At 72.2% G+C, this 57,347-nt stretch carries 50 protein-coding genes and 1 riboswitch (2 of these 51 only partly in view); of the genes, 22 read left to right on the top strand and 28 right to left on the bottom strand.

Features of this window, described 5'->3' with window-relative positions:
* From ABZ780_RS28120 to ABZ780_RS28105, 4 genes are all read left to right on the top strand, one after another.
* Positions 1–135, top strand: the final stretch of a protein-coding gene (locus ABZ780_RS28120; RefSeq protein ID WP_357488018.1) for a peptidoglycan DD-metalloendopeptidase family protein. 1,035 nt of this gene lie to the left of the window's left edge; only the last 135 of its 1,170 coding nucleotides appear in the window; the start codon falls outside the window, past its left edge; it ends in the stop codon at positions 133–135.
* A 64-nt stretch (positions 136–199) separates the two neighbouring features.
* Positions 200–1,063, top strand: a complete 864-nt coding sequence (locus ABZ780_RS28115; protein WP_357488017.1) for an N-acetylmuramoyl-L-alanine amidase — start codon at positions 200–202, stop codon at positions 1,061–1,063.
* Between the two features lie 102 nt (positions 1,064–1,165).
* Complete coding sequence (locus ABZ780_RS28110; protein WP_357488027.1) at positions 1,166–1,822, top strand: M23 family metallopeptidase; 657 nt, start codon at positions 1,166–1,168, stop codon at positions 1,820–1,822.
* A 95-nt stretch (positions 1,823–1,917) separates the two neighbouring features.
* A complete protein-coding gene (locus ABZ780_RS28105; protein WP_357488016.1) occupies positions 1,918–2,148 on the top strand; it encodes a DUF2188 domain-containing protein in 231 nt (76 codons plus the stop codon).
* Between the two features lie 42 nt (positions 2,149–2,190).
* Here the strand turns inward: ABZ780_RS28105 and ABZ780_RS28100 are convergent, their stop codons facing one another.
* The gene (locus tag ABZ780_RS28100) at positions 2,191–3,213 is read right to left on the bottom strand and encodes a DUF4331 family protein (RefSeq protein WP_357488015.1); all 1,023 of its coding nucleotides are present in this window, start codon (positions 3,211–3,213) and stop codon (positions 2,191–2,193) included.
* Positions 3,214–3,309: 96 nt separating this feature from the next.
* Positions 3,310–4,428, bottom strand: a complete 1,119-nt coding sequence (locus ABZ780_RS28095; RefSeq protein ID WP_357488014.1) for an ROK family transcriptional regulator — start codon at positions 4,426–4,428, stop codon at positions 3,310–3,312.
* Positions 4,429–4,519: 91 nt separating this feature from the next.
* Here ABZ780_RS28095 and ABZ780_RS28090 point away from each other — a divergent pair, with 91 nt between their 5' ends.
* A complete protein-coding gene (locus ABZ780_RS28090; RefSeq protein ID WP_357488013.1) occupies positions 4,520–5,818 on the top strand; it encodes a DUF1479 domain-containing protein in 1,299 nt (432 codons plus the stop codon).
* Between the two features lie 61 nt (positions 5,819–5,879).
* On the opposite strand, the gene ABZ780_RS28085 is transcribed toward ABZ780_RS28090, so the two are convergent.
* Entirely contained in the window at positions 5,880–7,139 is a 1,260-nt protein-coding gene (locus ABZ780_RS28085; protein ID WP_357488012.1) for a family 16 glycosylhydrolase, read from the bottom strand.
* A gap of 298 nt (positions 7,140–7,437) precedes the next feature.
* Here ABZ780_RS28085 and ABZ780_RS28080 point away from each other — a divergent pair, with 298 nt between their 5' ends.
* Positions 7,438–7,836 (top strand): hypothetical protein, encoded by a 399-nt coding sequence (locus tag ABZ780_RS28080; protein ID WP_357488011.1) that lies wholly within the window; start codon positions 7,438–7,440, stop codon positions 7,834–7,836.
* Between the two features lie 37 nt (positions 7,837–7,873).
* Here ABZ780_RS28080 and ABZ780_RS28075 read toward each other — a convergent pair whose 3' ends face one another.
* A complete protein-coding gene (locus ABZ780_RS28075) occupies positions 7,874–9,331 on the bottom strand; it encodes an aminotransferase class V-fold PLP-dependent enzyme (protein ID WP_357488010.1) in 1,458 nt (485 codons plus the stop codon).
* Complete coding sequence (locus tag ABZ780_RS28070; RefSeq protein WP_357488009.1) at positions 9,321–11,024, bottom strand: ATP-binding cassette domain-containing protein; 1,704 nt, start codon at positions 11,022–11,024, stop codon at positions 9,321–9,323. The genes ABZ780_RS28075 and ABZ780_RS28070 overlap by 11 nt, the downstream gene beginning before the upstream one ends.
* A 595-nt stretch (positions 11,025–11,619) precedes the next feature.
* On the opposite strand from ABZ780_RS28070, the gene mmsA reads away from it, so the two are divergent.
* The 4 genes from mmsA (at position 11,620) to ABZ780_RS28050 (ending at position 17,003) form a co-directional block, all read left to right on the top strand.
* Entirely contained in the window at positions 11,620–13,167 is a 1,548-nt protein-coding gene (gene mmsA, locus ABZ780_RS28065; protein ID WP_357005729.1) for a multiple monosaccharide ABC transporter ATP-binding protein, read from the top strand.
* Entirely contained in the window at positions 13,164–14,462 is a 1,299-nt protein-coding gene (gene mmsB / locus ABZ780_RS28060; RefSeq protein ID WP_357005733.1) for a multiple monosaccharide ABC transporter permease, read from the top strand. Before mmsA ends, mmsB begins: the two co-directional genes overlap by 4 nt.
* 52 nt (positions 14,463–14,514) lie before the next feature.
* Positions 14,515–15,618: a sugar-binding protein gene (locus ABZ780_RS28055; RefSeq protein ID WP_357005736.1), complete on the top strand. Its 1,104-nt coding sequence runs from the start codon at positions 14,515–14,517 to the stop codon at positions 15,616–15,618.
* A gap of 164 nt (positions 15,619–15,782) precedes the next feature.
* The gene (locus tag ABZ780_RS28050; protein ID WP_357488026.1) at positions 15,783–17,003 is read left to right on the top strand and encodes an ROK family transcriptional regulator; all 1,221 of its coding nucleotides are present in this window, start codon (positions 15,783–15,785) and stop codon (positions 17,001–17,003) included.
* Positions 17,004–17,068: 65 nt separating this feature from the next.
* Here ABZ780_RS28050 and ABZ780_RS28045 read toward each other — a convergent pair whose 3' ends face one another.
* From ABZ780_RS28045 to ABZ780_RS27995, 11 genes are all read right to left on the bottom strand, one after another.
* On the bottom strand, positions 17,069–17,470 hold the full coding sequence (locus tag ABZ780_RS28045) for a hypothetical protein (RefSeq protein WP_357488008.1): 402 nt from the start codon (positions 17,468–17,470) through the stop codon (positions 17,069–17,071).
* A gap of 166 nt (positions 17,471–17,636) precedes the next feature.
* The gene (locus ABZ780_RS28040) at positions 17,637–19,247 is read right to left on the bottom strand and encodes a hypothetical protein (protein WP_357488007.1); all 1,611 of its coding nucleotides are present in this window, start codon (positions 19,245–19,247) and stop codon (positions 17,637–17,639) included.
* Positions 19,248–19,400: 153 nt separating this feature from the next.
* Positions 19,401–20,390 (bottom strand): transporter, encoded by a 990-nt coding sequence (locus ABZ780_RS28035; protein ID WP_357488006.1) that lies wholly within the window; start codon positions 20,388–20,390, stop codon positions 19,401–19,403.
* Entirely contained in the window at positions 20,387–21,277 is an 891-nt protein-coding gene (locus ABZ780_RS28030) for an ABC transporter ATP-binding protein (RefSeq protein WP_357488005.1), read from the bottom strand. The genes ABZ780_RS28035 and ABZ780_RS28030 overlap by 4 nt, the downstream gene beginning before the upstream one ends.
* A gap of 18 nt (positions 21,278–21,295) precedes the next feature.
* Entirely contained in the window at positions 21,296–21,703 is a 408-nt protein-coding gene (locus ABZ780_RS28025) for a GntR family transcriptional regulator (RefSeq protein ID WP_355595506.1), read from the bottom strand.
* Between the two features lie 313 nt (positions 21,704–22,016).
* Positions 22,017–22,289 (bottom strand): hypothetical protein, encoded by a 273-nt coding sequence (locus tag ABZ780_RS28020; RefSeq protein WP_357488004.1) that lies wholly within the window; start codon positions 22,287–22,289, stop codon positions 22,017–22,019.
* A 41-nt stretch (positions 22,290–22,330) separates the two neighbouring features.
* Positions 22,331–25,093, bottom strand: a complete 2,763-nt coding sequence (locus ABZ780_RS28015) for a DUF5682 family protein (protein ID WP_357488003.1) — start codon at positions 25,091–25,093, stop codon at positions 22,331–22,333.
* On the bottom strand, positions 25,090–26,202 hold the full coding sequence (locus ABZ780_RS28010; RefSeq protein WP_145784416.1) for an AAA family ATPase: 1,113 nt from the start codon (positions 26,200–26,202) through the stop codon (positions 25,090–25,092). Before ABZ780_RS28010 ends, ABZ780_RS28015 begins: the two co-directional genes overlap by 4 nt.
* Positions 26,203–26,216: 14 nt before the next feature.
* A complete protein-coding gene (locus ABZ780_RS28005; protein WP_357488002.1) occupies positions 26,217–27,632 on the bottom strand; it encodes a VWA domain-containing protein in 1,416 nt (471 codons plus the stop codon).
* A complete protein-coding gene (locus tag ABZ780_RS28000; RefSeq protein ID WP_357488001.1) occupies positions 27,629–29,020 on the bottom strand; it encodes a hypothetical protein in 1,392 nt (463 codons plus the stop codon). Before ABZ780_RS28000 ends, ABZ780_RS28005 begins: the two co-directional genes overlap by 4 nt.
* Complete coding sequence (locus tag ABZ780_RS27995) at positions 29,020–29,487, bottom strand: hypothetical protein (RefSeq protein WP_357006782.1); 468 nt, start codon at positions 29,485–29,487, stop codon at positions 29,020–29,022. Before ABZ780_RS27995 ends, ABZ780_RS28000 begins: the two co-directional genes overlap by 1 nt.
* 325 nt (positions 29,488–29,812) lie before the next feature.
* Between ABZ780_RS27995 and ABZ780_RS27990 the strand changes: the two genes are divergently transcribed.
* From ABZ780_RS27990 to ABZ780_RS27975, 4 genes are all read left to right on the top strand, one after another.
* Positions 29,813–30,922 (top strand): hypothetical protein, encoded by a 1,110-nt coding sequence (locus ABZ780_RS27990; RefSeq protein ID WP_357488000.1) that lies wholly within the window; start codon positions 29,813–29,815, stop codon positions 30,920–30,922.
* Between the two features lie 119 nt (positions 30,923–31,041).
* Entirely contained in the window at positions 31,042–32,091 is a 1,050-nt protein-coding gene (locus ABZ780_RS27985) for a nitronate monooxygenase (protein ID WP_357487999.1), read from the top strand.
* A 66-nt stretch (positions 32,092–32,157) separates the two neighbouring features.
* On the top strand, positions 32,158–33,246 hold the full coding sequence (locus tag ABZ780_RS27980; protein WP_357487998.1) for an SRPBCC domain-containing protein: 1,089 nt from the start codon (positions 32,158–32,160) through the stop codon (positions 33,244–33,246).
* A gap of 9 nt (positions 33,247–33,255) precedes the next feature.
* Positions 33,256–33,894: a hypothetical protein gene (locus ABZ780_RS27975; RefSeq protein ID WP_357487997.1), complete on the top strand. Its 639-nt coding sequence runs from the start codon at positions 33,256–33,258 to the stop codon at positions 33,892–33,894.
* A 63-nt stretch (positions 33,895–33,957) separates the two neighbouring features.
* On the opposite strand, the gene ABZ780_RS27970 is transcribed toward ABZ780_RS27975, so the two are convergent.
* The gene (locus tag ABZ780_RS27970) at positions 33,958–35,946 is read right to left on the bottom strand and encodes a glycosyl hydrolase family 28-related protein (RefSeq protein ID WP_357487996.1); all 1,989 of its coding nucleotides are present in this window, start codon (positions 35,944–35,946) and stop codon (positions 33,958–33,960) included.
* Between the two features lie 269 nt (positions 35,947–36,215).
* Between ABZ780_RS27970 and ABZ780_RS27965 the strand changes: the two genes are divergently transcribed.
* Positions 36,216–37,313: an NYN domain-containing protein gene (locus ABZ780_RS27965; protein ID WP_357005785.1), complete on the top strand. Its 1,098-nt coding sequence runs from the start codon at positions 36,216–36,218 to the stop codon at positions 37,311–37,313.
* 175 nt (positions 37,314–37,488) lie between these two features.
* Entirely contained in the window at positions 37,489–37,710 is a 222-nt protein-coding gene (locus ABZ780_RS27960; protein ID WP_030335934.1) for a hypothetical protein, read from the top strand.
* A 104-nt stretch (positions 37,711–37,814) separates the two neighbouring features.
* Here the strand turns inward: ABZ780_RS27960 and ABZ780_RS27955 are convergent, their stop codons facing one another.
* The 3 genes from ABZ780_RS27955 to ABZ780_RS27945 all read right to left on the bottom strand — a co-directional run bounded on the left by ABZ780_RS27955 (position 37,815) and on the right by ABZ780_RS27945 (position 40,940).
* The gene (locus ABZ780_RS27955; protein WP_357487995.1) at positions 37,815–38,876 is read right to left on the bottom strand and encodes a Gfo/Idh/MocA family oxidoreductase; all 1,062 of its coding nucleotides are present in this window, start codon (positions 38,874–38,876) and stop codon (positions 37,815–37,817) included.
* 97 nt (positions 38,877–38,973) lie between these two features.
* Positions 38,974–39,639: a response regulator transcription factor gene (locus ABZ780_RS27950; protein ID WP_357487994.1), complete on the bottom strand. Its 666-nt coding sequence runs from the start codon at positions 39,637–39,639 to the stop codon at positions 38,974–38,976.
* Positions 39,627–40,940, bottom strand: coding sequence for a histidine kinase (locus ABZ780_RS27945; protein ID WP_357487993.1), 1,314 nt, complete (start codon positions 40,938–40,940; stop codon positions 39,627–39,629). Before ABZ780_RS27945 ends, ABZ780_RS27950 begins: the two co-directional genes overlap by 13 nt.
* Before the next feature lie 127 nt (positions 40,941–41,067).
* Between ABZ780_RS27945 and ABZ780_RS27940 the strand changes: the two genes are divergently transcribed.
* The 3 genes from ABZ780_RS27940 to ABZ780_RS27930 all read left to right on the top strand — a co-directional run bounded on the left by ABZ780_RS27940 (position 41,068) and on the right by ABZ780_RS27930 (position 45,352).
* On the top strand, positions 41,068–41,844 hold the full coding sequence (locus ABZ780_RS27940; RefSeq protein WP_357487992.1) for a TetR/AcrR family transcriptional regulator: 777 nt from the start codon (positions 41,068–41,070) through the stop codon (positions 41,842–41,844).
* A 120-nt stretch (positions 41,845–41,964) separates the two neighbouring features.
* Complete coding sequence (locus ABZ780_RS27935) at positions 41,965–43,164, top strand: low temperature requirement protein A (RefSeq protein WP_357487991.1); 1,200 nt, start codon at positions 41,965–41,967, stop codon at positions 43,162–43,164.
* Complete coding sequence (locus ABZ780_RS27930) at positions 43,157–45,352, top strand: hypothetical protein (RefSeq protein WP_357487990.1); 2,196 nt, start codon at positions 43,157–43,159, stop codon at positions 45,350–45,352. The genes ABZ780_RS27935 and ABZ780_RS27930 overlap by 8 nt, the downstream gene beginning before the upstream one ends.
* Here the strand turns inward: ABZ780_RS27930 and ABZ780_RS27925 are convergent.
* The 3 genes from ABZ780_RS27925 to ABZ780_RS27915 all read right to left on the bottom strand — a co-directional run bounded on the left by ABZ780_RS27925 (position 45,347) and on the right by ABZ780_RS27915 (position 47,420).
* Positions 45,347–45,742, bottom strand: a complete 396-nt coding sequence (locus tag ABZ780_RS27925) for a hypothetical protein (RefSeq protein WP_357005807.1) — start codon at positions 45,740–45,742, stop codon at positions 45,347–45,349. The genes ABZ780_RS27930 and ABZ780_RS27925 overlap by 6 nt on opposite strands.
* Entirely contained in the window at positions 45,739–46,188 is a 450-nt protein-coding gene (locus tag ABZ780_RS27920) for a hypothetical protein (protein WP_357005810.1), read from the bottom strand. The genes ABZ780_RS27925 and ABZ780_RS27920 overlap by 4 nt, the downstream gene beginning before the upstream one ends.
* A 353-nt stretch (positions 46,189–46,541) precedes the next feature.
* Complete coding sequence (locus tag ABZ780_RS27915; protein WP_357005814.1) at positions 46,542–47,420, bottom strand: alpha/beta hydrolase; 879 nt, start codon at positions 47,418–47,420, stop codon at positions 46,542–46,544.
* A gap of 151 nt (positions 47,421–47,571) precedes the next feature.
* On the opposite strand from ABZ780_RS27915, the gene ABZ780_RS27910 reads away from it, so the two are divergent.
* The 3 genes from ABZ780_RS27910 (at position 47,572) to ABZ780_RS27900 (ending at position 54,108) form a co-directional block, all read left to right on the top strand.
* Positions 47,572–50,958: a BTAD domain-containing putative transcriptional regulator gene (locus ABZ780_RS27910; RefSeq protein WP_357487989.1), complete on the top strand. Its 3,387-nt coding sequence runs from the start codon at positions 47,572–47,574 to the stop codon at positions 50,956–50,958.
* 119 nt (positions 50,959–51,077) lie between these two features.
* A complete protein-coding gene (locus ABZ780_RS27905; RefSeq protein ID WP_357487988.1) occupies positions 51,078–52,655 on the top strand; it encodes a Na+/H+ antiporter in 1,578 nt (525 codons plus the stop codon).
* A gap of 154 nt (positions 52,656–52,809) precedes the next feature.
* Complete coding sequence (locus tag ABZ780_RS27900) at positions 52,810–54,108, top strand: hypothetical protein (RefSeq protein WP_357487987.1); 1,299 nt, start codon at positions 52,810–52,812, stop codon at positions 54,106–54,108.
* Between the two features lie 30 nt (positions 54,109–54,138).
* On the opposite strand, the gene ABZ780_RS27895 is transcribed toward ABZ780_RS27900, so the two are convergent.
* The 5 genes from ABZ780_RS27895 to ABZ780_RS27875 all read right to left on the bottom strand — a co-directional run.
* Positions 54,139–54,876, bottom strand: coding sequence for an amino acid ABC transporter ATP-binding protein (locus ABZ780_RS27895; protein WP_357006784.1), 738 nt, complete (start codon positions 54,874–54,876; stop codon positions 54,139–54,141).
* Positions 54,877–54,878: 2 nt separating this feature from the next.
* Complete coding sequence (locus ABZ780_RS27890; RefSeq protein WP_357005826.1) at positions 54,879–55,655, bottom strand: amino acid ABC transporter permease; 777 nt, start codon at positions 55,653–55,655, stop codon at positions 54,879–54,881.
* 42 nt (positions 55,656–55,697) lie between these two features.
* Entirely contained in the window at positions 55,698–56,567 is an 870-nt protein-coding gene (locus tag ABZ780_RS27885; RefSeq protein WP_357487986.1) for an ABC transporter substrate-binding protein, read from the bottom strand.
* A 103-nt stretch (positions 56,568–56,670) separates the two neighbouring features.
* Positions 56,671–56,811, bottom strand: a complete 141-nt coding sequence (locus ABZ780_RS27880) for a hypothetical protein (RefSeq protein WP_357005832.1) — start codon at positions 56,809–56,811, stop codon at positions 56,671–56,673.
* A gap of 34 nt (positions 56,812–56,845) precedes the next feature.
* A riboswitch (SAM riboswitch) is annotated at positions 56,846–56,957 on the bottom strand.
* 72 nt (positions 56,958–57,029) lie between these two features.
* Positions 57,030–57,347, bottom strand: the 3' end of a protein-coding gene (locus tag ABZ780_RS27875) for an amino acid transporter (protein WP_357005835.1). It continues 1,632 nt past the right edge of the window; 318 of the gene's 1,950 nt are visible here — the last part of the coding sequence; the start codon falls outside the window, past its right edge; the stop codon is at positions 57,030–57,032.

The raw sequence follows: 57,347 nt of genomic DNA, 5'->3' as shown, positions 1-57,347 counted from the left end.
TGCTCCGCCAACGGCACCTCCCACACCGGGCGGTACGGCACCACGGCGCTCTGGAACCGGTTGAGCGACGGCAGTTGGGTGTCCGACGCCTACCTGTCGACGGGTGTGAACGGTCCGGTCAACGGCTGGTGCTGACGAGTTCGACCGCCGAGGTTGGCGGCCCACCGGCCGCCAACCTCAGACACCGCGAGGAGTGCCCATGCCCGTTCGACCCTCCTACCGACGTCGCCTCCTGCTCGCCCTGACCACCGCCCTGACCGGAGTCGTCGCGGTCGCGGCACCGGCCGGCGCCGACCCCGCAGGGGTCGGCACCCTCAGCACCGACTACGGGCCGGCCGCGTGGGCGCCGGCCAGCACCAGCAACTACACCGTGGCCAGCCGACCGGCCAGCCACCCGGTGACCCGCGTCGTCATCCACACGGCGCAGGGCTCGTATGCCGGCACCGTCGGCTGGTTCCAGAACCCGGCAGCGCAGGCCAGCGCGCACTACACCTTCCGGTCCTCCGACGGGGCGGTCACCCAGTCGGTGCGGGAGAAGGACATCGCCTGGCACGCCGGCAACTGGACCTACAACACCCAGTCGATCGGCATCGAGCACGAGGGGTACGTCGACAACGCCGCCTGGCTCACCGATGCGATGTACCGCGCGTCCGCCGCGCTCACCCGCAGCCTCGCCACCAGGTACGGCATCCCGAAGAATCGGGCGCACATCATCGGGCACAACGAGGTGCCCGGCGCCACCCACACCGACCCGGGCCCGAACTGGAACTGGACCTACTACCTGCAACTGGTGAACGGGATCACCGGCATCGGCTCCGGCACGGTGAGCACCAGCGCGAGCACCCTCAACGTGCGCTCCGGCCCCGGCGCCAGTTATCCGGTCGTCGGCTCGGTCGCCGACGGCACCACCGTCGCCGTCTACTGCCAGGCCGTCGGCAGCACCGTCACCGGCCCGTACGGCACGACCTCCGTCTGGAACCGGATCGGCACCAACCGCTACGTCTCCGACGCGTACGTGCTGACCGGGTACGACGGATACATCCCGAACGTGCCGCGCTGCTGACGGCCCGGCCCGACGCCAGCTCACCGCCTTCCGGAGCGGTGAGCTGGCCCCGGGTCCCCGGGGATGCGGTCACCCGGACCACACGCGTTGCCGGCGTCTGGAATGCTCGGGCCGGTGACGACCGGCCGCCCCACCCGAGCCCGCTCCCACCGCCGCCCCCGCAGCCGGATCATCGGCCTCCTCGTCGCGCTCGTCGCGCTGGCTGTCGTCGTCGGCGTGGCCCTGGTCGTCGTGCCGCTGCTGCGCCCACCCGGCCCACGCCCGCTCTTCCAGATGCCTGTCGCCTGCGGCGAGACGTGGCAGCTCAGCACCTATCCCGGCCATGACGACTACGACGTCGACCTGTTCCCGACCGAGGGTGAGACGTGGGGGAGGCCGGTGCTCGCGTCGTACGCCGGCACCGTCACCGTGGCGGGCGTCAACGGGTCGGTGGGCGGACGCAACCCGGAGAACCCGGAGGGCCCGCGCGGTCGCGGCGGCGGTTACTGGGTGAAGATCGACCACGGCGGCAAGTGGGAGACGCAGTACCTGCACCTGCTCGAACCACCGTCGGTCCGGGTCGGTCAGCGGGTCGCCCAGGGCGAGCAGATCGGTCGGCTCGGCAGCACCGGCAACTCCGGTGCCCCGCACCTGCACTACGAGCAGCGTCGCGGCTGGGAGAAGGTCGAGACCCACTTCGACGGCGAGCCGTCGGGCATCACCACCGACGAACGCGAGCAGATCCTCAAGCGGGCGAGCAACAACTGCCCGCCCGCGTGACGCGACAGTCTGCTGAGGATGACCCCTCACGTTTGCCCGGCGCGGCTCGGGGCACTGTGTCCGGCAGACAGTTCAGACGTGGAGAGGAGCCGATCGTGGCCAAGGGTGACGTCGACACGTACCACGAGGACGGGCAGTGGAAGAACCGCCCGGAGGGCAACGAGCGAGCCAGCAGTACGCACGAGGACAAGGCCGAGGCGCAGGCACAGGGTCGCGAGATGGCGGCCGACCGTGGCGTCGAGCACGTGATCAAGAAGCAGGACGGCACGATCGGGGAGAAGAACACCTACCCGCGCAGTCGCGACCCGCGGGAGATCCCGGGCTGACCGGGCCCCGCCTCCCGCGACAGACCTCCTCGGCGGGGCCGATCAGGCCGGCACCACGTACGGGAACGTGTCGGCCCGCGCGCCTAAGGTCACGTCCGAGGTGAGGCCGGAGGTCGTGGCGGTGTTCAGCACCAGGGAGAACATCACCTCGGGCGCGTTGTCGGCCATGGCGCGGCCGTTGCGGGCGGCGAAGCCGTAGTTGGCCGTCGTCCCGACCTTGTACGACAGCAGGTCGGGGTAGAGCTGCCGGGCCACGCTCCAGCCGTACGACTGTGGATTCGGCGCGGTGCCGTTCGCCGCCACGACCCCCGCCACCGCCGACGCGATCTCCTCGCCGTCCTCCTGGAGATCGTGACCGGGATGCCGCGCGTTGGCCGGGTCGGAGAAGTCGGTGTCGGTGGGCCAGAAGATCGGCCACATCATCGGGTGGCCGGCGCGGTTGATCTGACGCCACCCGCCCGCGTCGGTGGCCAGCAGCGTGCGGCACCAGACGCCGATATCGGTGCCGTCGCGCAGCAGCGGCTCGTCCTGGGACACCTCAAGAACGATCGACTCGACGGTGGTGCCGGCGAAGCTGTTCGTGGCCTTGTCGGCCCGCCACGCCGAACGGTCCAGCTTCGCGCGGTTCTTGAACGCGGCGTTGACGGTCGCGAGCTGGCCGAGGTCGATGTAGAACGGGTCGGTGATCCGTCCGGTCCAGACCCGGACGTTGCCTCCGCCGCACACCTCGCCGGTGCGGCCCTGGGCGACGGGAGTGCCCATCGCGCTGTCGTCGCGGGCATCGGACCCGGTCAGCTCGTACACCTGGAGGGTCTGCCTGCTGTCGCCGTCCAGCTCACCGAAGGCGAACCGGTAGGCCAGCTCCTCGGTCTCCGCGCTGTTGAAGTGAATCTTGAACTCGTAGCGCGCCTCGGCGTGGAAGCCGCATTTGATGTCGGCCTTCGTCACCGAGCTGTTGACGTCCATGACGAAGACCGTGGCGCGGTCGCCGTTGAAGACGTACAGGTCGTCGATGTAGAGCTGGCCGCCCTGGGCGGCGAGGGGGGTGTCGAGGTGGTGCGACATGGACTCACTCCTGGCGACGCCGAATCGGGATAATCCGAACATAACCGCGATTCGTCGCTTACTCCCGGCATCGGCGGAAAGCCGTCCTCGTCGGTGTCAGGTCGTCCGCTGGGCGATGACGGCCGCGCGGAGACGGTCGAGGGCTTCCGCGCGGGCGCCGGTCAGCGACGGTTCGTCCGTGAGCCGCGCCGGGCGTACCTCGACGTGCCGGGGCATCCGGTCGAAGGCCGTGGTGATGGCGTCGAGGATCACCGGATGGGTGCCCCAGGAGCCGCCGATCAGCACCAGTCGGGGATCGGCGAGCGCGACGATGGCGGCCAGCACACCGCTCACGGCGTGCCCCAACGCGGCGGTGCCGGCCGCCGGGAGGCGGTGGACCCGCTCGACGTCGATGGCCGTCGTGCCGGCGTGGCGGAGGTCCAGGTCGGCGAACACGTCGATGAGCCGGGTTGCCTGGCCGTTCGGGCCGGTGGTCAGCAGGTGCGCGATCTCGCCGGCGACGCCGGTGTGGCCCCGGCGGACCGCGCCGTCGCTGACGACCGCGCACCCCAGCCCCTCGCCGAGGAAGACGTAGGCGAAGTCGCGCAGGCCGGCCGGGTCGAGGTCGCGTTCGGCCTGCGCCGCCCAGTTGACGTCGTTGTCGACGATGACCGGGCCGGCGACGTGTGGCGTCAGCTCGGCGACCGGGTCGAGGTCGCCGAGCAGGAACGGCGCGTCGGGTAGCCGGACGAGCCGGCCGGTGTCGCGTCGCACCGGGTCGGCGGCGCTGACGACCGCCAGCCGGGTGGTTCCCCCGCCGCCCTCCTGGACCTGTGTCGTGGCGGAGCGCAGTGCGGCGGCCACCCGCTCGGCGCGAGCCGGCCGGCTGATGTCGTGCCGGGTCCGTCCGACGACGTCGCCGTGGGCGTCGACCCGCTCGACCACCACCCCGTCGGGGGCGATGCTGATGGACAGGGCGGTGCCGGCGGTGTCGGCGAGGGCGTAGTACGAGCCGACGCGGCCCATGCCCCGCCCGCCGGGGGTCCGTTCCCCGGTGTCGACGACCAGCCCGGCCTCGGTCAGCCGGCGCACGCTCTCACCGACCGTGGGCTTGGAGAGGCCGCTGCGGGCCGCCAGGTCGGCGCGGGTCAGCCGCCGTTCCCGCATCAGCTCGCGCAGCACGTGCTCGTCGGTCAGCGAGCGGAGCAACTCCAGTGAGGGCTTGACGGTGGTCACGTCACGATTCTAGGCAGGAGTCTTGCCTAGAAGGGGTGGGCGCGCCTAGTGTCTTTTCCAAGAAGGAGCCCTTACTAGAAGGAGTCGCGCCATGAACGCCCAGCCCGACCTGGCCGTCGCCCCGCTCCCGTCCCTGCCGCACTGGGAGTCGACCCCGGACGACCTCCCGTCCGCCATCCGCGAGATCAAGGCGGCGCTACGGGCCCGGATCGAGGCCTCCGGCCGGACGGTCGAGGAGGTGTTCGCGGTCGTCGAGCGGCGCGTCCGGGCGCGGGTCGAGGAGATCGCCGCCGCCCGGGACCGCGGCGAGACGATCTGGCCGGTCATCGAGTACGCGGACATCGCCGCCGGCACCGTGCCGGCGGAGGAGGTGGCGAAGCTCCGTCAGCGAGGTTGCCTCGTCGTACGCGGACACTTCGACCGCCAGCAGGCCCTGGACTGGGACCGCGACATCGTCGACTACGTGGACTCGAACAGGTTCTTCGAGGAATACCGAGGCCCCGGCGACGACTTCTTCGGCAGCGTGGGGTCGAAGCCCGAGATCTACCCGATCTACTGGTCGGCCGCCCAGATGCAGGCTCGGCAGAGCGACCGGATGGCCCGGGTGCAGGCGTTCCTCAACAGTCAGTGGAAGCACGAGTCCGACGGTGTGCGCTGGTTCGACCCCGACCGTGACTCGCTCTACCCGGACCGGATCCGCCGCCGGCCGCCGGGCGCCGAGTCCAACGGGCTGGGCACCCACCTCGACCCCGGCACCCTGGACCTGTGGATGACCGAGGCGTACCAGAGGGCCTTCCGGCACCTCTTCGACGGAACGGTCGAGCGGTACGACCCCTGGGACGCCGCCCACCGCACCGCCGGCCCGCAGTACCCCGGCAGCACCATGTGCTCGGCCTTCCGCACGTTCCAGGGCTGGACCGCCCTGTCCGACATGGACCACGACCAGGGGGTGCTGCACACCGTCCCGATTCCGGAGGCGATGGCCTACCTGATGCTCCGGCCGCTGCTGGCCGACGTGCCCGCGGACGAGATGTGCGGCGTCACGGTCAACCAGGTCTTCCCGGTCAGCGAGCGGTGGCACCCGCTGCTGGTGGAGGCCCTCAGCGGCATTCCCGACGTTCGGGCGGGCGACTCCGTCTGGTGGCACTGCGACATGATCCACAGCGTCGCACCGGTGCGGGACCAGCAGGGGTGGGGCAACGTCATGTACATCCCCGCGGCGCCGTGGTGCCCGCGCAACGAGCGGTACTCGGCGGCCGTCCGCGAGGCCTTCCGGACCGGGTCCAGCCCGACCGACTTCCCGGCCGAGCACTACGAGCGCAGTTGGTCCAACCGATTCCAGGCCGACGACCTGAACTCCACCGGTCGGCGCGGCCTGGGTCTGGACTGACTGTCGGCAGCGGGCCGCCCGACAACGGTGTCGGGCGGCCCGCAGGCCGTCGGTGCCGTGCTCAGATGCGGGACCACTTCTGGTTGGACGCGCCGATGCAGTCCCACAGGTGCAGCTTGCCGCCGTTGTTGGGGTTGGCCTCCCGGACGTCCACGCAGCGGTTGGCGCTGATGTTGACCAGGTCGCCCGCGCCGTTGAGGGTGAAGCGCTGGGCGGGATTGCCGTTGCAGGTGACCAGGTTGACCTCGGTGCCGTTGGCGGTGCCGGCCCAGGCGGGGTCCATGCACTTGCCCATCGCGCGGATGGTCCCGTCCGAGGCGAAGGTCCAGGCCTGCGCGGCGGTGGTGTTGCAGTCCCAGATCTGCAGCTTGGCGCCGTCGACCGGGTTGGCGCTGGGGATGTCGATGCAGCGGCCGCTCTGTGCGCCGCGGATCCGGCTGGTGCCGGGAGTCGGGTTGCCGCCACCGTCGGAGGTGTAGCTGGACACCCGGACGTAGTCGACGAGCATCTGCTGCGGGAACTGCGTGGAGCCGTCCGGGTAGCCGGGCCAGTTACCGCCGACCGCCACGTTGAGGATCATGAAGAACGGGTGGTCGAACACCCAGCGGTTGCCGCCGAGGCGAGCGGGGTCGACCCGGTGGTACTGCACGCCGTCGAGATACCAGGTGATCACGTTCGGCTCCCAGTCCACCCGGTAGGTGTGGAAGCCGTCGGCGAGCGGGCTGCCGACCGTGCGGCTGCCGGTGATGCCGCCGCCACCGGAGTAACCGGGGCCGTGCACTGTGCCGTAGACGGTGTTGGGCTCCCGGCCGATGTTCTCCATGATGTCGATCTCGCCGGCGTCGGGCCACCCGCCGCCGGTGCCGAGCATCCAGAACGCCGGCCAGATGCCCTGGCCGCGCGGAATCTTGATGCGAGCCTCGAACCGGCCGTACGTCTGCGTGAAGGTGGCCGCGCTCAGCAGCCGCGCCGAGGTGTACTCGCAGCGCCCGTAGTGGCACTGGTAGTTGGCCGGGTTGTCCCGGCGGGCGGTGATGACCAGGTTGCCCTGACCATCGTGGACGGCGTTGCTGGTGCTGTTGGTGTAGTACTGCCGCTCGTTGTTGCCCCAGCCGCCGCCGCCGATGTCGAAGCGCCACTTGTTCTGGTCGACGGGCGTGCCGACCGAGGCGTTGAACTCGTCCTGCCAGGTGATCGGGCCGATGGCGGCCTCGGCTTTGTCGTTGTGCCCGGGTAGGACGAGGGCGGCGGCGGTGGCGATGAGCGCGACCGCCGCGAGGACGAGGGGTCGCAGGCGGGTGGTGGGACGGGCTGTGAACACGGGAGGCTCCTCAGCGGGAGGGGGGTGGCGGAGGCTTCGCGCCGGATCATGCGGAGAGCGCTCTCTTTTTTGAAGAGTGTCGATATGGCGGCTTTCTGTCAAGAGTGTTTCCAATTCGAGGATGTGGTGAACACCGGTGGTTACAAGGCGCGAAACGCGCCTTACTCCGATAGAGGGCGAATCGACTCTTCCTATTGCCGTGGGCCGTCCATGGGGGACAGGATGACGAAGGCTCGCTCGAAACCTCCCCGTAACGTGCGAGCTGCTGGTCTCTGTCACAAGGAAGTGGGAGTCAGTCATGAGCGACGCGTCGACGGCGCTGGGTGTGCGCCTCTACCCGGATCTGGTCGAGCGGGGTGGCCTGGCCCCCGCGCTCATCGAGACCGCCACCCGGCACCAACTCGACCTCGGCCGGGTGACCGCCCCCGAGCAGGGCCGTGCCCGGTTCACCTGCGCCGAGGTGCACTCCGACCAGGGCGTTGTCTGCGTCGGGCTCGGCTCCCAGGCCCGATACTTCATGGTCGACCTTCGGGTCGATGGTGAGGTCCAGGCCCGGGGCGACGCCATGGATCTGCTCCAGGTGGCCCAGATGGCCGCCGCCTGGCGCGCCGGGATGACGCTCGCCGAGCTCACCACCCGGTTCGCGTTCATGGAGGAGATGAAGCACCGCACCGCGCCGGTCGTCCAGGTCGGCTAGCCGGACCAGGCCCCTGCCGTCCGGGCCGCGGCACTTGTCAACAGCGCAGCCGGGGCGGCAGCGGCGATCCGGTCGTGGCGTCCCGGTCCAGGTAGGTCGACTCGGCGAACGCGAGGAAGCGTTGCGCGTCGCTCGCGTTCGACACCAGGCCGAAGGACACGCGCACCGCGCCCCCGGTCGGCAGCCGCAGCGCGTCGAGGTACTGGTCGATCGAGTCGACCCGGGCGAGCAGCCGTCGCCGCAGCGAACCCTGGTTGATCGCGAACGCCTCCTCGCCCGCGCCCGGATTGCAGAAGCAGCCGGTACGCAGCAGGAAACCGGCCGCCGCGGCCTCCCGCGCGACGAGCCGCTCGTCGACCAGGGTGCCGTCCGGGTGACGGAAGTTGAACGTCACGGTCCCGCCCCGGCCCTCGCCCGTCACCGGCCCGTACACCTGCGCCAGCGGCTGGCCGCTGCGGTGCCGCAGCGTGGTCAACCGGGCCAGCAGCCACTCGGTGAGCAGCCCGACCCGGGTGTGCACGAGGTCCACGCCGATCGAGTCGAGCCAGCGCAGCCCGAACTCCACGTCGGGGATGCTCAGGAAGTTGAGCGTGCCGTCCTCGAACGCCGACTCGTCGTCCATCGGGCGGTGCCAGTCGCCCTGCACGCTTACCGCGCGGATCGTGCCACCGGAGAACCACGGCCGGCGCAGCCGGGCCAGCGCGTCCCGGCGGGCCAGCAGCGCGCCGACACCCGTCGGGTAGCCGAAGAGCTTGTACCAGCTCAGGCAGACGAACTCGGGCCGTACGACGCTCAGGTCCAGCCGGTTCGTCGGCGCGAACGCGGCGGCGTCGAGCAGCACGTCGTAGCCGTGCCGGTGGGCCAGCTCCACCCAGCTCAGTGGATGCTGCACCCCGGAGAAGTTGCTCTGCGCCGGGTAGGCGAAGAGCCCGCGACGGGCGGGTCGGCCCCACCGTCCGGGCCGGCTCTCGCGGCCGGCGGTCAGCACACGGACCAGGTCCGACTCGGCGACCCGCAGCTCCGGGCCGGCCAGCGGCACGTAACGCACCGGCGCGCGGGCCGCCCGGGCGTACTCGCGGATGCCATTGACCGAGTTGTGGTTGTCCCAGGTCAGCGCGAACGGTGCCGTCCGGCCGAAGTCGTACGCCTCGCCGACCAGCCGGCACGCGCCGCTGGCGTTCGGGGTGAAGACCACCGCGTACTCGGACGGGTCCGCGCGGAAGAAGTCGAGCACCGCGCGACGGGCGGAGTCCACACTCGCGCCGGACGCCTCCGAGGTGGGGTTCTCCGAGTGTGGGTTGCCGTACAGGCCGGCGAGCAGCCGGTCGTGGTGGGCGCGCACCTGCGCCTGCGCGGCGACCCCGGCCCCGGTGTAGTCGAGGTAGACCTGACCCGCCTGGTCGAGGTGCCGGTAGTCGCTGGCGCGCAGGTCGTCGATGCGGGTGGTGTCGGCGTACCCCGGCATGGTCGTCGGTGTGGTGTGCTCAGGACGCACGGCGGGCCTCCCGCCACACCAGGACCACCCAGGTCGCCGCGAGAAAGAGCGCCACGAACCCGCCGAGCACCAGCCAGTTCACCCACACCGGCTGGGCGAAGCTGTCGCCGTACGTCGCGAGCAGGGGCGGGCCGAGCGGTGAACCGCCGTCGCGCCAGAGCCGCTCCACCCCGGCGGTGTGCCCCAGGCCCTCGAACGCCCACCGGTTCGACATCGCGTAGCTGAGCCACTGGCCGCCGACCGCCATGGCCGGCACCGGCAGGATCGCGCCGACGAACAGCACCTGCGGGAAGCAGAGCATCGGCAGCATCAGCGTCGCCTGGGCGGCGTCGGAGGCGGCCGCCGAGCAGAGCAGGCCGAGGGCGAGCGCCGCCGCCGAGGAGAGCAGCAACGTCGCGTACAGGGCGGCGAAGTCGCCGCCGCCGACCGGCGGCAGCCGGTCGATGCCGCGCAGCACCCCGAGCAGGGCCAGGTCCACCAGGGCCAGCAGCGGCAGCAGCACCGCGACCTTCGCCAACAGGTACGGGCCGAGTCGGACCCCGGCCAACCGCTCCCGGCGCAGGATCGGCAACTCGGTGCAGATCTGGAGCAGGCCGTAGGTCAGCCCGAAGAAGAAACCGCCGAACGCGATCCAGAACAGGATCATCACGGTGACGGTCGGGCTGGGCCGCGCCGGGTCGAACGCGCCGGGGCGGAACAGCAGCGCGAACATGCCGAGCACCATCAGTGGCGAGCCGAGCAGGATGGCCAGGGTCAGCCGGTTACGGGCGACGATCTCCGCGTTGCGCGTCGTGAGGACCGCCCACTGCCGCAGTCGGCCGACCCGCCCGCGCCGCGCCACGACACTGCCCTGGTCGGCCGTGCCGGACGGTGGGTGGGGCGTACCGGCGGGCGGGTCGGCAGCGCGGTGCGCGGTGAAGCGGTCGGGCCACACGGCCGGGTCCGTCTCCTCGTCGAGGCGCAGGTGCACCTCCGCGAGGGAGCGCAGGCCGAAGAAGTCCCGGGCGCCGGCCGGCGTGCCGGCGTACGCCAACCGGCCCTGGCGGGTCAGCACGACCACCCGGTCGCAGCGGTCCACGTCGGTGACCTGGTGGGTGGTGAGCACCACCGTGGTCCCCGCGTCGGCGAGGGCGCGCAGCACCCGCAGCAGTTCCACGGCGATCGCCGGATCCAACCCGGAGGTGGGCTCGTCCAGGAAGAAAACGCCGGGCCGGGTGAGCAGCTCGACGGCGATGCTGGCGCGTTTGCGCTCACCGCCGCTGAGCCGACCCACCGGCACGTCGGCCCGCTCGTCGAGTCGCAGCGCGGCGAGCACCTCGGCGACCCGGCGGGCCACGTCGGCCGGCGTGGCCTCCGGCGGGAGACGCAGCCGGGCGGCGTGGCGCAGGGTGCGTTCCAGCGGTAGCTCGCGGTGGATGATGTCGTCCTGCGGCACGAAGCCGACCGTGCCGTCGGCCGGGCCGCCGTCGTACGCCACGGAACCCGCCGCCGGTCGTCGCACCCCGGCCAACGTCTCGAGCAGGGTGGTCTTGCCGGCGCCGCTGACGCCGATGATCGCGACCACCTCGCCCGGCGCGACGGTCAGCGAGATGTCGTCCAGGACGCGGCGGCCACCTCGGACGGTCTGTCCCAGACGGGTGGCCACGATGCCGCCGCCGGTACGTGGGGGTGACGCGGTCTGCTCGGTCGTCATGTCGAAGGCTCGATCCGGTCGGTGACGTGGTCCGCCAAGACATCGTGACGCACCGATGCAATGCTGCACCCGAGCTGACCCGGCTCGTGCGGGTCGGGCGTACGGCCACGATCGACGCGTCGAGGGACACCGGGGTACATCGAACCCATCGACGCTGGCCGCGATGAGGCCGTGTGGCGTCGGCCACCAGCCGGGTTTGTCGCATCGACGGTCCCGGTCGTGGAGGCCTTGGCGCGTACCGCCGACCGGCGGGTAGGGTGCGCGAGATTGTCCACCGGCGCATGGCCGCCCCACACGCGGCGGTCCGCCGGTCCTGCCTGGTGAGAGCTTCGAGGGCAGCGGCCGGGGTCGATCGGGGCGAGATCGCCAGGTCGACGGGGGTGCGCGGAGCGGCCCTCAGGTGGGCGAGGGGCTGCGGGGACGGCTGGGACGTGTGAACACTGCGCCACGTCTATATTGCCGGATTGTTACATTTTCAACAGGCTCTCGCCTTGCAGATCGGCCGTCCGCCGCAATACGTTGCCGTCAACAACAAAACCAAGTGAAGGTCCAACCTTCCGGAGGCAACGATGACGTTGGCGAGGTGGTACGAGCGATGAGCGACGTGCCCATCCTCCTTGAGATGCGTGCCATCACCAAGGAGTTCCCCGGAGTCAAGGCCCTCTCCGACGTCAACCTCGTGGTTCGCGCCGGCGAGATCCATGCCATCTGCGGCGAGAACGGCGCGGGCAAGTCCACGCTGATGAAGGTGCTCAGCGGGGTCTACCCGCACGGCACCTATGACGGCAAGATCATCTACCAGGGGTCGGAGAGCAGGTTCTCCGACATCCGGTCGAGTGAGAACGCCGGCATCGTGATCATCCACCAGGAGCTCGCGCTCATTCCGGACATGTCGATCGCCGAGAACATCTTCCTCGGCAACGAACCGCGCAAGCGGGGCGCGATCGACTGGAAGGCCGCGAACCGGATGGCGCTGGACCTGATGGCCCGGGTCGGCCTGCAGGAGAACCCGGACACCCTGATCAAGGACATCGGGGTCGGTAAGCAGCAGCTGGTGGAGATCGCCAAGGCGTTCGCCAAGGACGTCAAGCTGCTCATCCTGGACGAGCCGACGGCCGCGCTGAACGAGGCCGACTCCCGGCACCTGCTGGACCTGCTGCGCGGCTTCCGCTCGCGCGGCATCACCTCGATCATGATCTCGCACAAGCTGAACGAGATCGAGGCGATCGCCGACCAGATCACGATCCTGCGCGACGGCCGGACGGTCGAGACGCTGGACGTCAAGGCCGACGGGGTCGACGAGGACCGGATCGTGCGGGGCATGGTCGGCCGCGAGCTGAGCAGCCGGTTCCCGGACCACACTCCGAAGATCGGTGAGGTCTTCTTCGAGGTCCGCGACTGGAACGTGCGGCACCCGATCTCCGCCGACCGGCAGGTCTGCAAGAACGAGAGCTTCGTGGTGCGCCGCGGCGAGATCGTCGGCTTCGCCGGCCTGATGGGCGCGGGCCGCACCGAGCTGGCGATGAGCGTGTTCGGCCGCTCGTACGGGGTGTACGAGTCGGGCACGATCATCAAGGACGGCAAGGAGATCGTCCTGAAGTCCGTGGCGGACGCGATCGACAACGGTCTCGCGTACGTCAGTGAGGACCGCAAGGCGATCGGCCTCAACCTGCTCGACGACATCAAGTCGTCGACGGTGGCCGCCAAGCTGTCCAAGATCTCCCACCACGGGGTCCTGAACCAGGTGGAGGAGTACCAGGCGGCCGAGGCGTACCGCAAGGAGTTGCGGACGAAGGCGCCGACGGTCGACGAGAGCGTCTCCAAGCTCTCCGGCGGCAACCAGCAGAAGGTGGTGCTGGCGAAGTGGATGTTCACGGATCCGGACCTGCTGATCCTCGACGAGCCGACGCGCGGTATCGACGTGGGTGCCAAGTACGAGATCTACGGCATCATCCAGCGGCTCGCCGACGAGGGGAAGGGCGTCGTCGTCATCTCCTCGGAGCTGCCTGAGCTGATCGGGCTCTGCGACCGCATCTACACCGTGTTCGAAGGCGCCATCACGGGCGAGATCGCCCGGGCCGACGCCACCCCGGAAAACCTCATGAAGCAGATGACCTCGACGAAGAAGATGGCCACACGATGAGCCGATTGAAGGACCTTCAGAAGAACCTGTTCGGAGGAACCACCTCCAACGCTCGCCAGTTCGGCATGATCTTCACCCTGGTGGCGATCGTCGTCCTGTTCCAGATCCTGACCGATGGCCTGACCCTGCGATCGGACAACCTGATCGCGCTGTTCCAGCAGAATTCGTACATTCTGATCCTGGCCATCGGCATGCTCATGGTGATCGTCGCCGGGCACATCGACCTCTCGGTCGGCTCCGTCGCCGCCTTCGCGGGCATCCTGGTGGCCAAGTCGATGGCCGACTGGTCGCTGCCCTGGCCCGTGGCCATCCTCTTCGGCCTCGGAATCGGTGCCCTCATCGGCGCCTGGCAGGGCTTCTGGGTGGCCTACATCGGGGTGCCGGCGTTCATCGTCACCCTGGCGGGCATGCTGCTCTTCCGCGGCGGCAACCAGTTCATCGGTAACGCGAACACCATCCCGGTGCCGGAGGGCTTCCGGGAGATCGGCTCCGGCTTCCTGCCCGAGTTCGGGCCGAACACCGGCTACAACAACGCCACCCTGCTGCTCGGCCTGGCCGCGGCGGTGGCCGTGGTGTGGCGCGAACTCCAGGCGCGCAAGACCCGCCGCGCCATGGACGCCGACCCGGCGCCGATGTGGGTCTCGATCCTGCGGATGGCCGTCATGGTCGGGGTGATCGCCTTCGCGGCGCTGCGCTTCGCCAGCGGTCGTGTCGGCACCAGCTTCCCGATCTCCGGCATCATCCTGGTCGCGCTGGTCCTGGCGTACTCCTTCTACACCCGCAACACGGCCGGCGGCCGGCACATCTACGCGGTGGGCGGCAACTCCCGGGCGGCCGAGCTGTCCGGCGTGAAGCTCAAGCGGGTCAACTTCTTCGTCATGATGAACATGTCCGTCCTGGCCGCGCTGGCCGGCATGATCTTCGTGGCCCGTTCGGCGGCCTCCGGTCCGCAGGACGGCAACGGCTGGGAACTGGACGCGATCGCCGCGGTCTTCATCGGCGGCGCGGCCGTCTCCGGCGGTATCGGCACCATCAGCGGGTCGATCGTTGGTGGTCTCGTCATGGCCGTGCTCAACAACGGCCTGCAACTCATGGGCGTCGGTACCGACCGCGTCCAGATCATCAAGGGGCTGGTCCTGCTGCTGGCCGTCGCGATCGACGTCTACAACAAGAGCCAGGGTCGTTTCTCGATCATCGGAAGTCTGATGCGGCCATTCCGTCGCGAGGACTCCGGACCACCCGCCTCACCGCCGGACGCGGAGCGCGAGCCCGCCAAGGCAGCGGTGTCCGGCTGACGGCCACCGACCTCTCCACCCGTCTCCACCTTTCAGAAAGGCAAGACCTGCCATGCGTAAATTCTTCGGCACGTCGGTGGTTGCCATCAGCGCCGCCGCCATGCTGGCCCTCGCCGGCTGCGGCTCCGGCCGTACCGAGGAGTCCGGCGGCTCCAACGGAGACGCCAAGGGCTTCGCGGCGAACTCGCTGATCGGCGTGGCCCTGCCGGCCAAGACCTCGGAGAACTGGGTCCTCGCCGGTGACCTCTTCAGCAACGGTCTGAAGGAGGCCGGTTTCCAGGCTGACGTGCAGTACGCCGGCGCGTCGACCACGGTCGCCGACCAGCAGGCCCAGATCACCGCCATGACCACCAAGGGCGCCAAGGTCATCGTCATCGGCGCGACCGACGCCGCGCAGCTGTCGACCCAGGTTGCGGCCGCCCACGCCGCCGGCGTGAAGGTCATCGCGTACGACCGGCTCATCACCAACACGCCGGACCTCGACTACTACGTCGCGTTCGACAACTTCAAGGTCGGCCAGCTCCAGGGCCAGGCCCTGCTTGAGGGCATGAAGGCCAAGAAGCCGAACGGCCCGTACAACATCGAGCTGTTCTCCGGCTCGCCGGACGACAACAACGCCGGTGTCTTCTTCAACGGCGCGATGGACGTGCTCAAGCCGGAGATCGACAAGGGCAACGTGGTCGTCGCCTCGAAGCAGACCGACGTGAAGCAGACCGCCATCCAGGGCTGGAAGGCCGAGGGTGCGCAGGCCCGCATGGACCAGCTGCTCACCTCGACCTACGGCAACAAGGAGCTGGACGGCGTCCTCTCCCCGAACGACACCCTGGCCCGCGCGATCCTGACCTCGGTCAAGGGTGCCGGCAAGCCGACCCCGGTCGTCACCGGTCAGGACTCCGAGGTTGAGTCGGTCAAGTCGATCGTCGCTGGCGAGCAGTACATGACGATCAACAAGGACACGCGGAACCTGGTCAAGGAGACCATCAACATGGTCAAGGCTCTCCAGACCGGCGAGAAGCCGCAGGTGAACGACACCAGCTCCTACAACAACGGCAGCAAGGTCGTCGAGACGTTCCTGCTTCCGCCGGTCGCCGTCACCAAGGCGAACGCGGCCGAGGCGTACGCCAACGACCCGAAGCTCGCTCCGCTCACCAAGTAATCACGCACAGCAGGTAACGCCGATGGGTCCCGGATCTCCTGTTCCGGGACCCATCGTCGTTTGATCGTCCCGTGCCACCCGGCACCAACCCGGAAGGAGGTCTGACCGTGGACACGCCCGTACGGTCCAGGCCTTCCGGGGCCGGCAACAACCCCGATTCCCCGCTGCCCTCGATCCCCGGCGTAAGCCAGGAGGAGATCCGGCGGCAGAACCTCGGCGCCGTGCTGCGCTACGTCCACCTGAACGGACCGACGTCGCGCGCCGCGCTGACCAGACGACTCGGCCTCAACCGCAGCACCATCGGCGCGCTCGCGGCCGACCTGACCGCCAGCGGCCTGGTCACCGAGGAGGCACCGACCACCGCCCGCCGCGCCGGCCGTCCCTCACTGGTGGTGAGCCCTCGCTCCGACCGGGTCTACGCCAACGCGCTGAGCATCGAGGCGGAGCGGTTGCGGGCCGCCCGGGTCGGCCTCGGCGGGCGCATCCTCGACCTGCGGGAGGCGCCCCGGCCCGGTGGCATGTCGGCGGTCGACGCCGTCCGCCCCCTGGCTGACCTGGTCCGCGACATGGAACGCGCCGTCGCCCCCGACGCGCTGCTGGTCGGCGGCGCGGTAGCGGTCACCGACACCACCCGCGATCCGGACGGCAGGATCCGGATCGCCAGCGCCAATGAGAGTCTGGGCACCGCCCTTGAGGCCGAGTTCCCCGCCGGCCCGGGTTTCGTGGCCGGCGATTTGGCCGACATCGCCGCCCTGGCCGAGCACGTCCGCGGCGTGGCCGCCGGCGTCGACGACCTCATCTACCTGCACGGCGACGTGGGCATCAGCGCCGGCATCATCGTCGCCGGCCGGCTGCTGATGGGCCACCACGGCCACAGCGGCAAGGTCGGCCACATGGTGGTCAACCCGAACGGTCTGCCCTGCGGCTGTGGCTCGCGCGGCTGTTGGGAGACCGAGATCGGCGAGGCCGCCCTGCTGCGCCACGCTGGCCGGGATCCCGGTGACCGCGCCGCGGTGGCCGAGGTGCTGCGTGCGGCGGCCGACGGCGACCCGAGGGCCCGGGAGGCCGTCGAGCGGGTCGCCGACTGGCTCGGCTTCGGCGTGGGCAACCTGGTCAACGTGGTCAACCCGGACGCCGTGGTGTTCGGTGGCTCGCTGCGCGACATCTTCACCGCCGGCGCGGACATCGTTCGGCGACGGCTGGACACCATGCCGCTGCCGGTCTCCCGCGAGCACCTGCGGCTCCAGCCGGCGGCCCTGGACGAGAACGCGGTCCTGATCGGCGCCGCCGAGTTGGCCTTCGACAAGCTGCTGGCCGACCCGCTCAACGTCGGCGTCGCCGGCCAGTTGGGGTCCACCGACTCGGCGAAGGTTCCCCCGGCTTGAGCCGGCGATGAACCAGCCGGCGCCGTCGCCCAGCAGCGCCACGTCGCCGCCCGGCCGCCGTCGCCCTACGCTCCGCGCTCGGCCCGGTGGTCGTCGTCGTGTCGGTGTTGTGGCTCCGACCGCCGACGCGCGGGCAACTCCTGCACCACGCTGGTGCCGGTGCCCGGCCGGGACTCCCAGGACCAGGTCTCGTGCAACCGCAGCCGGCCGTCGGCCAGCACCGTCACCTCGGAGACGCAGTGCCCCGAGGACGTCTGTCCCTCGGCGTTGAGTTGGACGTAGCGGAAATCCAGCCGGTCGCCCTCGCGGGTGCCGACCAGGTAGCCGCGACGGATCGACCCCCCGGCGTACTCGGCCCACACCTCGCCGGCCCGCTCGTGGTACGCGAAGACCGTCTCCGTGCCGACCTCACCGGCCACCACATCCGACTCGGCGGCGAAACGCCGACCGTCCAACGAGATCGTCATGCCGCCGAAATTACTCGATTAACACTACCCGTGGTTGGCCGTGGCCTGGCCGATCGCGCTGGTCGCCGTGTTCCTCCCACTCTCGGTCGCCCGCTACCGGCGGCCGGCCGGCTGAGCAGCCGACGGGTGCGCCCCCGGTGGGCCCGGCCACCGGGGGCGCGGTCGGTCAGCCCCCGGGACGCAACACCCGCGACGCGGCGGCGGCGTTGTCGGCGGCGGCCTGGCTGCGCTGGGTGCCGGTGACGCAGACGTCGTCGCCGATGAACGCCTCGCGCCACACGTAGCCGGCGACGCAGGTGTGCGGCCCGTACGGGCCGTTGACCCAGCGGCTCGCCGCCGAGGCGTTGTCGGCGAGCACCTGGGTACGCGTCGCCCCCGTCACGCAGACGTAGTCGGACTGGTCGGCGTCGCGCCAGAAGTACCCGCTGACGCAGGTGTTCGGGCCGGACACCAGCCGGGCCGGGTTGCGCCGCGACGCGGCGGCGGCGTTGTCGGCGGCGGCCTGGCTGCGCTGGGTGCCGGTGACGCAGACGTCGTCCCCGGCGTACGCCTCGCGCCACACGTAGCCGGAGACGCAGGTGTGCGGGCCGTACGGGCCGTTCACCCAGCGGCTCGCCGCCGAGGCGTTGTCCGCCCACACCTGGCTACGGGTGGCACCGGTGACGCAGACCCGGTCACCGGAGCGGGCCTCGCGCCACACGTACCCCTGCAGGCAGCGGTTGACCACGTCGGTGGTCACGGTCACCGAGGCGGTGTTGCCGGAGATCCCGTTCACCCCGATCTGCACGCCGTTGGCGTTGAGCGACTGGGCCGGCCCGCCACCCGCGCCGGTGCGCAGCAGGGTGGGGGTGCCGTCGCGGACCTCGTGCAGCAGCACGGTGTCGGCGGGAATGCCGGCGCTCCAACCGGTCTTCCGGCGGAACTCGACGGTGTAGTAGTGGAAGGGGTCAGCCGGGTCGAACGGGACGCGGATCAACTGTTGGCCGGCCGCGGTGGGCACCTCCAGCGGCGCCATGGTGAAGGTGCGCGAGCCGACCCCGTCGGCGGCCATGGTGAAGACCCGGTTCCTGGGCAGCCAGCCCAACTCGTCGCGGTTCGGTCCGTTGAGCCCGACGGCGCTGGTGCCGTAGTTCGCGGTGGTGAACGCGAAGATGTGCATGGCGCTCATCTGGTCCCACGGGTCGTCGTACTCGCCCGGCTGGGACCAGGGCGCGTTCTGGTAGGTGGTGTCGTTGGAGAACGAGTGCCCGAGGCCGTAGCCGTGCAGCATCTCGTGCGCGGCGAAGCCGACGTTCCAGGCGCCCGGGTCGAGCAGCACCCGACCGCCGGACGCACCCGAATCCACCCAGTCGTTGAGCATGACCGCGATCCGGTTGCCGGCCGGCACCGAGTAGCCGGCGGTCGCCGCGGTGTCCACGCAGCGCTGGATCCGGGTCCACCGGGTGACCGACTGGAACTGCGCCAGCGTGTACGGCATGGTGTACCAGCCCCGGACGACCGACCCGGCCAGCGACACCCGCCCGCCGGACTGGTCGGCCAGGTAGTCCGCCACCCCGCCGGTGCCGATCCCGGCGGCGGTGAGGAAGTTGGCGAAGTGCGACGGCGTTCGCGGTTCGGCCGGCTTGTCGCTGAACTTGCACAGCAGCACCGACCAGGCGGTGGCGTTGCGGATCGGGCTGGCGGCGGCCGGGGCGGCCGGTAGGGCCACCGCGCCGACCGTGGCGCAGGCGAGCGCCACGGCCGACGCGGCGACCCGACTGAGGATTCTGGACTTCACGCGTGCGCTCCGATCCCTGCGGCCCACCGGACGCGGGCTCTATGGTCCACATCGGAGCACTGATCGAGATCGGACAGTCGCGTTCAGTCGCGTTGGCGACCGGCCTGGAATCCGACTCCGCAGGCCGGGTCATGTCGGTGGCCCGCCGCCGGGCTACGCGATCCGGCGGATCCGGCGCACCGCGAGATAGAGCAGGAGTAGGGCGAGGGCGACGAAGATGCCCGTCTCGATGCCCTGGAACAGCCAGAACCGGTCCGCCGGCTGGTACAGCTGCCAGTTGTACGCCCCGGGCTGCAGGCCCAGCTCGGCACCGCAGGCCCGACCCTTCGCCTCCATCGCGCCGGGCGGGCACATGATCCGGGTGTCCTCGGCGATCATCTTCCCGTCGGGGTTGCGGATGCCCTGGCTGAGGATCCAGTCGCCGCGGGCCGTGGCGGCTTCCATGGCCCCCTCGATGGGATAGGTGAGGGTGCGGGCGGGCTGGTAGTGCGGTCGGGCCAGGACCGCCACGGCCGCTCGTACGCCGATGAACCCGGCGAGGGTGATGCCCATGGCGGGCAGCATCCGCTTCCACACGGTGCCGGCGAAGACGCCCAGCGCCACGGCGAAGAGGGTGTAACCGATCGGGACGATGCCCTGCAGGTCGAACACGATCACTCCCAGTCGGCCCTCGTGCGCCGCCTGGGTGAGCGGCTCGACCCACCACGACATGCCCAGCCCGTAGCCGATCGCGAGGATCAGCACGGCGGCGCCGACCAGCCCGAACTTCACCAGCGCCCACCGGGTGCGGCCGACGCCCTGGGTCCAGACGAACCGGTGCGTGCCCTGCTCCACCTCGCGAGCGACGAGCGGGGCGCCCCAGAACAGGCCGACCAGCACCGGCAGGGTGAGCAGCAGCACGGCCACCAGGTTGAGGCTGCCGTACCGGTTGGTGAAGCGCCGGAAGCCCGCGTCGCAGGTCTCCCGGGTCGCCTCCGCCACGTTGGTGCCGGCGAGTTGACGTACGCAGTCCGTCAGCCCGAGGTCGGCGAAACTGTGCCGCATCGACAGGCCGATCGGCACCATCAGCGCGGCGAGTGCCGCGAACCCGAGCAGGGTGTAGAAAGCCTGCTTGCGGTGTTGCCGCCAGGTCAACCAGATCATGCCGGCACTCCCCACTCGCTGTGGCTGGTCTGGGTGGCGCCGTCGGCCAGGTGGGCCAGGACGACGTCCTCCAGGCTGACCTCGCGCACCGTCCAGGCGGGATCGGTGATCGGGCCGTCGGCGCGGACCACCAACGTGGACTGGCGGTCGGTGTGGCTGGCCCGGACGATGGCGGCGACGCCCCCGATCGGGCCGCCATCGTGCCGTGGGCCGACCAGTTGGCGGTGCTCGGCCACCAGGTCGTCGACACCGCCGGCGAGCTGCACCTGGGCGGCGTTGAGCACGATCAGGTAGTCGCAGACGCGTTCCAGATCGGCCAGCAGGTGCGAGGAGAGCAGAACGGTGGTCCCGGCGTCTGCCACGCTGCCCATCAGCGACTGGAGGAACTCCCGCCGGGCCAACGGGTCGAGGCTGGCCACCGGCTCGTCGAGCAGCAGTAGCCGAGGCTGCTTGGCCAGCGCCAGGGCGAGGGCCACCTGGGCGCGCTGCCCGCCGGAGAGTTTCCCGACCGGCCGGTCGGGCGGTATCCCGAGCTGCGCCAGCCGGGTACGGGCCAGCGCGGCGTCCCACCGCCGGTTCAGCTTGCCGCCGGCCGTGACCAGCTCGGCGGCGGTGAAGTCGCGGTACAACGGGGTGTCCTGGGCGACGAACCCGATGTCCGCCAGCCCCTCCGTGTCGCCGTACGGCGACCGGCCGAACACCCGGATCGCGCCCGCGTCGGGCTTGAGCAGCCCGACCGCCAGGTGCAGCAGGGTGCTCTTGCCGGCGCCGTTGGGCCCGACCAGCGCGGCGATCCGGCCGGCTGGCAGGTGCAGCGAGCAGTCCCGCAACGCCCACGTGCCGCCGTACCGCTTGCCCAGCCGGTCGGCCTCCAAGACCATGTCCATCTCTGTCCTCTCGTTCCGCTATGCGGGTTCCTTCTGCGGGGCGTCGTCGGCGAGGGTGGCGCGCAGCGTGGTCTCCACCAGGGCGATGACGTCCTCGGCCGTGAGGCCGGCGGCCTGCGCCCGGTGCAGCCAGGCGACCAGGTCGTCGCGCAACTCGGCCTGGTTGGGCAGGGAGGCGCCGGCCAGGGTGCGCTGGACGAACGTGCCCACTCCGGGTCGGCCGCCGACCAGACCCTCGATCTCCAACTCCCGGTACGCCTTGAGCACCGTGTTCGGGTTGATCGCCAGGGACTGTGCGACGTCCCGCACCTTCGGCAGCTGATCTCCCGGCGACAGCAGGCCGACCCGCAGCGCCTGTTTCACCTGCTGCACGAGCTGCATGTAGGTGTTCACCTTCGACCGGCTGTCCAGCACGAACTCGATCACTCGAGATGATCCTCTCTGTTGTCCTACGACAGTAGGACTAATAGACAGCCTCGGACGATGATGCGCCGCTGTCAAGGGCATCGCGGCGACTCGCCGCCAATCCGACCCGATCCGGTGTGGCACGTGGCGCGGCGGCGGCGGGGTCGGCGCGGACAGCCTGGGCTGGCCGGGGTCGCCGGCTGAGCCGGCAGCCTCGGTGCGGACGTCGGAAAAGAGCGTGATGCCTGTGAGTCACATTGATGACTCACAGGCATCACGTCGTGTGGGGATGGTGTCGGGCCGAGCCCGCGTCGACGGCCAGGGTGGGCCGGGGTCAGGTCCGGCGGCCCTCGTCGCGGGTGGGGATCTCCTGGCGCTGTTCGAGGGCGTCCGCCGGGTTGGCGTCGGCCGGAAGCGTCGTGACCTCCTCAAGCGTGCCCGCCGGCAGCGCGCCCTGCTCGGCGAGATCCGCCTCGGACGCCTCCGGGTCGACATCGCCCGACACCCGGTCCGGTGGCCCGTAGTCGACGGCGTTCTGCCGCTGTTCAAGCGCATCCGCCTCCGGAGGAGGAAACGTCGCGCCCTGTTCATCCCGGTACGTGCTCATCAGAGCCTCCTGTGCCCGGCGGTTGTCGACATGCCGCCGGGCTACTGCCTACCCGCCGCCGTCGCAGGCACGCCTGGAGATCGCACCGCGGGACCCCCACGCGCACGGACGTTCAGGAGCGCGGCCACGGCCTCCGTGGTCTCCGGGTGGGTGGCCAGCAGCACGCCCACCGGCCGCTGCGGCGCGGCGACCGTGACCGCACCCGTGGGGGCCGAGGGCGCCAGCCACGGCGGCACCCAGGAATCCAGCTCGGGCAGCGCCCCCGGGAAGGTCCGCCCCGCCTCTCGGACCAGCAACGGGACCAGCTCCGGCCCCTGGGCCCGCAGTGTCGTGATCAAAGTGGGCAGCCAGGGCAACAGCACCGGGTCGGGCAGCCGGGCGAAGGCGGTGGACATCGTCTCGACGACGAACGGCGCCAACCCGGGCACCGGCTCCAGCGCGTGCACGAGCCCGGCAAGATACTGCGGGAAGGCGGGCACCACGAGCGGATTGGCCAGCAACTCCGCGCACCGGGCCCGCAGCTCGGCCAGCGGCAGCAGACCGAGTTGGTGTCGACCCGCCCAGAGCAGGGCGACCTTCGCCGGCGCCGTCGGGTGTGACTGCGCGACGGCCAACTCCAACTGGTGCCGGTCGCAGCCCAGTGACAGGGCCAGACCCTCCATGGAGAACAGGAAGCCGAGCATCGCGGCGACCTGCCGGACCTCCGTCTCCTCCGCCGTGACGGCGGTCGGCAGCAGGGTGCAGTAGTGCGCGTACCCGGTGGTCACGAACGCCTCGCACCAGGACGGCAGGATCGGCGCGGTGGCCCGGTAGTGCGCCAACAATCGGCGGATACGACGCAGCACGTCCGGGGCGTCGTCGACGGTGCGCTCGGCGGCGAGCAGGTCCACCGCCCGCGCCCCCAACTCGTCGACCAGTCGCGGGCTGTCGAGCAGTCGGATGGCGTCCTCGACGGCGGCGAGCGCACCGGAGGCGGTGGCGCCGGAGCCGCGTACCGCCCGGCGTAGTCGCTGCTCCAGGACCTGCTCGACGGTCACCCCTTCGTAGCCCAGCTCGATCAACGCGCGCTGGTTGCGGCCGAGCGCCAGGTCCCAGCTCTCCTGGATCGAGCGGTGCCCGAGCCGGCGCTCACCCATGATCGGGCGTACCGCGTCCGGTGGCAGCAGGTGCCGAAGGATCCACAGCAGGTCCGAGCAGGGGGCCAGCTCCGGGTGGCCGGCCAGATTCAGCAGCGCCCGCTGGATGGGCCGCTTCTCCAGCGCCAGGCCGAGCGGCTGGAGCCGGTCGAGGACGTCACGGGCCAGGGGCGGAAGAGCGTCGTAACCGACCTGACCGATCCGGTCGCCGCCCAACAGGATCTCGCAGAGCCGCCGCACGTCCCGCCGGCCGGGCACCACGTCCTTCTCGATACAGGTGACCGCCGCGTCGGCGAAGTCGTACGCGGTGGGTCGGGCCCGATTGCGCAGACCGGCCAGCAGGACCGAGGTCTCGAAGACGGCGATCGCGTCGGCGGTGCTGGCCAGGTACCCGTTGCGGCGGGCCAGCCGGACGATGTCGACGCACCAACCGCGCAGCTCTGCCTCGTCGAGGCCGTCCAGGTCGGGGGGTGCGGAGAGGAAACCGGTGAGGACGTCGCTGACCGGGCCGACCACGGGGGAGGGCGCCGTCGTGGTGCGGCCCCGCCGGCCCCGGGCCGCCGCGGCGCGTTGACCCTCCAGCCGGTACGGGGACAGCCGGTGACGGCTCACCGCCTTCGTCCACGTCGCCGCCGCGATGGACACCGAGCCGGGCGCCAGGCCGAACTGCGCCTCGATCGCGGAGTGGCTGGACGGGATCAGCCCGTACCGCCATCGGGTGTCGGTGCGCGGGGTGATGTCGAAATCGGCGGCGACAGAGCCCAACCCGAACTGCTCGACCCGGCTGGCGGCGTGGAACGCGCCGCAGACGTAGAGGCATTCGGAGGGATCGACGCCGGAGGTGGCCAGGTGCTGACGCATCCGCGTCCACATGTACCGCTCGCGGTCCTCGTCCCGGTCCAGTCGGTCCGTGCCGGCCGGACGCAGCCGCCGGAACAGGCTGCCGATCAGCACCATCACCTGTCGGTACGTGTCGTAGTCAGCGTCGGCCAGCGGACGTTCGACGTACTGGTCCCACCACTCCGACCAGTGCCGCACCTTGCCGTGGTGCAGCAGGTACGCCTCCAGCTCCGCGAAGCGGGGCCGCAGGTCACCGATCTCCACCCCGACGGCGTCGCCGTGCAGCCCGGACTCGTCACCCGTGTCGACGGCCGGCCCGGTGCTCGCGGCGGCCGGATCCTCGCGCGGCGACCACTGGAAGACGTGGTCGGTGGAGCGGTCCACCAGCACCAGCTCCACGCCCGGGGTCTCCAGCGCGTACGCGATGGCCTGGTATTCCGCCGACGCCTCGGTGACCGGCGCGACGACGCTGAGCGGGCCCCAGTCGGCGGGGAAGCCGGACAGCTCAGACGCGAACGCCTGCACCGCGACCGGCAGACGGCAGTTGCGCAGCTCTCCGAGCAGTGGCTGGAGATCCTCGCACAGCTCCAGGTAGATCACCCGGGGCTGCTTGGCCCGTAGTCGGCGCGCCATGGCCAGCGCGGAGGCCGGTGAGTGATGGCAGACCGGGAAGATCTCCAACCGCTCGCCGAGCGCCCGGTCGACGTCGTCGACGATGCCCGCGAGGATCGCACCGAGCGCGTCGGGGGAACCCGCGAACGCGGAGGCCGCGTCGGTGAGCTGCGCACGCAGCGCGCCGAACGGGCCGACGACGGTGGGTGCGGTCACGACAGGGACGCGATCGCCTGGCGACCGCCGTCGAGGAAGCCCGCCCACCCGTCGTCGTCCTTCCGCGCCCGCGGCTCCACCACGCCGTGCAGGTACTTGTTGAGGATCGCCAGGTCCTCCGGGCTGCGCCGGGCCAGCGAGCCGACCAGCGATCCGGCGATCGTCGCCGCCCGCAGCGTGCGGTCGCCGAAGAACTGGCTGTGCAGGATGGCGTCCTCCAGTACGCCGATCTGCTCGGCGGTGGACAGCGCCGACTCCAACTTCTCGTCGTCGCTGGTCGCGGCGGCGGCACCGGCCCGCAGGTCGGCGAAGCTCTGCAACAGGATGTCGAGCAGCGTGGGTGGCACGTCCAGCTCGATGCGGTGCCGGCGCAGCAGCTCCTCGGTGCGGAAGCGGACGATCTCGGCCTCGCTGCGCTTGTTGGTCACCACCGGGATCCGGACGAAGTTGAACCGCCGCTTGAGCGCCGAGGAGAGGTCGTTGACGCCCCGGTCGCGGCTGTTCGCGGTCGCGATGATCGAGAAGCCGGGCTGGGCGAAGACGATGTTGTCGTGGTCCAGCTCGGGGATGGCGACGTACTTCTCGGACAGGATCGAGATCAACGCGTCCTGCACATCGCTTGTGGAACGGGTCAGCTCCTCGAAGCGACCGACCACGCCCTGCTCCATCGCCGTCATGATCGGCGACGGGATCATCGACTCCCGGGACTGCCCCTTGGCGATCACCATGGACACGTTCCACGAGTATTTGATGTGGTCTTCGGTGGTGCCGGCGGTGCCCTGCACGACCAGCGTCGAGTTGCGGCAGATCGCGGCGGCCAGCAACTCGGCCAACCAGCTCTTGCCGGTGCCAGGGTCACCGATCAGCAGCAGGCCGCGGTCCGACGCGAGGGTGACGATGGCCCGCTCGACGAAACTGCGGTCGCCGAACCACTTCTGCGGGATCTCCCGGGACAGGCCGTCGGCCCGCTCCGAGCCCAGGATGAACAGACGGACCATGCGTGGGCTCAGTCGCCAGGAGAACGGCTTCGGGCCGGTGTCGACCGACTCGAGGAAATCCAGCTCGTCGGCGTACGTGACCTCGGCGGGGGCGCGCAGCATCTCGGACATGAGGGGTGGGTCTCCTAGGTGAGGAAGTTCTTCAGCTCGACGACGAGTTTGCGGATGTGCCCGGAGATGACCGGGGTGCCCAGATCCTTGAAGCGCTGACGGAACCAGGGGTTGACGCTCTGCTGGCCGGAGCTGCTGACCGAGCCGACCGGAATGACCCGTACGCCGGAGCGGTGCACCGCGGCGAGGCCGTCGAAGAGCGGCTGGGACCGGTTGAACTCGTAGAAATCCGAGATCCACACCAGCACGGTGTTCTTCGGCTCGACGATCTTCGGCCGGGCCAGCGCCAGCGCCACCGGCCCGTCGTTGCCGCCACCCAGCTGGGTACGGAGCAGCACCTCGAACGGATCGTGCACCCAGGGCGTGAGGTCCAGTGCCTGGGTGTCGTACGCGATCAGGTGTACGTCGACCTTCGGCAACCCGGCGAAGATCGACGCGAGGATCGTGCAGTTGACCATCGAGTCGACCATGGAACCGGACTGGTCGACCACGACGATGAGCCGGGCCGGCGTGGTGCGCCGGGCGGTCTGTCGGTAGTAGAGCCGGTCGACGTAGAGCCGCTCGTCCTCAGGACTCCAGTTGGTCAGGTTCTGCCAGATGGTCCGGTCGAGGTCCAGGTTGCGGAACACCCGCTTGGGCGGCACCGACCGGTCCAGTACGCCCGCGCTGGTCTGCTGCACCTGCGTGCGCAGCACCTCGGCCACCTCGTCGACGAAGCGCCGGATCAACGCCTTCGCGTTGGCCAGCGCCACCCCGGAGAGGTTGGCCTTGTCCCGCAGCAACTGCTCGATCAGTGACATGCTCGGCGTCAACGCCTTGGCCAGCGCCGGGTCGGCCAGCACCTCCCGCAGGTGCATCCGCCGGACCAGGTCACCCTCCAGGCCCGCGAGGGTCGCACCCAGCCCGCTGCCCTGGCGGCGCAGGTCGCCGGGCTCTCCCCCGAGGGCCTGCTCGAACCAGCCGGCGTCCGACTGCCAGCGGGCCAGCTGGGTGGCGCTGACCGGACCGGAGCCGGTGGCGAACACGTTGAGCAGCACCTTCGACACGAGCGCGGCCCGACGGACCTCGGCCTCGCCCGGCCGGTAGGTCGCGTCGCCCCCAGGACCGTCGTCACCGGGGCCGTCGCCCCCAGGACCATCGGCGCCAGGACCGTCGTCACCGGAACCGTCTGCACCGGGCTCCTCGTCGTCGGAGGTGAGCAGCCCGCGCAGCTCCGCCGCGAGGGCCGGGAAGCGCTGCACGATGGTGTCCACCGAGACCGCCGGGTCCAACAGGGCGGCGGGCAGCCCGAGGTCGTCGACCACGGCGACGCTCGCCGACTCCAGGCTGGGCTGTTCGTCGCGGTCGAAGAGGCGCGACAGCAGTCTCCAGTAGAGGACCTGACGGCGGTTGGCGTCGGCGGACCCGCCGGTGGGGATCGGCTCGGTCATCGGCGCAGCAACCGTCCCGCGCGCTCGCGCAGCACGGCCACGGCATCGCCTGCCCGGGCCTCCTCTTTGGCGATCTTCGGATCGGTGACGCCGCACGCCCAGTCGCCGTTGTGCGCCTGCACCACCCGTCGCTTCACCGTGGCGCGCACCGCCAACGGCTGGAGCTGCCACCGGCCGTCGTCCCAGCGCAGCAGACCCAGACAGGCTGACGCGGAGGCGACCAGCTCTGCCGTGAGGGGACCGGCGGCCGGCAACCGGTCGACGGCCAGTGTGACCCGTTCGCCGTCCACCTCGACGGCGAGTGCCCCGTCCTCGTCGCGGAGCGGGGTGCCCTCGACGAGGACGGGCTCGCCGATGGCGGTCGGGTGTCGATCCAGTGGGGCAGTCGCCGCCGCGACAGCCGCGGGCAGCAGCACGCGGGCCGTGGCGAACGGATCCGCCGGCTCGTCGAGTCGGACCCGATCGTCGGCCCAGCCCAGGTCGCCGCCGTGCAGCGGCAGGTCGGTGACGGTCACTGCCCGCTGCTCGGCCAGCGCCGTGAGCAGCACCGGGTGCGCCGACAGCAACCGCCAGACTGCCGGACCCACGATGGTGTCCACCTTCGCGGCGGCGACCGCCGTGCGGACCAGCCGCGGCTGCCCGCCCCCCGCCGGCTCCAGAACGGCGTGCAGTTGCACCTGTACGGCCGTGTCGTGAATGTGCAGGTCAACCCCGAGCGGCAGCAGTCGCCCGGAGACCTGTGGCGCCTCGTCGGTGGGCTGCCTGCCCTCGGTGAGCAGCACGCCCCGGGCCCAGAGATCGGCCCAGCGCCGGGCCGGCACCTGCGCCATGGTGGCGATCGGCACGCAGGCCCGCAGCTCGGCGGCGAGACCGTCGAGCAGCACCGCGAGCCGACGTAGCGCCGGCACGGCCAGGGTGGCCTCGACCACCGAGGCGGCGGACGACAGCAGCTCGTGGTCGACACCCCGCCAGCCGGCGACCGCCACCTCGTGCCACCACGCCCGCGCGCCCGCGACGGCGGGCAGCGCCTCGGCGGGCCGGACGGCCGGAGCCGTCCACGGTGACCGTGCCCGGGACAGCGCCGTGTCGAACTGCCCGAGCAGAGCGTCGTGCGCCGCGCCGAGCAGCGCCGAGCGTGCCCCGGCGAGCGCGCTGAGGTGCTCCGGGGTGACCGACCCGACGGTGACCGCGCCGACCGCGGCGGCGACCGGGTCGGCCAGCGGCGTGCCGACCAACGCGTCGGCGAACGCGGCCAGTGCTGCCGCGCCCCGCTCGCCGACCCGGCCGAGGCCGTTGGTGAGGGCGTCGTCGAAGCCGGCGATCACGTCGAGCGCGTCGGTCAACCCGTCCGGGACCTCACCTAGCTGGGCGAGGTGGGTGCCGCGCATCAGCGGGTCGCCCCGGTGCCCGGGAACCACTGCAGCTCGGGCAGCGCGACAGTGCTGCCCGGCAGCTCCAGGTACGACAGGTGACGCAGGAAGCGACTGAACACCATCGCCGCCGAGGCCGGCTCGGGCTGGCCGTCGAGTCGGGCCAGCAGGTCCGCGCCGTCGGCCACCCCGTCGCCGATGTCGACCCGCAGGTAGCGGGCGACCCGGTCGGCGCCGTACTGGAGGAGCGCCTCGTCGGTGAGCGCGTGCAGGTGCTTGCACGGAGCACCGCGCAGGCCGCCGCAGGGCCGGTTGTTGTTGGTGCTGCACTGGTAGGCGTGGGTGCCGGCGGAGACCGACGAGACGTAGACCCGCTCGATGTCGGACCCGCTGGAGACAACGCCCTGCAACCGCCCGTCCGCCAACTCGACGAACGGCACCTTGGCCAGTTTGCGGGGCCGCGCCGGCGGCACCACCGCCAGCACGCTGCGCCGCCGCCAGCCGGCTCCGTCGGCGTCCGTCACGTCACGCCCTCCCATCGACAAACCCAGGGTGCTGCGCACGCCCGCCGGGGGGTCGGCGGCGCTGCGATGACACGATCATGGACTACGGCTACGACAAGATCGCGGCCCGCCGTGCCCACCGGAGAGGTGTCCGTCCCGTGCGGGGCCACTCGCAGATCCACGATGAGGCCGAGCGACAGCACATCGACAAGGGTTCGGGCGCGTACCCCGATGACCATCGCCGGTGGCCGGGATCAGCCAGGATAGGCGGGTGGCCGGGTCACGGCCGCGACGAGGAGGGTGGGCGATGCGGGTACGCGGGCGGTTGAGCTGGGGGCGGCGTGCCCGTGTGGGGGCGGCGCTGGCAGCTCTGCTCACCGGCGTGGTCCCACCGACGGTGATGCTGACACCGGGGGCGGCGGGCGCGGCGGCGGCCGGTGCGACGGTGTGCGAGATACGCGACGACCGGCTCAGCGAGATCTCCGGGATGGTCGCCACCGACGACGGGTACGTGGTGGTCAACGACGGCGCCGACAACGAGGCCCGCCGCCGGATCTTCTTCCTCGACGACCGGTGCGCGGTGCGGCGGGCGGTCAGCTATCCCTCCCGGCCCCGCGACACCGAGGACCTGGCGGTCGGCCGGGACGGCACCGTCTGGGTCGCCGACATCGGTGACAACGACCGCACCCGGGAGACGATCGGGCTGTGGCGGCTCGCCCCGGGCGCCGACCAGCCGGTGCTGTACCGGATGACGTACCCGGACCGGCCGCACGACGCGGAGGCGATGCTGCTCGACGCGGCCGACCGGCCGCTGATCATCACCAAGGGGGGCAGCGGCACCGTCTTCCTGTACGCGCCGACCACCGCGCTGAAAGCGGACGCCGCGACGCCGCTGGCCCTGGTCGGCCAGGTGGCCCTGCCGTCGACCACCACCAGCAACCCGTACTCGTTCGTCGGGCGGAGCGTGATCACCGGCGGGGCGACCGCGCCGGACGGCCGGCGGGTGGCGCTGCGCAGCTACGCCGACGCGTTCGAGTACGACGTGCCGGACGGTGACCTGGTCGCCGCGCTGACCACCGGCACCCCACGGATCGTCGCGCTGCCGGACGAGCCACAGGGTGAGTCGATCACCTACAGCCGGGACGGCCGGTCGTTGCTCACCGTCTCCGAGTCCGCCAGCCAGCCGCCCGGCACCCGCCCGACGATTCTGCGGTACCCCGCCAGCGCCGCGCCGACGCCGCAAGCCGCGGAGTCCACCACCGCCGCCCCGTCAACCTCCACGCCGGGTAGCCCGACAGCGCAGGTGGCAGGCATCGGTGTCGGCCGGGTCTGGCCGCTGGCGGCGGGAGCGGGGACGCTGCTGGCACTCGTCGCCGTGGGCGGAGTGCTCTGGCGGCGACACACCCTCCGACGCTGACAGCCGGGCGCCGGCCCACCGGGGAGCGGCCAAAGCGCAGGTCGGCGAGCCGGCCGGGGCGTACGGGCGACGGACCCGCTCCGACCCGAGTGCCCGGATCGGTGCGGCAGGATGGGTGGATGTCCGTGCTCTCCGCGCTGCGCCACCCAATCATCGCCGCCCCGATGGCCGGCGGCCCGTCCACGCCGGCCCTCGTGTCGGCCGTCTCCGCGGCCGGTGGGCTGGGCTTCCTGGCCGCCGGAATGATCGACACCGGGCGGCTGGTCGCCGACATCGCCGAGGTCCGCGCGCGGACCGAGCGGCCGTTCGGGGTCAACGTCTTCCTGCCCGGCGATGGCGCGGTCGACGAGGCCGCCATCCGGGCGTACGCGCGGCGGCTCGCTCCGCAGGCCGACCAGTTCGGGGTAGGCCTGGGCGAGCCGGCGGGCGGCGACGACGCGTACCCGGAGAAGCTGGCCGCGCTGCTCGCGGACCCGGTCCCGGTGGTGTCCTTCGTGTTCGGGCTGCCCGATCGGGCCGCCGTGGCGGCCCTGCGCGAGCGGGGCACCGAGGTGTGGGCCACCGTCACCCGTCCCGACGCCGCCACGGCCGCCGCCGAGTTGGGCGTGGACGCTGTCGTGCTCCAGGGCACCGAGGCCGGCGGGCATCGCGGCGGCGTACCGGACGACGACGACTACGCGTTGCTGCCGCTGCTCCGGCTGGCCGCCGCCCGCTGCGACCGACCCCTGGTGGCCGCCGGTGGCATCGCCGACGGCCCGGCTCTGGCGGCGGTGTTGGCCGCTGGTGCCGCCGCCGCGCAGCTCGGCACGGTGTTCCTGCGCTGCCCGGAGGCGGGCAGCTCGCCCCTGCACCGCGCGGCGGTGGCCAGCGCCGCGCCGACCGCGTTGACGCGGGCGTACACCGGCAAGCGGGCCCGGGGTGTGGTCAACGCCTTCCTGCGGGCGCATGACGCGGCGGCACCGACTGGCTACCCGCAGGTGCTGCACCTGACCCGACCGCTGCTCGCCGCAGCCCGACGCGACCAGGACGCCTCGGTGGCCAACCTGTGGGCCGGGCAGGCCCACCCGCTGGCCCGGGACGTGCCGGCGGCGCAGCTGGTCGCCGAGGTCAGCGCCGGTGCGCGGGCCGCGCTGACGGCGGCGGCCGAGCGGTCGACCCGCTGGGGCTGACCAGACGACCGGCGGTCGGCCCGGGCGGGCGGGACGCACCGGGTGGGCAACCCGTAGAGTCTCGCCGTGATCGAGATCGACGCGCACGTCGACCTGTCCCACCCGCCCGACCGGGTCTGGCTCGCATTGACCGATCGGGAGCTGATCGGCCGCTGGTTCGCCGAGGCCGACATGGTCGAGGGAGTGCCGGACCGGCTGCTGCTGCACACCGCCGGGTTGTCCGGCTTCGATGCCAACGTCGAGGTCGAGGTGACCGAGCGGCGGGTGCCGGAGCTGTTGGAGCTGAGCTGCGACGAGGCCGGCCGGCTCACCGAGCTGACCTGCGTCGTCACGGCCACCCGGCAGGGTTGCCGGCTGACCGTTCGGGAGGTCCCCACGCACGGCTCCTGGTCGGCCGAGCAGCACGAGCCGCGCGAGCAGCAGCTCCGCCAGGCGTTGACCGTGCGCCTGCCGGCCATTCTCGACTGGCTCGCGTTCCAACAGGTCGACCTGCGTCGCGGCGAGGCCGGGATGACGACCGAGCTACCGATGATCGGCGCGTTCGGCCCCGCCCGGGCCCGCCGTCGTCTCCGGGCGTTGGTCGCCGCGCTGGTCGGGGTCGTCCTCGTGGTGGGTCTGGTGGCGTGGATGACGCTTCCGGACGGGCCGAAGCAGACCGCCGCGACGGTCTCGTCGTCGCCGACGACGCCGGAGTCGAGCGCCCCGGCCGCCGCGCCCAGCGCACCGCCGAAGGCGACACCCTCGGCGCGCCCGTCCCGGACGGCCGCGTCGCCCACCGCCAGCCCGAGCCGCACTCCGACGGCGAAGCCCTCGGGTAAGCCCACGGCCGCGCCGCCGCCCCCGCCGCCGCTGACGGCCCGCTACGGCATCGAGGGCCGGTTGTTCGGCTACACCGGTGAGGTGGTGGTCAACAATCCGGGCAGAGCACCGGCGGATCAGTGGTTCGTGGTGGTGACCCTCGCCGAGGGCAGCAGCGTGGACGACGTGGACGGCGCGGACTGGCGGCAGGACGGGCGGGCGATCACCTTCACCGGGCCGGCCGTGCCGGCGGGCGGTTCGCGGACGATCCGCTTCGACGTCCGGGACGGCCGGCCGAAAGCCAGGGAGCCGGTGGGCTGCACGGTGGACGGCAACCCGTGCGCGGGTCTGACCTAGGCTCTCGACATGGCACTGCTGCACCGGGCGACGCTGCGCCCCACGAAGCTCGACCTGCTGACGACCTGGCTGCCGGGCCGATCCTGGTACGAGGGGCCGGCCGGGGTGGACGTGGTGAGCCCTGGCGCCTACCGCTTCGATGACCCGGCCGGCGCCGTCGGCATCGAGACGATGCTGGTCGGTGCCCCCGACTGGCCGGTGCATCAGGTGCCGCTGACGTACCGTGACGCGCCCCTCGACGGTGCAGACGTTTGGCTGGTGGGCACCACCGAACACTCGGCGCTCGGCCCGCGCTGGGTGTACGACGGCTGCGGCGACCCGGTCTACGCGGCGGCGCTGGCCCACGCGATCCTGTCCGGCACCGGTCAGGCCGAGCAGTATTTCGAGGTCGACGGCCGACGTGAGGTGCGCGAGCCGACGGTGACGGTCCTCGCCAGCGGCGCGGGGGACACGAGCGTGCGCCCGGTCGGCGAGATCCGTCGGGTGGTCGACGGGGACAGCACGGTCATCCTCACCGACTCCGTCGAGCTGGTCGTCGTGCGTCGACCCGCGGAGGACGGGGCCGTCGGCGCGGCCGGCGCCACCCTGAGCGGCAGCTGGGACAGGCAGCCGATGACCGTGCCGCTGGCGTACGCCCGGACGCTCTGACGTCGGGGCGGTCGGAGAAGCCGTGCGGTGGGCGGCCCGACGAGATCGGGCCGCCCACCGCGTTCACCACCGCGACGGAGGCGGCGGCGGCGAGACCGGCGGCCGGTCGTCGCAGGTGATGGTGTTGGGCAGCAGCCACGGGGCGAGCCAACCGCCGTCGTTGCCGCCGAGGTCGGTCAGCGTGAACTCCGATCCGGCCGGGGTGAAGTGGAACGACCCGCAGTTGTTGACGCCGACCGCGCCGACGTTGCGGGCGTCCACGTTGGCGAACGACGCCGACCCCGCCGAGCGGGCGCTGACCACGGAGGTGCCGGTGCCGTCGACGCGGATGTCGCGGAACCGCACGTTGGTGATCGAGTAGAGGTCCTTCACGGGCCAGTCGCTCACCAGCATGATCGCGTTGTACGTGTTGTCGAGGTACGCGTCACCGGTCACCTCGATTCTCGCGTCGATGCTCCGGTCCAGGGCGAAGATCCAGATGGCGCCCAGCCCGATGTTCCAGTTCAGCTCGTACGTGCCGGCGCGGGCGGTGGTGTTGCCGGTGATCCGCAGGTGACCGGCGAACGGCTCCGCGCCGAAACGGGACCCGGCGTGGATGCCGCTGCCCTCACGGACCGGGTCGGCGACGAGGTTGTGCGACACAGTGGTATCGGTGCCGCCGTAGATGGCGATGCCGTTGGCGAGCGTCGGTGACTGCACGGTGTTGTGGTCGAACGTGTTCCGCGCGTTCGCCGTCTTCTCCGACCACATCGCCAGGCCGTCGTCGCCGGTGTTGCGGACGAAGTTGTGCGCGACGAGCGAGTCGGTAACGCCGGTGTGGAAGTTGAGCGCGTCGGCGATCTGGTCGACGATGATGTTGTTGGTGACGCGTACGTTGCGCATCGGCCCGTCGAACCACAGGCCCACCTTGGTGTGGTGCAGGTAGAGGCCGTCGATGGTGGAGTCGCTCATCGCGCCACCGATCGCGTTGACCTGGTCGGTGTCGATGCGCTCCCGGACGTCACCCTCGATGGCGAAGCCGGAGAGGTGGACGTTGCGGCTGCCGCCGTCGGAGGCGTCGCGGCCGTAGAAGCCGACGCCGGTGTGCACCGAGCCGTCCGGCGCGGGCGTCGGCAGGGTGACCTCGCGCCCCTTGATGATCGTGTGCCAGTTGCCGGCGCCCTCGATCGTCACGTCGTCCACGATGATGTGCCGGTTGACCTGGTAGGTGCCCGGTGGGATGTACACCTTCAGGTGGGTGCGCCGGGCGAAGGCGATGGCCCGGTCCAGGGCGTCGGCGGAGTCCCGTCGGCCGGTGGGGTCGGCACCGAAGGCCAGCACGTTCGCCGCGAGCAGCCGGATGCGCGGTGGCGCGACCAGTTCGGAGTCGAGCAGGTCGATGACCGTCCAGGCGGCGGCGCTGCCGGGCGGCGCGGTGAGCCGGATCGTGTCACCGGCCCGGTAGGTGCGCCCGAGCAGCAGCCGTTGCTCGTCGTAGAAGTGGGTGGGCCGGAACGGCGTGCTGATGCTCGGGTACGGCGTGGTGGCCGCCGGCACGCACTGGCACTCGGTGATCCACCAGTCCGGGTGCAGCAGCCCGGCCCGGGGGTCGTTGGAGAACGGGTACTGGTTGTAGAGCCACGAGTACTGCGAGGTAAGCGTCATGGTGCTCAGGTGCTTGCCGTTGACCGCCACCCGCAGCGGCGCGGTGATCCCACCGCCCTGCGGTGCGTCCGGGATGCTGTACCGCACGGTGATCCCGTTCGCCGCGCTGGGCAGGACGAACTCGACGTACTGGCCGGGGGTGAGCCGGACCGCGCGGCGGCCGGACGCCTCGGACGGCAGCGTGTAGGCGGACCGGTCGGGGCCGATGATCTGGCCGTTGGTGCGGGCGTTCTCGGCCTCCTGTTCGACGAAGTCGACGTCGGCGCCGCGCCCGGCGACAAGCGCCGGGTCGAGGGCGGCCCTGGTAACCACCGGCCTCGCGGTGGACGCGGGCGGGCCGGCGACGGCGACTGTGGACCCGCCGGTGACCAGCAGGGTGACGGTGGTCGCGAGGGTGACGGCGGTCATGGCCGGCCGGCCTGGGCGCCCCCGCGCTGGCATCGACATCCGAAACATCGGTGACACTCCTCTGTGGGTGGTGGTGGGAGGCCCGTCCGGCGCTCCCCACACGCCCGACATTGATCGTCATGATGCCAGCACCGAACGCCCTGCTGCAAGACAACAAGCGAAGAGCGAAAAGAACCGACTGTCTGACCGAAAGAAGTGGACGGTCGTCGGGTTGGGGTGTCGCGCGTCGCGTGCGCCCCGGCCGCTCCGGCCCGGCGTAGGCTGGCCGCGTGGAGCAAGAAGACCGAATCGCCCTCTTCCTTGACTATGAGAACCTCGCGTTGGGGGCCCGCGACCATCGTGGCGGCGCCGCCTTCGACTTCCGGCCGATCGCCGACGCGTTGGCCGAGCGGGGGCGGGTGGTGGTGCGGCGGGCGTACGCCGACTGGTCGTTCTTCGACGAGGACCGCCGGATGCTCACCCGGTCCCACGTGGAGCTGATCGAGATCCCGCAGCGCATGGGCGCCTCCCGCAAGAACGCGGCAGACATCAAGATGGCCGTGGACGCGATCGAGCTGGCCTTCGAGCGTGACTACATCTCGACCTTCGTCATCTGTAGCGGCGACAGCGACTTCACCCCGCTGGTGCACAAGCTCCGCGAGCTGAACAAGAAGGTCATCGGCGTCGGCGTCGAGGGGTCGACCTCGGCGCTGCTCCCCCCGGCGTGCGACGAGTTCCTCTACTACGACCGGCTGGAGGGTGTGGACATCCCGCCGACCTCCAGCCGGCGGGGCCGCCCGGCCCGGCAAACCGGCCCGGGCCAGCGACCACCCGAGCCGGAGCAGGAGGAGGAGCGCGAGCAGGAGGCCGAGGGTCGGCCGGCGGGGGAGGAGCCCGGCCGGGACGTGGACGCCCTCGCCGTGCTGGTGGCCCAGACGGTGGCCGGGTTGCAGGGCAGCGCCAGCGGCGAGGTGACCGCCTCCCGGCTCAAGCGGACCCTGCTGCGCAAGGACCCGACCTTCAGTGAGTCCGACTACGGCTTTCGCACCTTCGGTGAGCTGCTGCGCCACCTCGCCGAGCACAACGTGGTCGATCTGGCCGAGGGCCCGGCGAAGGGTGATCCCGAGGTCTCGCTGCCCGAGCACGGCGACCGGGAGGTGGCCTTCGGTCTGCTCCGTGGTGTGGTGGGCGACCTCGGCAGCGCTGGCAACCCGGTGGCGCTGTCCGGCCTGAAGAACCAGCTCCGGCGGGCCCGCCCGGACTTCAGTGAGAAGAAACTCGGGTACCGCAGCTTCCTGCAGTTCTGTAAGGCCGCCGCCACCAGTGGCGCGGTCGACCTGAGGTGGAGCCCGGAGGCGGACGACTACCTGCTCACCGCGCGGGTCTGACCCGTGAAAGGGGGGCATTGCCACCTGAGCTGGCGCTCAGGAGGGGGCGGGCCGCCCGTTGAAGGTTGCTAACCGTTAACACTGGGCCGGATTTGCGCCCGAGTTGCACTCCTTGCCCCGTTCTGGCCATTCCTGCGCCGTACCCCCGGCGCAGAATTTGCTATACGGTCGGCGAATGAAGGTCGAGGAGCATTGGTGGAACGGAGACACGACTCCGCGCGGGCGCCGGGACGTGTACATCCGTACTGATGGGCAGGGTTGGGAGGTCCGCGCCCAGATCGGTGGGGCGTCGGGTCGTGAGCGGGTGCAGCAGTGCCCCAGCCGGGCCTCGGCGGCCATCCTCGCCGACGCCTGGCGCGGCACCCACCCATCCTGGCGTGAGCTGAAGCAGCGCTGATCCGGCACCGGGCCGGGCCGGCAACGCTCCTGGGCTCCAGCCCGGCGCGCTAGCCGGCCGGCCCGGTGTCCATGTCACCCGGGCACCGGTGCCGCTGACAACGGTCAGGCGGTCGGGACGGGGAGCGTCACACCCCCGGTGGCCGACCGGTGTGCCAGCTCGATCAGCTCGACCGTGGCGACCGAATCCCGTGGGTCCACCGGCATCGGCGTGCCGTCGCGCAACGCCACCGCCACCTGCTCGTAGAAGCTCTGGTACGACCCGGGCTCGGTCGGCACCGGGCGCAGGTCACCGTCGACGCCGAGCATCCCGTACCGCTCCGACGGGACCTCACCCCAGCCCGGCTGGTCCGGTCGACCGCCGGCGTGCAGCGCCGCCTCCTGCACGTCCAGCCCGTACGTCGTGTAGCCGGCCCGGTCGCCCAGCACCCGCAGCCGGGGCCCGAGTTGCGCGGTCACCGCACCCATCCACAGGTGCGAGTGCACGCCGTTGGCGTGGGTCAACGCCACGAAGGCGTCGTCGTCGACAGCCGCACCCGCGCGGCGACGGTCCACCTCCGCGTAGACGCGGTCGACCCGGCCGAACAACTGCACCGCCTGGTCGATGAGGTGGGCACCGAGGTCGAAGAGGGCGCCGCCGGCCTCCTCGGGACCGGCGAGCTCCCGCCAGCCCGGCTTGATCGTCGGACGGAAACGCTCGAACCGGGACTCGAAGCGCAGCACCCGCCCCAGCTCGCCCTGCTCCACCAGGCGCCGGGCGGTCAGGAAGTCACCGTCCCAACGCCGGTTCTGGAACACCGTCAGCGGCACCCCACGGTCGGCCGCCTCGTCGATCAGCGCGCGGCCGTCGGCGGCGGTCGCGGCCAGGGGCTTGTCGACGACGACCGGCAGGCCGGCGGCCAGCGCCGCGCGGGCCATCGGCACGTGCTGCCGGTTCGGCGTCGCCACCACGACCAGGTCCAGGGCCTCGGGGGTACGCCACAACTCGTCCGCGTCGTCGACCAGGCGAGCATCGGGGTGGTGCTGCCGGGCCTGTTCGCGCCGCTGCTGATCACGGGTCACGATGGCGTCGAGCCGCAACCCGGGCGTCGCGGCGATCAGCGGTGCGTGGAACACCCGCCCCGCCAACCCGTACCCCAGTAGACCGACCCGCAACGCCTCCGACATGCCGTGCTCCCTCCCGGCCCGCGCCCTTGGGTGGCGGCGGCACCGCTGGTCGAATCTACGCCCCGACCAGCCCGGACCGATCCGCGCCCGGTGCTGGTCAGCCGGCTGAATCGGCGCGCAGATAGGTGAGTACGGCGAGCACCCGGCGGTTGGTGTCGTCGCTGGGCGGCAGGTCGAGCTTCAGCAGGATGTTGCCGACGTGCTTGCCGACCGCCGCCTCGGTGATGTGCAGACGGGACGCGATCGACGCGTTGGAGCGGCCCTCGGCCAGCAGCGCCAGCACCTCGCGTTCCCGGGCGGAGAGCGCCCGGAGCGGATCACGCGGGCGGTGCAGCAGTTGCCGCACCACGTCCGGGTCGATGGCGGTACCGCCGGCGGTGACCCGGCGCAGCGTGTCGACGAACTCGGCGACCTCGGCGACCCGGTCCTTGAGCAGGTAGCCCACCCGTTGGCCGTCGCCGCTGTCCAGCAACGCCGCCGCGTACCCCGTCTGCACGTACTGGCTGAGGACCACCACCGGCAGTCGGGGCCGCTCGTGGCGCAGCGTGACGGCCGCGCGTAGGCCGTCGTCGCGCCGGTCGGGCGGCATCCGGATGTCGGTCAACACCAGGTCCGGTTGGTGCGCGCGGGCCGCGTCGAGCAGTTCGGGCGCGGAGCCGACAGCGGCGCAGACCGTGAAGTCGAAGCGGGTCAGGAGCGCCACCAGGCCCTCCCGCAGCAGCACCTCGTCTTCGGCGAGCACCACCCGGGTCACCGGCGCCACGGCAGCTCCACCCGGACCAGGGTAGGCCCACCGGGCGGGCTGGCCAGCAACAGGCGGCCGTCGGCGGCGGCGACCCGATCGGCGAGACCGGTCAGGCCCGTGCCCCGGGAGGGGTCGGCGCCGCCGCGCCCGTCGTCGGACACCTCGACGACGAGGTCGCCGCCGACCCGGCTGAGACGGACCTCCGCGCGGGTCGCCCCGGCGTGCCGGGCCAGGTTGCCCAGCGCCTCGGACACCACGAAGAAGGCAGTGGTCTCGACGATCTCCGGCAGTTCCCCGTCCAGGTCGGCGGACACGGTGACCGCGACGGGGGCCGCATCGGCCAGCTCCCGTACCGCGCCGGCGAGGCCGAGGTCGGCGAGGCTCTGCGGCCGGATGCCGTGCACCAGTTGTCGCAGCATCACCATCAGACCCCGGGCCTGGTCGTGCGCGACAGCGAGCGGCCGGGCGGCGGGGGAGTCCTCGGGTACGTCCAGCCGGGCCAGGCCCAACTGGAGCGTGAGGCTGGTCAGCCGGGGCTGCGCGCCGTCGTGCAGGTCACGCTCGATCCGGCGCCGTTCGGCCTCGTACGCGCCGACCAGCCGGGTGCGGGACCGGGCGACCTCGCGCAGCGCCGCCGCGTCGACCGGCCGGGCCAGCGTCCACCGCGCCACCGCGGCCTGGCCGGCGGCGAGCAGTCCGGCCGCGTACCAGAGCACCGGAAGGAGCAGCACGCCCACGACCGCGTACGGGACGGCCTCACCGGCGGTGTCCACCGTGCCCCAGACGACGATGACCTGCGCGGCGTCGCCGGCCTCCGACGTGTTGCTGAACGCCAGCCACGGGCTCGCGATCAACCCGAGGTCGAGCAGCACCAGCAGCAGGAACACCCAGTACGCCACCGGGGCGAGCCCGCCCAGCCAGAACAGGTACGCCACCTCCCGCCAGCCGGCCGCGCCACGGTAGCGGGCGGCCAGACCCGGCCAGGCGGGCGCCGGCAGCGGTCGGCCGTCCACGAGCCCGAGCCGCCAGCGTTCGATGACGGCGACCGGGAAGCTCACGATCGGTGCCAGCGCCAGCAGGGTGAGGCTGCCGACCGCCAGGAACAGCATGAGGAGGACGTCCGGTGGTCGACCGTGCAGCCGCAGCGCGTTGACGGCGGCCAGCAGCGGCGCGCCGATGACGAGGAGCCCGACGGCGAGCACGCCGGCGATCGGTACGGTGCTGACCAGGTAGGCCAGCGCGCGCCAGGGCCAGGCGGAGACCAGCCAGTCGCGGCGGCGCAGCGCCTCGGCCAGGTGACGGGGGTGTTCCGGGGTCATGCCGCAGACGCTATTCGCCGGCGGCCGGGCGTCCCAGCCGTCCAGATCCACTTCCGGGGGTAGGGCCAGCCCTACCCCCGCCGCCGCGGCGTACGGCGTACGGCCGCGTTGCTAGGATGGCCGCACCATGGCGAGTCAGCGTAAGGCGAGCGCGGACCCGGCCCGCAGCCTGGCCATCCTGTGGCGCACCCGGGAGCCGACCAGCCGCAGCGCCGGGCCGGGGCTCACCGTCGACCGGATCGTTCGCGCCGGGATCGAGATCGCCGACGCCGAGGGCCTCGACGCGTTGACCATGCGCCGGGTCGGTGAGGCGCTGGGCGTCGGCACGATGTCGGTCTACACGTACGTGCCGGGCAAGGCCGAACTCGTCGACGTCATGATCGACACGGCGTACGGCGAGATGCCGCGCGCCGCCGTCCCGGGCGACTGGCGGGCCCGGCTGGAGCGGATCGCCCGCGACAATCTCGCGCTCTACCAGCGCCACCCGTGGATGCTGCGAGCCGAGACGACCCGGCCGGTGCTCGGGCCGCACATGGTGGCCAAGTACGACCACGAACTCGGCGCGGTCGCCGACATCGGGCTCACCGACGTGGAGATGGACGCGGTGCTCACCCTCGTCCTCGGGCACGTCAAGACCGCCGCGCGTGCCGCGTCCGAGGTGCTCGACCTGGAGCGGGAGACCGGCCTGACCGATGGCCAGTGGTGGCAGTCGCACGCGCCGTGGCTGGAGACGTTCCTGACGGCCGACCGGTTCCCGACCGCCTCCCGGGTCGGCACGGCGGCTGGTCAGCAGCACGGCGCCGTGTACGCCCCGGAGTACGCCTTCGAGTTCGGCCTGCAACGCGTCCTCGACGGCATCGCGGTGGTGGTCGCCGAGCGGGCGTCCGCCGGGCAGGTCGGCTAGCGGCCACCGGCACAGCCCCGGGTCAGCACGGGCTCGTCCGCCGGAATCCACCTCGGCCCCCTCCGCCCAGGTGATACGACTGTGGCGGCGACGTCGGCTGCGGCCCGGGGAGGACGGCGAATGGCGAGCGGGCTTCCGGGGCGGCTGCTGCAACGGCGGGAGGATCCCCGCCGCGCGTCGTTTCTGGAGCTCTTCTTCGATCTGACCGTCATCTTCGCGCTGACCCGGCTGTCCCGGGCGATCCTCGACGACCTCAGCATCCACGGCGGCTTTCGGGTGTTGGTGCTGCTGGCGGCGATCTGGTGGGTGTGGTTCGTGACCGCCTGGTCGGCCGACTGGTTCGACCCGCGTGCCCCGCTGATCGTCGTCCTGCTGCTCTGGGTGATGTTCGGCGGCCTGCTCATGGCCGCCGCCGTGCCCACCGCGTTCGACCAGCACGCCCTCGTGTTCGCTGTCGCCTACGTCGCCATCCACCTGGGCCGGGCGGCGCTGCTGCTGCCGGCCCTGTGGGGACACCCCGCGCAGCTGCGGACCGCGCGGGTGGCGATCTGGTTCGCGGTCTCCGGCGTGCTGTGGATCGTCGGCGCCGTGGTCGCCCGGGCACGGGAGGTGCTCTGGGCGCTCGCCCTGCTGCTGGAGTACGGCCTGGCGCGGCTGGGCTGGCCGACGCCGAAGCTCGGCCGCAGCTCGTGGACTGACCTCCAGGTGAACGGCGACCATCTCTCCGAGCGCTACCAGCAGATCTTCATCATCGCGCTGGGTGAACTCATCCTGATGGCCGGCGTGACCTACAGCGATGCCGGCTTCGATCAACAGCGCACCATGGCGTTCGTCCTGGCGTTCGTGACGGCGGCGGCCCTCGCCCGGCTCTACCTGGTGCCCGCCGGTGGGCGGGTGGGCACCGCCATCCAGGCAGCCGGCCCGCCCGGCAGCAAGCTGGCGCTCCTCGCCGGTTACCTGCACCTCGTCATGATCGCGGGCGTGCTGGCCACCTCCGTCGCCCTGGAGATGACGATCGACAACCCGGCGTTGCGCGATCAGGGGCACCTGGTCGTGGGCGTCGTCGGCCCGGCGCTGTTCCTGACCGGCCGGATCCTGCTCTCGACGCTTGTCGACTCCAACCTGCCCTGGGCCCGGCTGATCGGTGTGCCGGCCATCATCGTGGGCGGGATCGTGAGCATGCGACTCTCGCAGCTCGCCGCCAGCGGAGTCATCACCGTGCTGCTGCTCCTGATCGTCCTGCTTGACGCGATGCCCGGCATGTGGAGGCAGCAGACCGCCGACGGAAGCGACGCGGTCGACCAGCGGCGCCGTGCGTAGCCGCCCGGGGTCGGCGCGGCGGCGCGACGTCGTGGAGTTGCGGGTGCACGGCGTGTCGGGGGCACGACCGGAGCGGATTCTGGACCGGGCGCGCGTCCGGCAGGTCGCCGGCGATGACCACGGCGGCTTCCACCGCCCCGACACACCGGACGGCACCGACCCGGACGGCGTGACGCTGGAGGCGTACCGGTGGGGTGATCTGCCCTCGGGCACCGTGGCCCGCACGCTGTCCCTGGTCTTCCTGCTGCCGTTCATGCTCAGCAACGTGGCGGTCTGGATGCGGCCGGTCGGCCGGCGTCGTGGGCCGGCGGTCACCGTGCTGTGCCGGCTCCTCGCGCTCAACCTCACCATGCTGTACGTGCTGTCGACCGCCGGTGTCGCACTCGACCTGCTGGCCTGGCGGTGTCTCGGTGCGGCCCGCTGCCGTGGCCCGTTCGACACTCTGGCCGGGCTCGACGACCGGCAGGTCGGGCAGCGGCTGGCGGTGCTGGCTCTGCTGCCGATCGCCGCCGTGGCCTTCCTGCGCCTGCTCGGCACCCGCCGACCCCGCCCGGTCGACGCCCCGCAGGCGACCGTCGAACCGATGGTGGGACGGCTGCGCGTGATCCACATCGCCGTCGCGCTCGTGGTGCTGGACGTGCTGCTGCTCGTGGCCCGGTCGGCGGGCGGGGCGACGACCTGGACGTCCACACTGCTGGTGCTCGCCGTCGCGGTGCTGCTGGTCGACGTCGGTCTGATCGCCGTACCCGGCGGCCGGCTCGGCGGGGTGACTGTCGAGCGCGGTGCCACCCGGGTCGCCCACGCGACGCGGGTGGTGGCGTACGCCCTGAGCGTCGCCACCCTCGTCACCGTCGCCCTGGACCCGCGCGGCTGGCCGTCGTCGGCCGGACTGCCCGGCTATGACCAGATCGTCTCCGGGGCGTTGCTGGGCCAGATGACGTTGCTGGTGGCGTTGAGTGGGGTGGTGCTGTGGCGGCCCTCCGGCAGGAGCGGGCGGTCGGCTCTCTCGCGTGGGCTCGGCGCGGCGGTCGTGGCGGCCTTCGCGGTCGGCCTTGCCGGGGCGTTCTCGGCCAACCTCGTCTACCAGGCCGGGGACCTGCTCGGCGGTTACCGGGGCGACGGTGGGCCGCCACCGGCGTACCGGTGGACGATTCTGGCGTTCTTTCTGCACGTCGTCTCGGCGGCGGTGCTGTGCGGCGCGTTGCTGCTGCTGTCGTGGCGACGCCGCTGGCGCGCGGCGGAGGCGATCACCGCGCGGGACTTCCCGGGCACGCCCGCGGCGGCCGGCGGGCACCTGCGGCGGGTGACGGCGGCCATCGCGCGGGCCCGGATCACCGAGTGGTTGGGGCTGCTCGCCGTCACGTACGCGCTGCTGGCGGTGGTCGGCCTCTGTACGAGCGTGCCGGGGCTGTTCGGGCTCGAACCGGACCGGCTGGCGGAGCAGGTGCTCGGGCTGTCCGACGGGTCCGTCGGCGTCGGCCTCGCCCTGGGCAGCTATCTCGTCGCCGGCGTGGTGATCGCCCTGGTGCTGGGCGGCCTGTTCGCCTACCGGACGACGTGGTTCCGCCGGCACGTCGGGATCCTGTGGGACCTGGGCACGTTCTGGCCCCGGACGGCCCACCCGTTCGCGCCGCCGAGCTACGCCGACCGGGCGGTGCCGGAGCTGGTCGACCGGATCACCCGACTGGCCGAGCGGCACACCGGGGTGCTGCTCTGCGGGCACAGCCACGGCTCGGTGTTGCTGGCTCTGGCGGTGCTGCGGCTTCCGGCGCGGGTGCGTCGACGGGTCGCGCTGCTCACCTACGGCTCCCCGTTGGACCGCCTGTACGCGCGGCTGTTCCCGGCGTATCTCGGTGTGGGAGTGCTGCGCGAGGTGGGGGAGCGGGTCGGGTGGCGGTGGGTCAACCTGTGGCGCGACACCGACCCGGTCGGCGGCTGGATCTTCGTCGCGCACCGGCCCGGCGATCCACCGGCGGACGCCGCCGACCCGGCCGGGCGGGTCGACCGTCGGTTGCGGGACCCACGGGACGTGTCGCCGGCGCCGGGAGAGCGTCATCCGCCGCCGGTGCGGGGGCACCACCCGGGCGAGTCCGACCCCGAGTTCCGGGCGGCGGTGTGCGACCTCGCCGGACGGCTCCGCGACCTGGACCGTCGCCGCGCGGATCGGGAGCCAGGACACAGCTCATGAGCCTTCGGGTTGCCGGTCGGACTCCGCGACGACGGCCCGGACCTTGCGCAGGGTCGCGTCGGGTGCGCGGATCGCCACCCGCCACCGGTCCAGTGTGCGGGTGAGCACCCGGACCACGAACTGCAACTGGTTGACCTGCTCGCGCAGCAGCCCCAGCTCTGATCGGGCGCTTATCGCCTGACTCTCCAACTCGGTGATCCGGGTCTGCAACGGTTGCACGAGGGTCAGGGCGGCCTCGGTGAGGGTGTCGGCCGCGTCGGCCTTGAACTTGCCGCGCTGCACCAGGACGGTGGCGATGGCGGCCAGGCCGGTGGTTCCGCCGAGGATGCCGAGCAGGCTGAGCAGCACCTGCACCCACTGCGGCGCCTCGGGGGTGGGTGCCGAGATCACGTGACACCTCCGACGACCCGTTGATGGCTCGCGCACTGGTGGCCGTAGGCCAGGCAGCGCAGGTCGACGGCGATCTGGGCGGCCCGCCAGAAAGACCCCGCCGGCACCGCGCTGATCAACGACGCCGCGACGACGCCCTGCTGGCCCGTCACCGCCACGAGCGCCACCGCGTACATGCCGGTGATGGTGCCGAGCACCAGGACGGCCGCGAACTCGATGCCGAGGCCGGTGGAGAGCCGACCGGGCCACAGGATGCCCAGCAGCCCGGTCACGCCGACGACGACCAGGGAGACCTCCCAGCCGAGCTGGAGGGGGCCCGGCATGGACAGTTCGACCGACTGCGGTCGGGCGCCGAGCGCCATCAGAAGGACACCGCAGATGGACGTCGTGACCAGGGCGGCCACCTCGAACGGCTGGTGCTTGGCCCGGTATCGCAGATTTCCCACGGCAACTCCCTGGTCGAGGACCGTGGTCACCCGCCGCCCGCCCGGGGCCGTGCGTGCTGCTGGTCACGCGACTGCGGCGCGCCCCTGTGGAGGCGGTACGTGTGGACGGTCGATGGTCGAGGAGGTGAGCGACTCGCCGCCGTTGGCTGGCCGGTATCTGCCTGTGTATCACCGGCGGGCGGTTTGCGTCCACTTGCGTAACGTCATGTTTCCGCAGGTCAGGGCCAGGTTGGAGCGGGCGCGGAGCGGGTTTGGGCGGCGCACGCGGGTGGAGGGGCCGGTTCGCCGACCCCTCCACGCCACTGACTACTTCTCGTGTCGGATATCTAACTAATCGTTATGGGGCTGCTCGATCACCGCAGCAGCAGGGCGCGTAGCGCCCGGACCACCACGGCCGGTGCCTCCTCGGCCATGAAGTGCCCACAGGTGACCGTCTGGTGCTCCAGGTCCGCCGCCCACGCCCGCCACACCGCGGCCGCGTCGTAGCCGAGGGCCGCACCCCAGTCCTGCTGGAGCACTGTCACCGGCATCCGCAGCCGGTTACCCGCCTCCCGATCGGCGGTGTCGTGGGCGACGTCGACCCCGGCGGATGCCCGGTAGTCGGCCACGATTGAGGTGACCGCCTCCCGGGACGCGCGCAGGTACGCGGCCCGCACGTCGGCCGGCAGCGCGTCGGGATCGCGGGTCCAGACGTCCAGGAAGTGGCCGAAGAAGGCGTCCGGGCTGGCGCCGATCATCTCCTCGGGCAGGCCGGGCGGCTGCGCCATCAGATACAGGTGGAACCCGACGGCCGCGGAGACCCCGTGCATCACGTCCCACATGTCCAGCGTGGGCAGGATGTCGAGCAGGGCGAGCTGGCTGATCGCCGCCGGATGGTCGAGACCGGCACGGAACGCGACAAGCGCGCCTCGGTCGTGCCCCACCAGCGCGAAGCGCTCGTGGCCGAGCGCGCCGGCCAGCGCCACGATGTCGGCGGCCATGGTGCGTTTGGCGTACACACTGCCGTCGGTGTCGGCGGGCTTGTCGCTGTCGCCGTACCCCCGCAGGTCGGGGCAGATGACCGTGTGGTCGGCGGCCAGGTCGGCCGCGACGTGGCGCCACATGAGGTGGGTCTGCGGAAAGCCGTGCAGCAGCACGATCGGAGGCCCGGAGCCGCCCACGGCGGCGGTGAGCGTCACGCCGTCGGCGACGGTGACGCGCCGGTAGTCGAAACCGTTGATCCTCAGGTCCACGGGGGAACCTTCCTGGTGAGCGGGGCCGGCGGGGGCGGTGCCCGTCGCCGTCGTACGCTGTCGAGCCTGCGCGGCGGCGATCAGCGGCCGGTCAGCGTCGGATCAGTGCCGGCGGCCGGGCCGTCCGGGACGACCCGCCTAGATTGGTGCCATGACCAGGCAGCCGACCGCACCCCTGGCGGTGACCTTCGGCGTGCTCGGGCCGGTGACCGCCGTGGCGGAGCACGGTCCCATCCCGCTCAAGGGGCCTCGGCAGCGCACGGTGCTGGCCCGGCTGCTGATCGCCCGGGACCGGGTCGTGCCGGTGGAGCGCCTCGTCGACGATCTGTGGGAGGTCCCGCCGGACGGCGCGGTCGGTGCGATCCGGACCTTCGTCGCCGACCTGAGACGGGCGCTGGAGCCCGACCGGCCGCCCCGGCAGCCGCCCCGACTCCTGGTGACCGAGCCCCCCGGGTACGTGCTGCGGGCCGCTGCGGAGGCGGTCGACGCCGGACGGTTCGAGGCTGCGGTCGGCGAGGCGGGACGGCTGCTGACGGCGGGGCTGCCCGCGCCGGCCCTGGACGCGTTGGACGCGGCGCTCGGCCTCTGGCGTGGCCCCGCGTACGCCGACTGCGCGGGCGAGGTCTGGGCGGTCGCGGAGATCAACCGGCTGGACGAGCTGCGGACGCTGGCCGTCGAGCGGAGGGCCGAGGCGCTGCTGGCGCTGGGCCGGCCGGACGAGGCCGCCGCCGACCTGCCCGCCCACCTCGCCAGCCATCCACTGCGGGAGGACGCCTGGCGACTGCTCGCGATGGCCCGGTACCGCGCCGGTCGGCAGGGTGAGGCGCTGGCCGCGCTGCGCCAGGCCCGCGACGTCCTGGTGGCCGAGCTGGGCCTGGATCCGGGGCCCGAGCTGCGGCGGCTGGAGGCCGACATCCTGGCCCAGGCGCCACACCTCACTGTCGCCCCCGCCACGGCGAACCCGGCTGGGCCGCTTCGGGCCGGCGCGTCCGGACCGGTGCCGCAACGGCCCTTCGTGGGGCGGGACGCGGAGCTGGATCGGCTGCGGCACGCCGCCGAGACCGCCGCCCGCGACGGTCGACCCGCGCTCGCCCTGCTCAGCGGTGACCCGGGCGCCGGCAAGACCGCGCTGGCCGAGGCGTTGACCCGGCGGCTCGCCGCCGAGGGCTGGACCACCGCGTGGGGCCGCAGCCCGGAGTACGAGGGCGCACCGGCTGCCTGGCCGTGGACGCAGATCACCGACGCGCTTGCCGGGCCGACCGGGCCGCTTCCAGGCGGTACCGCCCGGACCGCCGGTGCCGATGGCGCGAGCGATCCCGCCGTGGCCCGGTTCCGCCGGCACCGCGCGGTGGCGGCGCTGGTCTCGGCCGCCGCCGACCGGGGACCGGTGCTGCTGGTCCTGGACGACCTGCACCGCGCCGACGGCGACACGCTGGACCTGCTGACCGCCCTGCTCACCGGCCCACAACCGGCGACCGGGCCGGTGCTGATCCTCGGCACCTACCGGGCCACCGAGATCAGCCCGGAACTGACCGCCGCGCTGGCCCGCGCCGCCGGCCTCGAACCGGCGCGGGAGTACCTGGGCGGCCTGGCCGGCGAGGCGACCGGCGCGCTGGCCCGTGTCGTCGCCGGGGTCGAACTGGACCCACCCACCGTCCGGCTGATTTACCACCGCAGCGGCGGCAACCCGTTCTTCGTCCGGGAACTGGCCCAGCTGTACGCGGCCGAGGGCGCCGCCGCGCTCGCGGCGGTGCCGCCCGGGGTGCGCGACGTCATCCGGCACCGCCTCGCACAGCTGCCCGAGCCGACCCGCACCGTGCTGCGGCAGGCGGCCGTGCTCGGCCGGGACCTCGACCCGGAGGTGCTCGACGCGTTGACCGGCGACCCGGCGGCCCTGCTGGACGCCCTGGAACGCGCGCTGCGAGCCGGGTTCCTGACCGAGCAGGAGCCCGACGGACGGCTACGGTTCACCCACATCCTGGTCCGCGACACGCTCTACGCCGACCTGTCCGCGCCGCGCCGCGCGGCCTGGCACGCCGCCGTGGCCGAGGCGTTGCAACAGCGCCAGCCCGTCGACCCGGCCGCGCTCGCCCACCACCTGCTGCACGCCGGCGGGCGTGCAGCCGCCCACCGGGCCGCCGGCTACGCCCGTACCGCCGCCGAACTGGCCGAGCGGGACGGCAATCCGCACGAGGCGGCCCGGCTGTGGGCGCAGGTCATCGAGGCGTACAACCGGGCCGGTGGGACCGAGCGGCGCGAGCGGCTGGGCGCGGTGCTCGGCCTGGGGCGCGCCCTGGCGGTGACCGGCCGGCTCGCCGAGGCGCGGCGGTATCGGGCCGAGGCGATCGGCGATGCCGAGGCCGTCGGTGACGCGCGCTTGATCGCGGAGGTGCTGGCCGGTTTCGACGTGCCCGCCATCTGGACCCGCAACGACGACGATCTGCTCTCCGAGCGGATCGTCCGCGCCGCCGAACAGGCTCTGGCCGGGCTCGGCCCGACCGGCTCCGCGCAGCGCAGCCGGTTGTTGAGCACGCTCGCGCTGGAGTTGCGCGGCAGTACCGGTGACCGTGGTCGCCGGGCCGCCACTGAGGCCGAGACGATCGCCCGGGCCGCCGGAGACCCCGGGCTGCTGGCCTTCGCGCTCAACGCGCGCTTCATGCACGCCTTCGACCGCTTCGGGCAGGCCGCCCAGCGGGCCCGGATCGGCGCCGAGTTGGTCGACCTGGCCGCCCGGCACCAGTTGGTCACCTTCGAGGTGCTGGGTCACCTCATCCTGGTCCAGGCGTGCTGCGCGCAGGCGGACCGTGCCGGCGCCGACGTGCACGCCCGCGCCGCCGACCGCCTCGCCCAGCGGTACGAGCTGCCGCTGGTCGGCGTCTTCACCGGCTGGTACGCCGCGCTGCGCCTGGCCCTCGACGGCGACCGGGCGGCGGCGGCCGACGCGTACCGGGCGGCGGCCGATCGGCTGCCCACCGACGGCATGCCGGGTCTGACCCGTGGGCTGCTCCCGCTCGCGCTGCTCGGATTGCGTCTGGCCGAACCGTCGGTCGATTCGCCGGCCAGCACCGACCCACCGGCCGCCGGCTCGCCCGGTGCCGAGCGGCCGGTCCTCGGACTGACCGGTGCGCCGATCCCCGGGCCGGACGACGAGGACTGGGCGAGCCTGGACTGGGGTCCGCACGAGCCCTGGGCGCGACCGCTGCTGCTCGCGGCCGACGGCGACCGGGAAGCCGCCCGAGCGGCCCTGCGGGCACTCCCGGACGGACCGCACGACCTGCTGCGGGAGGCGCGGCTCTGCCTCACCGCCCGCGCGGCGCTCGCGGTGGGCGACCGGGCGACCATGGAGCACGTCGCCAGGGCGCTCCGGCCGGCCGCCGCCGAGCTGGCCGCCGGCAGCGGGGTGCTCACCGTCGGCCCGGTGGCCGGTCACCTCGCCGATCTGGCCGCCGCCCTGGGCCGCGACGAGGAGGCGGCCCACCACCGCCGTACCGCCCGCGCGGTCACCGCGCGTGCCCGCGCCACCGTCGACCCGGCCTGAGCGTCGCCGTCACCCGCGTCCGAGGCGACTTACCGGATCTCGCGGAACCGGCCGGCGACGTGCGGTCAGATGGAACCACCGGCGCGTGCCGCCGACCGGCACGGATCGAGGGGGTACGCGTGGAGGTGCTTGTCCTGATCGTGGTGCTGGGCGTCACCGTCCTGGTCGGCACCACCCTCGGTGGCCGGTACCGGGTCGCGCCGCCGGTCCTGCTGATCGCGCTCGGGGTCCTGCTCGGGCTGACACCGCCGCTGTCCGAGCTGACCCTGGAACCGGACCTGGTGCTGCTGATCTTCCTGCCGGCGATCCTCTACCGGGAGAGCCTCACCATCAGCCTGCGCGAGATCCGGGCCAACCTGCCGGTGATCGGCCTGCTCGCCGTGGTGCTCGTGCTGCTCACCATGGTCACGGTGTCGATGACCGCGCAGGCGTTCGGGGTGCACCCCGCCCCCGCGTGGGTGCTCGGCGCGGTTCTCGCGCCGACCGACGCCGCCGCGGTCACCGGTCTGGCGAAACGGCTGCCCCGCAAGCTCCTCACCACCCTGCACGCGGAGAGCCTGATCAACGACGGCACCGCCCTGGTGATCTTCGCGGTGGCCGTGGGTCTGCTCACCGGGGGAGCGGAGCCGGGTGTCCTGGGCGTCAGCGAGGAGTTCGTCGGCGCCAGCCTCGGCGGCGTGCTCGCCGGTCTGCTGGTCGGCGGCGCCGTGGTGCTGGTGCGCAAACGGCTCGACGATCCGTTGCGCGAGGGCGCGTTGAGCGTGCTGACGCCGTTCGCCGCGTTCCTGCTCGCCGACGCGGTGCACGCCAGCGGTGTGCTAGCGGTGGTCGTCGCCGGACTGGTCCTCGCCTACGCCGGCCCACGGGTGATCCGGGCCCGTTCCCGGGTGCTGGCGTACGCGTTCTGGGACCTGTCCACGTTTCTCATCAACGGCGGGTTGTTCGTCCTGCTCGGTACGCAGATCCCCCGGGCCGTCAGGGGCATCACCAGCACGTCGCCGCAGCGAGCCCTGGTGATCGTGGTGGTGGTGACGTCGGTCGTCCTCGGCACCCGACTACTCTTCGTCTACCTGACCTCCGAGTCGGCGAAGCTGCTGCGCCGCCGGATGACGGATGACCAGAGCGCGGAGATGTCCGGCTGGCGGGTGGGAACCGTCGCCGGCTGGTCCGGTTTCCGGGGGGCCGTCTCGCTCGCCGCCGCCCTGGCCGTCCCGACGGTGACGGTGGCCGGTCGACCGGTGGTCGAACGCGACCTGATCATCTTCGTCACCGCCCTGGTCATCGTGCTGATCATGCTGGTGCAGGGCACCACCCTGCCGCTGGTGGTGCGCTGGGCGGGGCTGGGCGGTGACCCCGAACGCGCCGAGGAGTTGCGGCAGGCCCGACTGCGGGCCACCGAGGTCGGCCTGGACGCGCTGCCCCGGGTCGCCGCCGACATCGGCGCCGGGGAGGATGCGGTACGCCGGTTGCGGGCCGAGTACCAACGGCACCTCGAGGACGTCAACGAGGGCGGCGGGGACACCGCCGAGGAACGCCACCTGGAACGCCAACTGCGCCTCGGGATCCTTGCCCACAAGCGGCGGGAGGTCACCCGGCTGCGCGACAGCCGGGAGATCGACGACCTCGTGTTGCTGGAGTTGCAGGCCGCGCTGGACAACGAGGAGATCCGGCTGCTGGGGCGCGGGCCCGACGACTGAACCCGCCAGCCGCCATCCTGCTCGCGGTCTGCTCTCCTGACGGATTGGTGACAGCGCCCCGCCCAGGTTGGCTGCGGCCCCGCCGTGTGCCCGACGGGTACGGTGGGAGCCGGTTCGGCATCGGTCGATGTCTCGGTTCCGCGAGGGGGTGCGTGTGACCACCGGCGCGACGGAGGCAGACCCACGGGTGGTCACCGAGCGGGAGTTCGTCGACGAGTTGGTCTCGGTCAGCCGTGCGCGCACCGCGACCGAGTTTCTCTACCTGATGGCGCAGGGCGCCGGCGTCGTCGGCGTGCAGTGGGAGCAGCCCGGCATCGACCATCTGCGCCGCTACCGGGTGCGCGATGCCTGCCCGCACTGCGTCATCCTCGCCGGAGCGCAGGCGCTGGCACCGGTGCTGCCACTGGACCTGATGCGTGCCGGGCGCACCCGCCCGCAGTACGAGACGGTGCTGCGTACCGGCCGGTTGCCCCACCTGGCGTTCGCCCGGCCGGCCGGTCCGCCCGGGGCGAGCTGGCTCGGCGACTGCCACGCGGTCGTCGGCGACCCGCACACCGACGCCGACTGCCCGAGACACGTCGTGCCCGCGCCGAACGGCGACCCGTTGGCGCTGCGCCTCGGGTCGCTGCCTCGGGCGGTGCGGGAGCTGTACCCGCACGACGGCGCCGCGACGGCGGATCTCTCACATCGGCTACGGATCGCCCAGGACTGGCGGGCCGACGCGCAGGCGGTGGCGAGCGGCATCCGCGAGGCGGCGGCGACCTGGGCGTTCCTGCGGAACTCGTGCGTGCTGGGCGTGCCGGTGCCCGGCGCCGACGGGCTCGTTCTCACCCTCGGGTCGGGCCTGGCCCCGGACGACCGGCCCTTGGCCGAGCTGCACGCCGCCGCGGTGCGCGCCCTTCCGGCTGGCGCCCGTCCGCCGGCCTATCAGGAGCGGGCCTGCCTGGTGCCGGATCCGGTGCCGGGGGCGCAGCGGATGCCGACGTACGCCTGCGCGGTGGACCTGAGCGCCGCCGCGCCGGTGCGGACGCTGCGGTTGCCGGCGCCCCGCCGTCCCCTGAGCGCCACCGGCCGCGGGGTGCTGCTGCTCTACGAGGCCCGGCACGCGATGGGCCGGCACGTCGCCACCGCGCCGGAGCGGGACAGCGCGTACTGGGAGTCCGAGGCGGCGTTGCACATCTTCGAGTTCACCCTGCTGGAGCGGGTCGCCGGCCGGCACTACCAGGAGGCGGTGGCGGCCTATGTGCAGGCGCTGCGCCGCGCGGCTGACCTGCTCGCCCGCCCGCACAAGGTGCTCGACCGACGGCGGCGCAAGGCGCTGTCGACGGCGTTCGGCGGGCTGGACGACGAGGAACTGCACCTGTGGGCGTCGGTCGCCTACCGCAACGCCATCCTCGTGCTGCTCGGCGACCCGCAGGCCTTCGCCGTGCACCTGCGCCGGCAGGCCGCCTGACGCCAGGGTCCGGGCCGTCGCAGGCGCGGCTCAGAGCACCTGGTCGAGGAAGCGGCGCAGCCGAGGATGCTCGGCCCGCTCGAAGATCGCCTCCGGCGGGCCGGCCTCCAGCACCACGCCCCGGTCCATGAAGGCGACGGTGTCGGCGACCTGCCGGGCGAAGCCCATCTCGTGGGTGACCACCACCATGGTCATCCCGGCGGAGGACAGGTCGGCCATCACCCCGAGCACCCCCTTGACCAGCTCCGGGTCGAGCGCCGAGGTGGCCTCGTCGAAGAGCATCACCTCGGGTCGCAGCGCCAGCGCCCGGGCGATCGCCACCCGCTGCTGCTGACCACCGGAGAGTTGCGTCGGCCGGGCGTCGGCCTTGCCGGCCAACCCGACAAGCTCCAACTGGGTGCGGGCGACCGCGACCGCCTCGTCCTCGCCGAGCTTGCGCAGCCGGCGCAGTGCGAGGGTGATGTTGCGCAGCACGCTCATGTGCGGAAACAGGTTGAACTGTTGGAAGACCATGCCCACCCGCTGCCGCAGCGCGTCCGGGTCGTCGCCGAGCACGCTGCGCCCGTCCAGCAGCACGTCGCCGCGGTCGGGCTCGATGAGCCGGTTGAGGGTACGCAGCAGAGTGGACTTGCCCGACCCGGAGGGCCCGATGACGCAGGCCGTCGCACCGCGCGGCACGGTCAGGTCGACGCCGCGCAGCACCCGGTTGGGTCCGAAGGCGAGGTGGACGTCCCGCGCGTCGAGGCTGACCGAGGTGGTCGTCGCGATGGTCATCGGCGGTCTCCTTCGGTGGTGCCGGCCGGCGCCGGCTCGTCCTCGTCGTCGTCCGGTGGCGCGGTCGCCGGCCGTCCGTGGCGCAGCCGCCGGTCGATCCAGTTGACGATGTGCGTCAGCGGGACGGTCAACGCCAGGTAGAAGAGCCCGGCCAGCAGCAGCGCGGACTGGTTGCCGGTGTTGGCCGCGTAGTCCTGCCCGATCCGGAACAGCTCCCGCTGGCTGGCCACCAGTCCGAGGAAGTAGACCAGGCTGGAGTCCTTGATCAGCGCGATGAGCTGGTTGACCCAGGCCGGCAGCACCCGCCGGATGCCCTGCGGGATGATCACCAGCCGCATCGAGTCGGCCCAGGAGAAGCCGAGCGCCCGCGCGCCCTCCAGTTGGGCGGCCTCCACCGACTGGATGCCCGAGCGGAAGATCTCACCGATGTACGCGGACGCGATGAGCGACAGCGCCAGAATGCCCAGCGGGTAGGGGTTCGGCCCCCAGACCTGCATGCCCAGCGGGGCCAGCCCGACGCCGATCAGCAGGATCGTCGCGGCTGCCGGCAGCCCTCGGAACACGTCGGTGTAGACCCGTGCCGGCCAGCGCAGCCACCGGCTGCGCGAGATGCCGGCGACGGCGAGCAGCAGGCCCAGCACCGAGCCGAGCAGGGCGGCGGAGACCGCCAGGATCAGCGTGTTGGGCAGCCCGACCGTCACCATGTCGGGCAGCGCCTCGCGCATCGCGTCCCAGTCGAAGAAGGTCTCCCACAGGGTGCTCAACGGATCCATTGGTCGCCTCTCCTACCGCCCTGCTCGCTCGTCACCGGTACGTCAGGACGCGGCGGACGCGGACGGGGCCGCCGACGGCACGGCCACCGTTCCGCTGCCCGGCTTGAAGTCCTCCGGGACCGGCCGGCCCGGGTAGTACTGCAACTGCAACCGGCTCCACGTGCCGTCCGCGATGACCTCGTCGAGGCCCTTGTTCAGCGCCTCGCGCAGCTTGTCGTTGCCCTTGGCCACGGCGTACGCGGTCGGGGCGTTGCTGAGCTGCTTGGCCGCCACGGTGATCTTGCCCTTGCTCTCGTCGGCCAACTTCTCGCCGATCTCCGCCGGGGCGATCCACGCGTCGGCGGTGCCCGCCTTGAGCTGGTTGATCGCGCCGTTGTAGTCCGGCACCCGCACCGGGTCGAGCTTCTGACCGGTGGCGTAGTCGTCCTGGACGGTGCCCTGCACCACGACGACCCGCTTGCCGGCGAGCTGGTCGAAGCCGGTGATCGACGAGCCGGCCGGAACGTCCAGACCGAAGTAGCTGAAGTCGTAGCCGTTGCCGAAGTCGACGGTCTTCTTCCGCGCCTCGGTGATGGTGATCGACGAGCTGCCGACGTCGAACTTGCGGTTGTTGACCTGGGACAGCAGCGCGGAGAAGTCGGTGCCGACGAACTCGACCTTCAGGCCGATCTTCTCGGCGACCGCCGTGAGCAGGTCGTTGTCGAAGCCGGTGAACTTGCCGTCCTTGAGGTACACGTTCGGCGGGGCGTCGGACAGCGTGCCGGCGCGCAGCACGCCGGCCTGGGCCAGGCCGTACGGGTTGCTGTCGGCGTCGGACGAGTCGTCGGAGCCGCAGGCGGTGAGCGCGGTCGCGGCCAGGATGGCGGCGGCGCCGACGGCGGCGGCACGGGTCAGGGCAGGAAGGAATCGCATCAGTGTCTCCGAGGGGTCGCGTCTGGGCGGGCATGGGCGTGCGCCGCCGACGGTGCGCCCGATGAGGGCGTACCGCTGGTGCGGGTGGTGAAAGAGGGGCGCGTCAGTGCGCGGCGCGGCCGCGACAGGCGGCGCTGCACACTCGCATCATGTCCACGTGCCGCCGCCGGATCAGTGCCGGCGAGGTCTGACCGGCGCGGACGTACGCGCCGACGGCGGGTGGAGCGGTGCTGAGGATGTGCATGAAGGTCTCCCGGGTCTGTGCTGACCTGGGTGCCAGGCCACGCTTGCACCGGCGTGCTGCCGGTGCCTGGTCTTCACCCGGGGCACCCCACCGCGGAGGAGGGTTGCCGGCCAGCGAGCCGGGGCTTCGCGCTGGCACTCATGACCTGCGCCGAGGCTAGCAGCAGAGCCCCGCCGGTCGTCCAGCCGATATGACCATGCTCACCGTCCGCTGCCTGGTCAGCCGGCATGTACGTGCGGCCGGCGCGTCTGGTCGGGTTCCTGGCGGCGCAGGATCTCCCGGGTGACCGAGGCGATCTCGCCCTGCCCGAACGCCAGGTAACGCAGGACGTTGCGGGCCGGGCCACCCTCGGTCCACTCGAAGTAGATGTGGGGGCGTCGCCCGCTGCGGTCGCGGATCTCCAACAGCAGCGCGGCCAGCGCGTTGGGCACCGAGGAACTGGCCAGGCTGAGCACCGGGAAGCGATCGTGCGCCACACTGCCGCGCACCAGCAGCCCGGTCTCGAAATCCGACGGGTCGGTGACGTGGACCTCGAC

The organism is Micromonospora sp. NPDC047467 (genome assembly GCF_040643095.1).
Lineage (GTDB): Bacteria > Actinomycetota > Actinomycetes > Mycobacteriales > Micromonosporaceae > Micromonospora.
This window is presented reverse-complemented; position numbering and strand designations above follow the sequence as displayed.

What these genes read in the sequence shown, in the direction of transcription:
- ABZ780_RS28115 (WP_357488017.1), top strand. Translation starts at nt 200, where the DNA reads ATGCCCGTTCGACCCTCCTACCGACGTCGCCTCCTGCTCGCCCTGACC.
- ABZ780_RS28110 (WP_357488027.1), top strand. Translation starts at nt 1,166, where the DNA reads ATGCTCGGGCCGGTGACGACCGGCCGCCCCACCCGAGCCCGCTCCCAC.
- ABZ780_RS28100 (WP_357488015.1), bottom strand. Translation starts at nt 3,213, where the DNA reads ATGTCGCACCACCTCGACACCCCCCTCGCCGCCCAGGGCGGCCAGCTC.
- ABZ780_RS28090 (WP_357488013.1), top strand. Translation starts at nt 4,520, where the DNA reads ATGAACGCCCAGCCCGACCTGGCCGTCGCCCCGCTCCCGTCCCTGCCG.
- ABZ780_RS28080 (WP_357488011.1), top strand. Translation starts at nt 7,438, where the DNA reads ATGAGCGACGCGTCGACGGCGCTGGGTGTGCGCCTCTACCCGGATCTG.
- ABZ780_RS28070 (WP_357488009.1), bottom strand. Translation starts at nt 11,024, where the DNA reads ATGACGACCGAGCAGACCGCGTCACCCCCACGTACCGGCGGCGGCATC.
- mmsA (WP_357005729.1), top strand. Translation starts at nt 11,620, where the DNA reads ATGAGCGACGTGCCCATCCTCCTTGAGATGCGTGCCATCACCAAGGAG.
- mmsB (WP_357005733.1), top strand. Translation starts at nt 13,164, where the DNA reads ATGAGCCGATTGAAGGACCTTCAGAAGAACCTGTTCGGAGGAACCACC.
- ABZ780_RS28055 (WP_357005736.1), top strand. Translation starts at nt 14,515, where the DNA reads ATGCGTAAATTCTTCGGCACGTCGGTGGTTGCCATCAGCGCCGCCGCC.
- ABZ780_RS28045 (WP_357488008.1), bottom strand. Translation starts at nt 17,470, where the DNA reads ATGACGATCTCGTTGGACGGTCGGCGTTTCGCCGCCGAGTCGGATGTG.
- ABZ780_RS28035 (WP_357488006.1), bottom strand. Translation starts at nt 20,390, where the DNA reads ATGATCTGGTTGACCTGGCGGCAACACCGCAAGCAGGCTTTCTACACC.
- ABZ780_RS28030 (WP_357488005.1), bottom strand. Translation starts at nt 21,277, where the DNA reads ATGGACATGGTCTTGGAGGCCGACCGGCTGGGCAAGCGGTACGGCGGC.
- ABZ780_RS28020 (WP_357488004.1), bottom strand. Translation starts at nt 22,289, where the DNA reads ATGAGCACGTACCGGGATGAACAGGGCGCGACGTTTCCTCCTCCGGAG.
- ABZ780_RS28010 (WP_145784416.1), bottom strand. Translation starts at nt 26,202, where the DNA reads ATGTCCGAGATGCTGCGCGCCCCCGCCGAGGTCACGTACGCCGACGAG.
- ABZ780_RS28005 (WP_357488002.1), bottom strand. Translation starts at nt 27,632, where the DNA reads ATGACCGAGCCGATCCCCACCGGCGGGTCCGCCGACGCCAACCGCCGT.
- ABZ780_RS28000 (WP_357488001.1), bottom strand. Translation starts at nt 29,020, where the DNA reads ATGCGCGGCACCCACCTCGCCCAGCTAGGTGAGGTCCCGGACGGGTTG.
- ABZ780_RS27990 (WP_357488000.1), top strand. Translation starts at nt 29,813, where the DNA reads ATGCGGGTACGCGGGCGGTTGAGCTGGGGGCGGCGTGCCCGTGTGGGG.
- ABZ780_RS27985 (WP_357487999.1), top strand. Translation starts at nt 31,042, where the DNA reads ATGTCCGTGCTCTCCGCGCTGCGCCACCCAATCATCGCCGCCCCGATG.
- ABZ780_RS27975 (WP_357487997.1), top strand. Translation starts at nt 33,256, where the DNA reads ATGGCACTGCTGCACCGGGCGACGCTGCGCCCCACGAAGCTCGACCTG.
- ABZ780_RS27970 (WP_357487996.1), bottom strand. Translation starts at nt 35,946, where the DNA reads ATGACCGCCGTCACCCTCGCGACCACCGTCACCCTGCTGGTCACCGGC.
- ABZ780_RS27960 (WP_030335934.1), top strand. Translation starts at nt 37,489, where the DNA reads ATGAAGGTCGAGGAGCATTGGTGGAACGGAGACACGACTCCGCGCGGG.
- ABZ780_RS27955 (WP_357487995.1), bottom strand. Translation starts at nt 38,876, where the DNA reads ATGTCGGAGGCGTTGCGGGTCGGTCTACTGGGGTACGGGTTGGCGGGG.
- ABZ780_RS27945 (WP_357487993.1), bottom strand. Translation starts at nt 40,940, where the DNA reads ATGACCCCGGAACACCCCCGTCACCTGGCCGAGGCGCTGCGCCGCCGC.
- ABZ780_RS27940 (WP_357487992.1), top strand. Translation starts at nt 41,068, where the DNA reads ATGGCGAGTCAGCGTAAGGCGAGCGCGGACCCGGCCCGCAGCCTGGCC.
- ABZ780_RS27935 (WP_357487991.1), top strand. Translation starts at nt 41,965, where the DNA reads ATGGCGAGCGGGCTTCCGGGGCGGCTGCTGCAACGGCGGGAGGATCCC.
- ABZ780_RS27910 (WP_357487989.1), top strand. Translation starts at nt 47,572, where the DNA reads ATGACCAGGCAGCCGACCGCACCCCTGGCGGTGACCTTCGGCGTGCTC.
- ABZ780_RS27890 (WP_357005826.1), bottom strand. Translation starts at nt 55,655, where the DNA reads ATGGATCCGTTGAGCACCCTGTGGGAGACCTTCTTCGACTGGGACGCG.
- ABZ780_RS27885 (WP_357487986.1), bottom strand. Translation starts at nt 56,567, where the DNA reads ATGCGATTCCTTCCTGCCCTGACCCGTGCCGCCGCCGTCGGCGCCGCC.
- ABZ780_RS27880 (WP_357005832.1), bottom strand. Translation starts at nt 56,811, where the DNA reads ATGCACATCCTCAGCACCGCTCCACCCGCCGTCGGCGCGTACGTCCGC.